This is a genomic window from Actinocrispum wychmicini, from assembly GCF_004345645.1.
In the GTDB taxonomy this organism is placed as follows: Bacteria; Actinomycetota; Actinomycetes; order Mycobacteriales; family Pseudonocardiaceae; genus Kibdelosporangium; species Kibdelosporangium wychmicini.
In genome coordinates this window covers 1-57,671 of the sequence record NZ_SLWS01000014.1, presented here as the reverse complement: position 1 = coordinate 57,671, position 57,671 = coordinate 1, and the positions used below count along the sequence as shown (strand labels likewise).

General features: G+C 66.6%; 54 protein-coding genes, 1 tRNA gene and 2 pseudogenes (1 of these 57 running past the window's edge). 13 read left to right on the top strand and 44 right to left on the bottom strand.

What is annotated here, in order from left to right; genetic code table 11:
• Positions 1-912 carry the 3' end of a tyrosine-type recombinase/integrase gene (locus EV192_RS45220; RefSeq protein WP_207926751.1) on the top strand. Its footprint begins 1,572 nt before the window's first position, so the window shows 912 of its 2,484 coding nt (coding positions 1,573-2,484); its start codon lies beyond the left edge, outside the window; the stop codon is at positions 910-912.
• Between the two features lie 74 nt (positions 913-986).
• On the opposite strand, the gene EV192_RS45215 is transcribed toward EV192_RS45220, so the two are convergent.
• Genes EV192_RS45215 through EV192_RS45205 form a run of 3 tightly spaced genes read right to left on the bottom strand, consistent with a single transcriptional unit; the run spans position 987 to position 3,570 of the window.
• Positions 987-1,637, bottom strand: coding sequence for a recombinase family protein (locus EV192_RS45215; protein WP_132124943.1), 651 nt, complete (start codon positions 1,635-1,637; stop codon positions 987-989).
• Positions 1,634-2,587, bottom strand: a complete 954-nt coding sequence (locus EV192_RS45210; protein WP_132124942.1) for a DNA methyltransferase — start codon at positions 2,585-2,587, stop codon at positions 1,634-1,636. The genes EV192_RS45215 and EV192_RS45210 overlap by 4 nt, the downstream gene beginning before the upstream one ends.
• Positions 2,584-3,570 (bottom strand): hypothetical protein, encoded by a 987-nt coding sequence (locus EV192_RS45205; RefSeq protein ID WP_132124941.1) that lies wholly within the window; start codon positions 3,568-3,570, stop codon positions 2,584-2,586. The genes EV192_RS45210 and EV192_RS45205 overlap by 4 nt, the downstream gene beginning before the upstream one ends.
• 535 nt (positions 3,571-4,105) lie before the next feature.
• On the opposite strand from EV192_RS45205, the gene EV192_RS45200 reads away from it, so the two are divergent.
• The 6 genes and pseudogenes from EV192_RS45200 to EV192_RS57020 all read left to right on the top strand — a co-directional run.
• Positions 4,106-5,083: a hypothetical protein gene (locus EV192_RS45200; protein WP_132124940.1), complete on the top strand. Its 978-nt coding sequence runs from the start codon at positions 4,106-4,108 to the stop codon at positions 5,081-5,083.
• Between the two features lie 116 nt (positions 5,084-5,199).
• Positions 5,200-5,571: a pilin gene (locus tag EV192_RS45195; RefSeq protein WP_243727484.1), complete on the top strand. Its 372-nt coding sequence runs from the start codon at positions 5,200-5,202 to the stop codon at positions 5,569-5,571.
• Between the two features lie 138 nt (positions 5,572-5,709).
• Complete coding sequence (locus EV192_RS45190) at positions 5,710-7,599, top strand: TrbL/VirB6 family protein (protein ID WP_243727483.1); 1,890 nt, start codon at positions 5,710-5,712, stop codon at positions 7,597-7,599.
• Positions 7,596-8,837, top strand: coding sequence for a PrgI family protein (locus EV192_RS45185; RefSeq protein ID WP_132124938.1), 1,242 nt, complete (start codon positions 7,596-7,598; stop codon positions 8,835-8,837). Before EV192_RS45190 ends, EV192_RS45185 begins: the two co-directional genes overlap by 4 nt.
• Positions 8,834-10,717, top strand: a complete 1,884-nt coding sequence (locus EV192_RS45180; protein ID WP_132124937.1) for a VirB4 family type IV secretion system protein — start codon at positions 8,834-8,836, stop codon at positions 10,715-10,717. The genes EV192_RS45185 and EV192_RS45180 overlap by 4 nt, the downstream gene beginning before the upstream one ends.
• A gap of 65 nt (positions 10,718-10,782) precedes the next feature.
• Positions 10,783-11,034: pseudogene (locus EV192_RS57020) on the top strand (GP88 family protein); the annotation flags it as partial.
• A gap of 144 nt (positions 11,035-11,178) precedes the next feature.
• Here the strand turns inward: EV192_RS57020 and EV192_RS45170 are convergent.
• From EV192_RS45170 to EV192_RS45160, 3 genes are all read right to left on the bottom strand, one after another.
• A complete protein-coding gene (locus tag EV192_RS45170; protein ID WP_132124936.1) occupies positions 11,179-11,760 on the bottom strand; it encodes a DUF6262 family protein in 582 nt (193 codons plus the stop codon).
• Positions 11,757-13,730: a tyrosine-type recombinase/integrase gene (locus tag EV192_RS56460; RefSeq protein WP_243727481.1), complete on the bottom strand. Its 1,974-nt coding sequence runs from the start codon at positions 13,728-13,730 to the stop codon at positions 11,757-11,759. The genes EV192_RS45170 and EV192_RS56460 overlap by 4 nt, the downstream gene beginning before the upstream one ends.
• 626 nt (positions 13,731-14,356) lie before the next feature.
• Positions 14,357-15,493 (bottom strand): tyrosine-type recombinase/integrase, encoded by a 1,137-nt coding sequence (locus EV192_RS45160; protein WP_424923439.1) that lies wholly within the window; start codon positions 15,491-15,493, stop codon positions 14,357-14,359.
• Here EV192_RS45160 and EV192_RS45155 point away from each other — a divergent pair.
• Positions 15,434-16,267, top strand: a complete 834-nt coding sequence (locus EV192_RS45155) for a GP88 family protein (protein WP_424923434.1) — start codon at positions 15,434-15,436, stop codon at positions 16,265-16,267. The genes EV192_RS45160 and EV192_RS45155 overlap by 60 nt on opposite strands.
• Before the next feature lie 93 nt (positions 16,268-16,360).
• Entirely contained in the window at positions 16,361-18,829 is a 2,469-nt protein-coding gene (locus EV192_RS45150) for a helicase HerA domain-containing protein (RefSeq protein ID WP_165960941.1), read from the top strand.
• 367 nt (positions 18,830-19,196) lie between these two features.
• On the opposite strand, the gene EV192_RS45145 is transcribed toward EV192_RS45150, so the two are convergent.
• From EV192_RS45145 to EV192_RS45130, 4 genes are all read right to left on the bottom strand, one after another.
• A complete protein-coding gene (locus EV192_RS45145) occupies positions 19,197-19,835 on the bottom strand; it encodes a hypothetical protein (protein WP_132124935.1) in 639 nt (212 codons plus the stop codon).
• Between the two features lie 203 nt (positions 19,836-20,038).
• Positions 20,039-20,512 carry a hypothetical protein gene (locus EV192_RS45140; RefSeq protein WP_132124934.1) on the bottom strand — a complete coding sequence of 158 codons (474 nt, stop codon included), beginning with the start codon at positions 20,510-20,512 and terminating at the stop codon, positions 20,039-20,041.
• A gap of 363 nt (positions 20,513-20,875) precedes the next feature.
• The gene (locus EV192_RS45135) at positions 20,876-21,157 is read right to left on the bottom strand and encodes a hypothetical protein (protein ID WP_132124933.1); all 282 of its coding nucleotides are present in this window, start codon (positions 21,155-21,157) and stop codon (positions 20,876-20,878) included.
• Between the two features lie 189 nt (positions 21,158-21,346).
• Positions 21,347-21,421 (bottom strand) — tRNA-Ile (locus EV192_RS45130).
• Between the two features lie 611 nt (positions 21,422-22,032).
• Here EV192_RS45130 and EV192_RS45125 point away from each other — a divergent pair.
• From EV192_RS45125 to EV192_RS57015, 3 genes are all read left to right on the top strand, one after another.
• Positions 22,033-23,067 carry a replication-relaxation family protein gene (locus EV192_RS45125; RefSeq protein ID WP_132124932.1) on the top strand — a complete coding sequence of 345 codons (1,035 nt, stop codon included), beginning with the start codon at positions 22,033-22,035 and terminating at the stop codon, positions 23,065-23,067.
• Positions 23,068-23,071: 4 nt separating this feature from the next.
• The gene (locus tag EV192_RS45120; protein WP_132124931.1) at positions 23,072-24,031 is read left to right on the top strand and encodes a C40 family peptidase; all 960 of its coding nucleotides are present in this window, start codon (positions 23,072-23,074) and stop codon (positions 24,029-24,031) included.
• 1,054 nt (positions 24,032-25,085) lie between these two features.
• On the top strand, positions 25,086-25,979 hold the full coding sequence (locus EV192_RS57015; RefSeq protein WP_132124930.1) for a hypothetical protein: 894 nt from the start codon (positions 25,086-25,088) through the stop codon (positions 25,977-25,979).
• 804 nt (positions 25,980-26,783) lie between these two features.
• On the opposite strand, the gene EV192_RS45110 is transcribed toward EV192_RS57015, so the two are convergent.
• The 18 genes from EV192_RS45110 to EV192_RS45025 all read right to left on the bottom strand — a co-directional run bounded on the left by EV192_RS45110 (position 26,784) and on the right by EV192_RS45025 (position 41,823).
• On the bottom strand, positions 26,784-27,098 hold the full coding sequence (locus tag EV192_RS45110) for a hypothetical protein (RefSeq protein WP_132124929.1): 315 nt from the start codon (positions 27,096-27,098) through the stop codon (positions 26,784-26,786).
• Between the two features lie 167 nt (positions 27,099-27,265).
• Entirely contained in the window at positions 27,266-28,063 is a 798-nt protein-coding gene (locus tag EV192_RS45105) for a M48 family metallopeptidase (protein ID WP_132124928.1), read from the bottom strand.
• The gene (gene dprA, locus EV192_RS45100) at positions 28,060-28,941 is read right to left on the bottom strand and encodes a DNA-processing protein DprA (protein ID WP_165960940.1); all 882 of its coding nucleotides are present in this window, start codon (positions 28,939-28,941) and stop codon (positions 28,060-28,062) included. The genes EV192_RS45105 and dprA overlap by 4 nt, the downstream gene beginning before the upstream one ends.
• Positions 28,942-29,640: 699 nt before the next feature.
• Positions 29,641-30,909 carry a hypothetical protein gene (locus tag EV192_RS45095; protein WP_207926747.1) on the bottom strand — a complete coding sequence of 423 codons (1,269 nt, stop codon included), beginning with the start codon at positions 30,907-30,909 and terminating at the stop codon, positions 29,641-29,643.
• A gap of 109 nt (positions 30,910-31,018) precedes the next feature.
• The gene (locus tag EV192_RS45090; protein ID WP_132124925.1) at positions 31,019-31,546 is read right to left on the bottom strand and encodes a hypothetical protein; all 528 of its coding nucleotides are present in this window, start codon (positions 31,544-31,546) and stop codon (positions 31,019-31,021) included.
• A 120-nt stretch (positions 31,547-31,666) separates the two neighbouring features.
• On the bottom strand, positions 31,667-32,914 hold the full coding sequence (locus EV192_RS45085; protein ID WP_132124924.1) for a phosphoadenosine phosphosulfate reductase domain-containing protein: 1,248 nt from the start codon (positions 32,912-32,914) through the stop codon (positions 31,667-31,669).
• Positions 32,915-33,219: 305 nt separating this feature from the next.
• Entirely contained in the window at positions 33,220-33,414 is a 195-nt protein-coding gene (locus EV192_RS45080) for a hypothetical protein (protein WP_132124923.1), read from the bottom strand.
• 17 nt (positions 33,415-33,431) lie between these two features.
• Positions 33,432-34,418 (bottom strand): hypothetical protein, encoded by a 987-nt coding sequence (locus tag EV192_RS45075; RefSeq protein WP_132124922.1) that lies wholly within the window; start codon positions 34,416-34,418, stop codon positions 33,432-33,434.
• Between the two features lie 69 nt (positions 34,419-34,487).
• Positions 34,488-34,871 (bottom strand): hypothetical protein, encoded by a 384-nt coding sequence (locus EV192_RS45070; RefSeq protein ID WP_132124921.1) that lies wholly within the window; start codon positions 34,869-34,871, stop codon positions 34,488-34,490.
• Between the two features lie 94 nt (positions 34,872-34,965).
• Entirely contained in the window at positions 34,966-35,772 is an 807-nt protein-coding gene (locus EV192_RS45065) for a hypothetical protein (protein ID WP_132124920.1), read from the bottom strand.
• A 5-nt stretch (positions 35,773-35,777) separates the two neighbouring features.
• Positions 35,778-36,329 (bottom strand): hypothetical protein, encoded by a 552-nt coding sequence (locus EV192_RS45060; protein ID WP_132124919.1) that lies wholly within the window; start codon positions 36,327-36,329, stop codon positions 35,778-35,780.
• Between the two features lie 35 nt (positions 36,330-36,364).
• Positions 36,365-36,952, bottom strand: coding sequence for a hypothetical protein (locus EV192_RS45055; RefSeq protein ID WP_132124918.1), 588 nt, complete (start codon positions 36,950-36,952; stop codon positions 36,365-36,367).
• A 142-nt stretch (positions 36,953-37,094) separates the two neighbouring features.
• A complete protein-coding gene (locus EV192_RS45050; protein WP_132124917.1) occupies positions 37,095-37,523 on the bottom strand; it encodes a hypothetical protein in 429 nt (142 codons plus the stop codon).
• A 118-nt stretch (positions 37,524-37,641) separates the two neighbouring features.
• The gene (locus EV192_RS45045) at positions 37,642-38,511 is read right to left on the bottom strand and encodes a hypothetical protein (RefSeq protein ID WP_132124916.1); all 870 of its coding nucleotides are present in this window, start codon (positions 38,509-38,511) and stop codon (positions 37,642-37,644) included.
• Between the two features lie 58 nt (positions 38,512-38,569).
• Positions 38,570-39,103 (bottom strand): hypothetical protein, encoded by a 534-nt coding sequence (locus EV192_RS45040; RefSeq protein WP_132124915.1) that lies wholly within the window; start codon positions 39,101-39,103, stop codon positions 38,570-38,572.
• Positions 39,104-39,638: 535 nt separating this feature from the next.
• Positions 39,639-39,944 carry a hypothetical protein gene (locus EV192_RS45035; protein ID WP_132124914.1) on the bottom strand — a complete coding sequence of 102 codons (306 nt, stop codon included), beginning with the start codon at positions 39,942-39,944 and terminating at the stop codon, positions 39,639-39,641.
• 347 nt (positions 39,945-40,291) lie between these two features.
• A complete protein-coding gene (locus EV192_RS45030; protein WP_132124913.1) occupies positions 40,292-41,065 on the bottom strand; it encodes a DUF7178 family protein in 774 nt (257 codons plus the stop codon).
• 362 nt (positions 41,066-41,427) lie between these two features.
• Positions 41,428-41,823 (bottom strand): hypothetical protein, encoded by a 396-nt coding sequence (locus EV192_RS45025; RefSeq protein ID WP_132124912.1) that lies wholly within the window; start codon positions 41,821-41,823, stop codon positions 41,428-41,430.
• A gap of 1,684 nt (positions 41,824-43,507) precedes the next feature.
• Between EV192_RS45025 and EV192_RS45020 the strand changes: the two genes are divergently transcribed.
• Positions 43,508-43,948, top strand: a complete 441-nt coding sequence (locus EV192_RS45020) for a winged helix-turn-helix transcriptional regulator (RefSeq protein WP_207926745.1) — start codon at positions 43,508-43,510, stop codon at positions 43,946-43,948.
• Between the two features lie 332 nt (positions 43,949-44,280).
• Here EV192_RS45020 and EV192_RS45015 read toward each other — a convergent pair whose 3' ends face one another.
• The 16 genes and pseudogenes from EV192_RS45015 to EV192_RS57580 form a co-directional block, all read right to left on the bottom strand.
• Entirely contained in the window at positions 44,281-44,715 is a 435-nt protein-coding gene (locus tag EV192_RS45015) for a hypothetical protein (RefSeq protein WP_132124911.1), read from the bottom strand.
• Between the two features lie 2 nt (positions 44,716-44,717).
• Positions 44,718-47,513 carry a LysM peptidoglycan-binding domain-containing protein gene (locus EV192_RS45010; RefSeq protein WP_132124910.1) on the bottom strand — a complete coding sequence of 932 codons (2,796 nt, stop codon included), beginning with the start codon at positions 47,511-47,513 and terminating at the stop codon, positions 44,718-44,720.
• Entirely contained in the window at positions 47,510-47,911 is a 402-nt protein-coding gene (locus EV192_RS45005; protein WP_132124909.1) for a hypothetical protein, read from the bottom strand. The genes EV192_RS45010 and EV192_RS45005 overlap by 4 nt, the downstream gene beginning before the upstream one ends.
• A gap of 12 nt (positions 47,912-47,923) precedes the next feature.
• The gene (locus EV192_RS45000; RefSeq protein WP_132124908.1) at positions 47,924-48,355 is read right to left on the bottom strand and encodes a TadE/TadG family type IV pilus assembly protein; all 432 of its coding nucleotides are present in this window, start codon (positions 48,353-48,355) and stop codon (positions 47,924-47,926) included.
• Entirely contained in the window at positions 48,352-48,768 is a 417-nt protein-coding gene (locus EV192_RS44995; RefSeq protein ID WP_132124907.1) for a TadE family protein, read from the bottom strand. Before EV192_RS44995 ends, EV192_RS45000 begins: the two co-directional genes overlap by 4 nt.
• Positions 48,756-48,995: a hypothetical protein gene (locus EV192_RS44990; RefSeq protein ID WP_132124906.1), complete on the bottom strand. Its 240-nt coding sequence runs from the start codon at positions 48,993-48,995 to the stop codon at positions 48,756-48,758. The genes EV192_RS44995 and EV192_RS44990 overlap by 13 nt, the downstream gene beginning before the upstream one ends.
• A 14-nt stretch (positions 48,996-49,009) precedes the next feature.
• A complete protein-coding gene (locus EV192_RS44985; protein ID WP_132124905.1) occupies positions 49,010-49,867 on the bottom strand; it encodes a type II secretion system F family protein in 858 nt (285 codons plus the stop codon).
• Positions 49,867-50,697 (bottom strand): type II secretion system F family protein, encoded by an 831-nt coding sequence (locus tag EV192_RS44980; protein WP_132124904.1) that lies wholly within the window; start codon positions 50,695-50,697, stop codon positions 49,867-49,869. Before EV192_RS44980 ends, EV192_RS44985 begins: the two co-directional genes overlap by 1 nt.
• The gene (locus tag EV192_RS44975; protein WP_243727477.1) at positions 50,694-52,097 is read right to left on the bottom strand and encodes a TadA family conjugal transfer-associated ATPase; all 1,404 of its coding nucleotides are present in this window, start codon (positions 52,095-52,097) and stop codon (positions 50,694-50,696) included. The genes EV192_RS44980 and EV192_RS44975 overlap by 4 nt, the downstream gene beginning before the upstream one ends.
• 816 nt (positions 52,098-52,913) lie before the next feature.
• Positions 52,914-53,468 carry an SAF domain-containing protein gene (locus tag EV192_RS44970; protein WP_165960939.1) on the bottom strand — a complete coding sequence of 185 codons (555 nt, stop codon included), beginning with the start codon at positions 53,466-53,468 and terminating at the stop codon, positions 52,914-52,916.
• A gap of 123 nt (positions 53,469-53,591) precedes the next feature.
• On the bottom strand, positions 53,592-54,053 hold the full coding sequence (locus EV192_RS44965; protein ID WP_132124902.1) for a hypothetical protein: 462 nt from the start codon (positions 54,051-54,053) through the stop codon (positions 53,592-53,594).
• Between the two features lie 401 nt (positions 54,054-54,454).
• On the bottom strand, positions 54,455-54,790 hold the full coding sequence (locus EV192_RS44960) for a hypothetical protein (protein ID WP_132124901.1): 336 nt from the start codon (positions 54,788-54,790) through the stop codon (positions 54,455-54,457).
• Between the two features lie 218 nt (positions 54,791-55,008).
• Positions 55,009-55,605, bottom strand: a complete 597-nt coding sequence (locus EV192_RS44955) for a prepilin peptidase (RefSeq protein WP_165960938.1) — start codon at positions 55,603-55,605, stop codon at positions 55,009-55,011.
• Positions 55,606-56,120: 515 nt separating this feature from the next.
• Positions 56,121-56,534 (bottom strand): LbetaH domain-containing protein, encoded by a 414-nt coding sequence (locus tag EV192_RS44950; protein WP_132124899.1) that lies wholly within the window; start codon positions 56,532-56,534, stop codon positions 56,121-56,123.
• A gap of 107 nt (positions 56,535-56,641) precedes the next feature.
• Positions 56,642-56,875 (bottom strand): alpha/beta fold hydrolase, encoded by a 234-nt coding sequence (locus tag EV192_RS56455; RefSeq protein WP_243727476.1) that lies wholly within the window; start codon positions 56,873-56,875, stop codon positions 56,642-56,644.
• A 7-nt stretch (positions 56,876-56,882) separates the two neighbouring features.
• A pseudogene (locus tag EV192_RS57580) lies at positions 56,883-57,245 on the bottom strand (alpha/beta fold hydrolase); the annotation flags it as partial.
• Between the last annotated feature and the right edge of the window lie 426 nt (positions 57,246-57,671).

Sequence of the window (57,671 nt, the reverse complement as noted above, 5' to 3'; positions counted from 1 at the left end):
ACCGAGCTGACCCACTTGTCCGTGCGCAACTACCAGCGCCCCAACGGTGAAGTCGTCGCGCTGTTGGTCGTCACACCGTCCAAAAGCGACCGGGAACGTGTGATCCCGATGTCCGCGGAACTGTTCCACGTCCTCGCGCAGATCATCCGCCGACACACCCGCGACCACGGCACCGTCCCAGTCGCGATGCGCTACGACACCCACGAGAAAATCTGGAGCCCGCCGCTGCCCTACTTGTTCCAGAGCCTGCGCAACTCCTGCCGTCGAGCCCTGTCCATGGAAGCGATCGCGGGCTACATCCGGAAAGCCACCAAAGCCTTGGCCCAGACACATCCGGAATTCGCCGGCATCACCTTCGCCCCACACGACTTCCGCCGCCTGTTCGCCACCGAACTGGTCAACAACGGCCTGCCGATCCACATCGGAGCCGCACTGCTCGGTCACCTCAACACGCAAACCACCTGCGGCTACGTCGCCGTCTTCGACGAGAACGTCATCGCTCACTACCAACAATTCCTGGACCGGCGACGGGCACAACGACCCGGCGACGAATACAACGCCCCCACCGCCGAAGAGTGGCGCGATTTCGAGGAACACTTCGACAAACGCCGTGTCGAGCTCGGATCCTGCGGACGGCCCTACGGAACCGGCTGCGCCCACGAACACGCCTGCATCCGTTGCCCCATGCTCTCGATCAACCCCAAGATGCTGCCCCGACTCGACGAACTGGAGCAGGATCTGCTCGCCCGACGCCGCCGAGCCGTCGCCGAAGACTGGCGCGGCGAGATCGAAGGTCTCGACCTGACGCTGACCTTCCTCCGCAGCAAGCGAACCCGCACCCAACGCGACACCCGGCTCGGCACCCCCACCGAAGTCAACCTCGGCATGCCCACACGCCGTCCCAACCAGTGAGCGCAAGCTCACTGACACGTGACCTGAGGAATCCCTGCGGCACCAGCCACGAGCAGGGAACAACACGAGGGCCATCACGCCGTCCCCTGTAGTGCAGAGAAGGTGATCACGCGCCGGACGGCCGTGGCGGTCCACCGCCCAGTCGGGCCTCGGGGTGGGTAGAGGCGCGGGTCGTTGTTGAGCCGGCGGGCGATCGCGGTGAACGTCAGGTGGTCGTCGGCGCGCCAGGTAAAGATGCGGGTGACGACGGCGGCGGTCTGCCAGTGCGGGACGAGAACGGTCCGGAGTGTGCTGTGTCCGGTCGGGTGGGTGACGCGGATGCGCAGGGCGCGGTAGCCGTACGGTGGTGGTCCGATCTGGTAGCCGGCGCGAACGATGTCGATCATGGCGTGGCGCGACCGTCGTGTGGTCTCGGCATGGTGGGCGGCCAGCACCGCCCACCGAATCCGGGTGCCGCGCGCGCCAGCCAATTCGACGCCGCGTGCGGCGCCGAGGTCGGTGTCGCGATGTGCGTTGTCCACCATGGGGTGGCCGCCGGTGGTGGTCGGCGCGGTGTCGCGGGGACGTGTCCACAGGGTTGTCCACAGTCGGGTCCACCAGCGGGGAGTGGTCTCGGCCAGTGGGGTGCCGGTGCAGTGGTGACGGGCGGCGGCACGCAGCGCGGTGCGCTTGCGGCGGAACGTCGGGTGCCAGCCGCAGGCGCGGCAGTGCAGGCGGGTGGTCATGCTGCTCGCCTCGCCCCCGGGTGGCCGCTGCCGTTGAGGCCAGAGCGGAGCGCGCGCTCGGCAGGCCACGGGATGCCGCCCGCTGCGCTGGCGAGTTCGGCGTCGTGGACGAGTTGGAACACAAGCACCTCGTGGTGCGCGGCGAGCGCGATCGGTGTCCCGGCGGCGCGAGCGCGGGCGGCGGCACGGCGTTCGGCGAGCGTCGCGCGAGTGATCAGCCGACGGCCGCGGAGGTGGGCGGTCAGGGCGAGGCCCCGGTCGACCGGGGCCAAGCCGGCGGCGGTCCCGGCGGCGATCAGCGGAGTGGTCAGGTCGACCAGCGACCCGTCTCTGTGGCGGCGCGGGCGGGCGACGACGACCAGGTGCCCGCCGGAGCGCAGCAGCGGCTCGCAATGAGCGAGCGTCGCGGCGAACTGGCTGACCGTCCGGTCAGGATCAGGGTCACGGTCCGGACCCGGTACGCGGTGCCGCGTGGTGGTGTCGGTCGGGGTGCGCAGGGTGGTCAGGACGAGCGCGACCCGCCCGACGAGGCCGGCGGCGCGGATGGTCGCCAAGGTCTTCGGGTGGGCGTCGAGCACGGACCCGTCGGGCCAGGCGCCGTGGGCCTTGGCGGCGGTGATATTGGCGCGGGCGATGGTCCACCACCGGCGGCGCGCGGTCAGTCCGACCGCGCGCCGGCCGGCGCGCAGTGCGGCGGAAAGGACGGTGCCAGTGCCGCAGTCGGGGTCCAGGACGAGGTCGCCGGGGCGGGTGTAGGTAGTGATCGCGTGCGCGGCGACGGCGGGTGGGATGCGGTCGGTGTCGGTGCTGGTCGCGGCGACGCAGCCGCTGTCGCGCAACTGGGCCGCGGGGTCGCGTTGCCCGGTCGGCCACACCGACAACCGGGGATCGGGCGGCTCCTCCCCCACTGGTTGGGGGAGTGGCCAGGACGACACAGGACGGTCAGTCATCGGAGGTCTCCCCTGGTGCCGGCGCTGTGGTGGCGGGCGGGCTGGCGGGAGAACACGAAGAGGTCCTTGTGCACGTAGGTGTGCCGCACCGGCGTGCTCGATGATCTCGGGGGGCTCGGGGAGCGATCACACGTGGCCGGGTCCGTGGGGACGAGCGCACCGTCGCGGACGGGCACGTGCAGCAGGGCGATGCGGTCGTGGTAGCGCAGTCCGGCATCGTGCGCGACGCGCACCAACGCTGCGGCGGGGTCGGTAAGCCGACCACCAGCATGGTGACTGTGCGTGATGACCGTGAGGGTGCCGGTCGGGGTGAGCAGCCCGGCCCAGTCGGTCAGGTGCAGTCGTTCGACGGTGTCGGGTTCGGCCGCGGTGATGATCATCTCGAACTGGTCCGGACGGTGGTGGGTCGCGGCCGGGTCCGGACCGGGCGAGGGTGCCGGCGACGACCCGGTGTGGTGGTCGACGGTCGGACTGACGGTGCGTGATCCGGGTCCGGACTCCGACTCAGCCCACGCGCCGCCGGGGCAGGTGTTGGGTGGGTGCTGGCGGGTGGGGATGGTGTGGGTGTCGATACCGCGGCCGAGTCGGACCACGGTCCAGGCGGCTTCCAACAGTCCGGCGTACGGGCCGTGCCGGGACTGGTTGCCGACTGGGTCGACCGGCCCCGTGGTGGGTCGAGCGAGTAGTGGAGTGGCGTCGAGGAGCAGGACGCGGTGGCCGGGTTGGGTGTAGGTGGTGACGATCTTGATGACGGCGGTGAGCAGCCAGCTGGCGAGCACGCCGGTGCCCTCGCGGGGGTCGTCGTTGGCGCAGGGCCAGACGGTGCTCGGGCGGGCTGGGCGCGGATCACGCTCCGTCCGGCGTGAGGCCCGGCGGCGGGCGGTGCGGGCGATGCGCCGCAGCGGGATCGGGGCCGGGGACGGGGTGGGCTGGCGGCGCTGTGGCGTGTCGTCAGGGACGTCGGTGTCGTGTGCTGGGGTCATCGCGGGTGTCCTCCAACGGAAAAGGATGCTGTGTTCGTTCTGTCACCCTCTAAACACCTGTTTTAGGCCCCGTTTTGGACACACCCAGCGGAACATTTTGTTGCAGGCTTCCGGCGGGTGGCGGCGATACGCAGGTCGATCGATTCCGACTACGGGGTCGTCGACGACAGTTCGGGACACGCGACCAACTGGGCGTTCCCGGTGTGTCCAGGGAGACTGCATCGAGTCTCGCTCAAGATCTTTTCACGAATTCCGAGGTTGATCTTGAGGTTGCCGTCGGGTGACGCCGTGCCAGCGGCTCTGCGGATACCAGAGCGCTACTAGAATCCCAGCTCACCGGCTACTAGACTCGATCACTCCCGGACCCACGAAGTGGATCTTGAACAGAGTGGCTCGCGAGGCGAAATAGTAGAAAAATAGTAGACCTAGAGCCTCGTTCTAGTAGCTCCGTGGTATTTCTCTGGTATTTCTCTGGTATCCACCCGTGTTTCCTGGCGTCGTTGTTGTTCACATCGACACCGTGGGAGACACAACCATGGCAGCGCAGCCCGTTTTCCGTCGCGAGCGCGACACAGTCCCGAACGCGCTGGATATCGCACGGGACACGTTTTCCTTGCTGGTGACCGGGCCCGATCCGGTATCGCTGAACGGCCGCCTGTACCCCGGATTGCCCGACCGGCGCCTCCCGCTGGACGAGGTGCGCGACCGACTGTTGGCGCGGCAGTGTCCGCAGGCCACCCGGGACGCGGTCTGGGCGCATCTGGTGCTGCGCGCCCGCACCGACAGCCCCACCTGGACCCTCGCCGCGGTCGGGGTCGCGCTACCCGCCTTGACCACCGCAGCAGCCCGCTTGTCGAAGCGGTTCGCCGGAGATCCGGGCGACGTGCACGCCGAGGTGCTGCGCGGCTTCCTGACCGCAGTGGCGACCGTCGATCTGCGTCGCCCGCGGATCATGGTGCGGCTGCGGTGGACGGCCTACCGGTCCGGGTACGCCGCGCTCGCCGAGGCACTCGGCGGTCCAATCCCGGTCGCACTGGGCTACCGGTCGGCCCCGCCGCACCCGCCGTGGGGACACCCGGATCTGGTGCTGGCCCGTGCGGTCGCCGACGGAGTCCTGACCCGGACCCAGGCGGATCTGATCGGCATCACGCGGCTGGAGTCGCTGTCCCTGGCGGACTGGGCCGCCGCCCGGAACATGACCGTCTGGGCGGCGTACAAGATGCGGGAACGGGCCGAAGCCAGGCTGCTGCGCTACCTGCGGGACGCCGCTGTCGACCAGGACGACACCGACCCGGTGACCGCCCAGGTCTTCACCTCCCTTGCGCTGACCCACCCCACCGCGCCCACGCACGTCACCCCAGGACTGTCACCCTCTGTAGACGCTCGGCCGGACGCGCACAGCGAAAAAGTTCGAGTCGGCATGTCCAAAACCGGCCCGAAATCCGGAGTTCAGGGCTGCGGGAGCAACCCGCGTTCCGCCCGACTCTCCGACGAGGTGCCCGCATGCGCCTGACCTACCATCCTCGCCCCGCGCTCGACCGGCCGCGCCGCATTCCGAGCGAGCCGTCCCGGCCGGCCACGCCAGGTCGGGCGACGCTCACTGCAGCGCCACACGCGAATAGTGCTCCGATGTCTGCCCACTACTCCCCGATCCGCCGCCGCGCCGCACGACCGCCGCGCCGTCCGCTGTGGATCCTCACCGCCGCCGTCCTCGCGCTCGTCCTGACGGCCGTCCCGGCACATGCGGACACGGTGGTGGTCGCGCTCGCGGCCGGGGTGACCGACGTGCTCAACAACGTCCGCAACTGGATCATGGGCATCCTCGCCGGCCTCGCGACCGTGTTCCTGTCCATCGGTGGCGTGCGGTACGTGATGGGCAGCGGCGACCCGGGCGAGATCGAGAAAGCCAAGACCGCGTTCAAGTCCGCCGGCTGGGGCTACGGCCTGGCCGCGCTCGCCCCACTGATCGTGGAAATCCTCAAAGGCATCGTCGGGGCCTGACCCGTGACGCCCGCCAGCACCCCACCACCCACAATCCGCCCGGCCCACCAGGCGGATGGCCCGAGCACGCCCACATCCGCCGCCACGCGGACCCTCCTGTCCCCGGTCGATGACGCCGTCGTCGCTCACGGCCGGGTGGTGCGTCGGGGCCGACGCGCGGGCCGACTGCTGGCCCTCAGCCTCGTGGTGGCCCTGCTCGGGGTCGTGGCGGTCAGCGCCTTCGCGCAATCCGCTCCGCCGTCGTCCGCGCCGTGTACCGAAATGCCGTGTGTACCCGCGCCGTCGACACCGGTGTTCCCCTCCCGACCCGACCCGTGTGCTGGGCCGGAGCCGCGGCCGGTGTTGTGCACACCGTTGCCGACCCGCCCGACCCCGCCAGTGTCACCCACCTCGACACCCTCGGGGTCGACGGCGCCGAGCACGGCGCCGGCGCCGTGTACCGGCGAGGACTGCATCCCGCAGCCGACTACACCCCCACCCGGAAGCGGCGGCCCACAGCAACCCGGCGCCGGCAACGGCGACAGCTCCGACTGCGGCATCACCGACATCGGCGCCTGCATCGCCGAGGCCATCAACTCGATGTTCCGCAGCCTGGTCGAAGCCGCCCTGTCGCCGATCCTGGACCTGCTCGGCTCCACCGTGCTGTCCACCCCCACGATCAGCGACCTGCCCGGCATCGGCGAGTTGTGGAACAACTCCTGGGGCCTGGTCGTCGCCGGCTACGGACTGTTGATCCTGATCGGCGGGATCCTGCTGATGGGCCACGAAAGCGTGCAAACCCGATACTCGATCAAAGAGATCGGGCCACGCATCCCGATCGCGTTCCTCGCCTCCGCGCTGTCTCTGTTCTTTGTAGACAAGATCATCCGGTTGGCCAACGCGCTGACCATCGGCGTGCTCGGCGACGGCGTCAATGCCCCCTCGCTCGGCCACACCCTGCAGGACGCAGTCGCCGGGATGGCCACCGGCGGGCTGTTCATCATCCTGACCGGACTGATCCTGGTGATCGTCGGCATGGGCCTGTTGATCGTGTACGCGTTCCGGCTCGTGGTCACAGTGATCCTGATCGTCAGCGGCCCACTGTTTCTGATGGGCCACGCCCTGCCACACACCGACCCGCTGGCGCGCTGGTGGTGGAAAGCGACCGGCGCGACCGTGGCCATCCAACTCGCCCAAGCACTCACCCTGATCACCGCCGTGCGCACGTTCCTGTCCGGCGGCGTGCACCTGTTCGGCTCCACCGGGTCCGCGTTCGCCACCATGATCGCCGCCATCGCCCTGTTCTTCATCCTGTTCAAAATCCCGTTCTGGCTACTGCGCGCAGTCAAGGTCAGCTCCGGCCGGTCCCTGCTCGGCGGCCTGCTGCGCGCCTACGTCATCGCCCGCACGTTCGGCATGGTCACCGGCCACACCCGCGCCCGCACCACCGGACGCGGCGCTCAGCACGGCAGCGGTAGCGGGGGCGCTGGGCAAGGCCAGCCCGCCACCGCCGGTGTCCCCACGACGTTGGGCCAGCGGCTGCAGCAGGGCGCCGCCGCGCAACGCCTGCGAGCCGCACGCCGCTCCCGGCTGCCCTCCCAAGCACCCCGGTTCCTGCAACCCCAACCCCAACAACCCATCCACAACCCCGCCATGATGCCCGCCACTCCGTTCCAGCCCGCCGCGCCCGGGTTCAGCTCCGCAAGCTCGACACCACCGCCCACCTCACCGTCGTCTACATCGGCCCCGCCGCCGCGTCCGACTGTGCCGCAGTTTCAGTCGGCCGCACCTGTACCCCCAGTGCCGCCGCCGATCCCGGTCCCGTCCGTGCCCCCGCACTTGCGGTTCCACCCAGCCACCGCGCCTCCCGAGCACCTGTCGCGACCAGTCCGACCGTCGACCACACAGCCACCGTCCGCGCCCGCGTTCCGGCCCGCCGATCCCCCACCCCGCTACGGCGACGCCCGCCCGCGCACCCCGTCCGTCCCGCCGACCGTGTTCCGCGCCCCGACCTTCCGACCACCACCCGCTGGAGGTGAGACTCGATGACCCAGCCCGTGCGAATCCCCGCCGTGGACCGCGAAGACCGCGTGATCGGCCCGCTCACCGCCCGGCAACTGCTCATCCTCGCCGTCACCGGGATCCTGCTCTACAGCGCCTACACCCTCACCCACGCGTTCCTGCCGCTGGCGGTGTTCCTGATCCTCGCCATCCCGATCGGCGCGACCGCCGTGTTTCTCGCCCTGGGCCACCGCGACGGTCTGTCCCTGGATCGGCTGGTACTGGCCGCAGTTCGACAGCGGCTCAGCCCGCAACACCGAGTGGCCGCGCCGGAAGGCGTCCGACCCGCGCCAGAATGGCTGACTTACCAGATCACCCTGGACGACGGCGCGACGAGATCCGCGACGAAGGGGCGTACGGCCTCCCGAACATCCGCCGTGTCGCAGGTGTCGCCGGCGGCGCTGCGGCTGCCCGCCGAGGCCGTCACCGACACCGGGGTGATCGACCTCGGCAAGGACGGCGTGGCCGCGGTCGCGGTGTGCTCGACGATCAACTTCGGGCTGCGCACCCCGGCCGAACAAGAGAGCCTGGTCGCCTCGTTCGGACGCTACCTGCATTCGTTGACCGCACCGGTGCAGGTCCTCATCCGGGCCGAGCGGCTGGACCTGTCCGGGCAGATCGCCGAGTTGCGCGAGCAGGCCGGCGGGCTGCCGCACCCCGCCCTGGAACACGCCGCCCGGGAGCACGCCGACTACCTCGACCAACTCCGCCGCGCCACCGAACTGCTCCGCCGCCAAGTACTGCTGATCCTGCGCGAACCACTGCACGCCACCACACCCACCGACGGGCTCGGCGGCGCATCACCCCTGGCCGCGCTGACCGCCCGACGTAAAGCCGCCAAGCACGCCGGTCTGGTCGACGAGGCCGGCCGCCGAGCTGCCGAGGCCCGGCTGGCGCGGCGACTCGGGGAAGCGATGGAACTGCTGTCGCCGTCCGGGATCACGATCACCCCGCTGGACGCCGGGCAGGCCACCGCGGTGCTGGCCGCCGCCTGCAACCCCGACAGCCTGATCCCACCATCCGCAGGGCTCGCCGCCGCGGACGAGGTCATCACCACCGCACCCGACCAGGAATGGGACACCAGCGCATTCGGCCACTCCATCCTCGCCCCCACCGACCAGGGTCCGGATCAGGCCGAGGACGCCTGGGACGACAGTTTCGACGACGCAGCCGACAACCCCGACGACGACCGCGACCACCACGCCGGGCGGAGGTACCGCCGATGACGAAATCCCCGCGCCGACACCCCACAACGCCAGCCGCGCCACCGCTCGGGCGGGCCGGGGCATTCACCCCGGACGCCATCTCGATTCGCCCGCGAGCGGTGGAAGTCGGCGGCGAATGGGTCGCCTCATTCGCGATCACCGGCTATCCCCGCGAGGTACATCCCGGCTGGCTCCAACCCCTGCTGACCTATCCAGGCCGGGTCGATATGTCCCTGCACATCGAACCCATCGACCCAGTCACCGCAGCCAACCGACTGAAAAAACAGCTGTCCAAACTGGAGTCCGGGCGACGGCAGATCAGCGAGAAAGGCCGGCTGATCGACCCGCACGTCGAAGCCGCCACCGAGGACACCTACGACCTGTCCGCGCGAGTCGCCCGCGGCGAGGGCAAGTTGTACCGCATGGGGCTGTACCTCACCGTGCACGCCCCCACCGAGCACGCCCTGGCCGACGAGGTCGCCGCCATCCGGTCCCTGACAGCCAGTCTGCTGCTCGACGCCAAACCCACCACCTACCGCAGCCTGCAAGGCTGGATCACCAGCCTGCCCATGGGCCTGGACCTGCTCGGCATGCGCCGCACCTTCGACACGTCTGCGTTGTCCGCGGCGTTTCCGTTCACCAGCCCGGACCTACCACCGCCGGACCCAGCATCGGTCTCCGCACCACACGGCGTGCTCTACGGGTTCAACGTCGGCTCCCAAGGGCTCGTCCACCACGACCGGTTCGCCCTGGACAACCACAACTCGGTGATCCTCGGCCGCTCCGGCGCCGGCAAGTCCTACCTGGTCAAACTGGAACTGCTGCGGTCGCTGTACCGCGGGATCGAGATCCACGTCATCGACCCCGAAGACGAATACGCCCGCCTCGCCCACGCCGTCGGCGGCACCTACGTCCACCTCGGCGCCGACCACGTCCGCCTCAACCCCATGGACCTGCCCATCCACACCCGCCCGGACGGGCGCCGCACCGCACCCCGCGACGCCCTGATCCGCCGCTCCCTCTTCCTGCACACCGTCATCGCGGTGCTGCTGGGCAGCGACCTCGCCGCGACCGAACGCGCGGCGCTGGACCGGGCCATCACCGCGACCTACCAACGGGCCGGCATCACGTCCGACCCCCGGACCTGGACCCGCCCCGCGCCCCTGCTAGCCGACCTCGCCGAGGTACTCGCCGACACCGGGGACCCAGCGAGCGTCGATCTGGCCGCCCGGTTGCACCCCTACCTGCACGGTGCGTTCTCCGGGCTGTTCTCCGGCCCCACCACCACCCGCCCCGAAGGCCACCTAGTCGTGTTCTCCCTGCGCGATCTCGCCGACGAACTCAAACCCATCGGCACCCTGCTCACCCTCGACACGGTCTGGCGGCAAGTGTCCAACCCGGCCATCCGCAAACCACGCCTGGTCGTGGTCGACGAAGCCTGGCTCCTGATGAAACAACCCGCGGGCGCCGAGTTCCTGTTCCGCATGGCCAAAGCGTCACGGAAGCAATGGGCCGGCCTCACGGTAGCCACCCAGGACACCGCCGACGTGCTCGGCTCCGACCTCGGCAAAGCCGTGGTCGCCAACGCCGCCACCCAGATTTTGCTGCGGCAAGCCTCGCAAGCGATCGACGACATCACCCGCACCTTCGACCTGTCCATGGGCGAACGACAATTCCTGCTCACCGCCGACCGCGGCCAGGGCCTCTTGTCCACCGGCACGCAGAGAGTGGCCTTCCAGTCCATTGCCTCACCGGTCGAGCATCAGCTCGTCACATCGAATCCAGCGGAACTCGCCGAATATTCAAACGAGCCATCGGGAATTGACACGTCGTTCGTCGAACTCGGAGACGGCGCGCTCGTCGAGGACGATGCGGCACCGATCGAACTCGACACACCCTAACCCATCCACCGCATCACGCGGGCGCGTCCCACCCGGATTCACCGGATAACCTTACGGAGTTACTCATGCCCACACCACAACCCGCAGACGGTGTCCGCCGTCCGACTCGCCTGTTGACCCAGAACAGGGAAATGCGCAAGATAGGCGCATGGAACTGGTCACTTCCCGCGTGGGCAGGGCGACTGGCTGACGGTCGAACATTTGTGACATGCCCCTCGGCCGGTATTTGCGGCAGCCTGTGTTACGCCCGGCACGGCACCTACACCTGGCCCACAGTTCCCGCGAAACACGAAGCGAACCTAATGTTCGTACTCGATTTTTCCGGCCGCGGTGGTCGCGAGGGTGGTTGTGACCTGCTGATCAGCATAGCGGACATGTTCGCGACGCGTTCCGCGTGGGGTTGGCTTGCTTGGCCCGATAGTGGTCAGAACCCCGCCGGAGCGCGGGGTTCTGACCACCAGTCAGGACAGGACGGCCGCCGCGCACTCGACTTCAAGGGCGGCGATGCGCTTGTCGGCGAACCTGACGTTGTCTCGTGCTGCGCCGAGTTTGTTCTGCAGCTCTGTGTTCTCGTTTGTCAGCAAGCGAACCTGCTTCTTCAGACTGCTGTTGTCGTTGACGACGCGGGTGAGGTCCTCTTCGGTCCAGTGTGTTTGCAAGTCACGGATATGGCCGAGGAGTTCACCGATTTGGTTGCGCTGGGCGAGGATCTCGTTGTGGGCAGCCTTGAGTGCGTCCTCCGCGTTGAGCGCCCGTTCCTTCCAAGCCGCGTCCAACGTGTCTCGCTCATCGCGCTGATCGTCGGCTCGGCGACCGGCGGCTCTGCTTATCGCACCGTCGATCAGCGCTCGCGCCCGCGTGTGTTCGTAGAGGAACGTGCGGGAGACGCCTGCTTGCCGAGCTACCGCTGCGAATGTGACGGCCGTCCGGGACCGGAGCATGTGGTCAAGGGTTTCCTCGATTCTCAGCAGTCCTGCTTCGGCGCGTTTGCGGCGGGCGTCCAGGGCCGCCGCGGTCTGTGGGGCCGGAGGTGAGTCCGTCATTGCTCGGTGTCCGTCCCGTCGGTCGGTTCGATGTCGGCGCCGCCGGCGACGGCTGCTGCGAGGTCGGAGGCGCGGAAGGCGGTGTTCCAGATCCGCTGGAAGTAGTCCTGCGGTCGCCGCAGGTCCAGCGCCAGGGCGTCATCGAGGAGGCCAAGGCCTGCCAGCGCGCTTTCCAGGCCGTCGATGGCTCGCGACGTGGGCGCGAAGACCTGATGCAGGTAGTCGGCGGTGGTGTCGTCCGGGGCTCGCTCGGCGATCGAGCGCCATTGTTCGCGCTTGCGGCGCCAGTAGAGCAGGTCTGCGCCGGAGATGACGAACTTGTCGCAGCCCTCGCAGTTGAGGTTCCAGGGGCAGCTTCCGCCGTCCACGACCGGTTGGAACGTGCAGAATCCGCCCTCGGCAGGGGTGCTGCGGCGAGAGAGATCGATCGACAGTGCTTGGGCCTGCGCCTTGCTCAGCCCGTCCTTCGGCGAGGCCACCAGCTTTCCGGGCGTGGATGCGCCTGGGCCGGCCACCCAGACGTGTTGCAGGACGTCCTCGATCTCGGATGTCGCGACCTTGGTGTAGTGCTCTGCCATCCGGGTACTGACCTGGCCCAGGTACTTCTTGATGTGATGCAGCCCGGCGCCGTGTCGCAGCAGGTTTGTCGCCACCGTGTGTCGCGCTTGGTGCGGAACGCACTCTCCGAGGTCGAGTTCGTCGATCCAGTTGCCGAAGCAGGTGTTGAACCAGCCGTAGGAGAACGCGCGAGTGGCGTGCGGATTGCGTATGTGGCTGGGGAACAGCGCCAGCCCTGGTCGTTCTTGTGCCGTCGCTGGCCGTCCGAAGCGATCCTCGAAGAGGACCAGGGTCTTGCGTTGCCGTTCCTGCAGCAGCTCGTAGATGCGCTCCGGAATGCGGATCGCTTCGTCGTAGTTGCCGACCTTGGTTTGGTCGTGCCAGAGCAGCGCCAAGCCGCCGTAGCGCCCGATGCATTCCAGCCGCAGGTCCAGGACCTCGCGGCAGCGTCGTCCGGTGACGATGATCGTTTCCCAGGCGTCGCGGATCCCGCGGTCGTTCTCGTCGTAGTCCTTGGCCAGCCGTTGCAGGTTGTCTTCGTCGGCCAGGGCCCGTGCGACCTCGTCGGTGAACGGGTTACGGGCCTTCTTGGACGAACTCCCGCCGAACGGCATGGCGATGATGAACTCCCGCGGCAGCCCCAAAGTGTCTGCCTCGCCGCTGTCCAGCGCGCCGCGCAGGATTCGCCGGCATGCGTTGAACAGCACCCGCTTGGTGTTTTCCGATACGGTTCCCCGTTCTGTGCCCCGGCCTCGCGTGATCCCAAGCGATGGCAGGTTCCCCCGTGCTCGCTTCGCCTGGTCGGCCACGAAGCGCAGCATGTCGTCCTCGGTCAGCTGTCGAGGATCGTGCCCGCCGCCGGGCGCGGTGATTTCCAAGAAGGCGCTCAGTTCCACGCACGCGCGACGCGCGGCGTCCACCGGGCCGCTGCTGCGAGGTCCTTGCGGGGAACGGAACAGGCGAGCGAGATAGTCCCAGAGCAGGTCACGCAACCAGCGCTGAGAAACCGCCGTCAGGTCGAAGTTGCTAAACCGGTTTTCGAACCGGACGCCGAAATGTTCGGTCTCGATGTAGCCGGCGTCCTTGGTCTCGGCCGGGGTGAAGTAGATCAGCTGCAGCTCGCGCCGCATCTCGCGCAGCACGTTATCGCAGCCAAAGACGCTTGCCGGGATGTCATCGGTCAGCAGCGACGTGGCGCCGCTTTCGCGGGCCGCGTCCACGATGAGCTGGATCCATCGCAGATCCCATATCGTGTGTGTCTCCCGTTGGGTGTGGGCGAACAACCCGTAACGGACTTCCGCTTGAACCAGCGGCGGGAGTCCACGCAGGTTGGTCCGGCCTGGCCGGTTCACCGCGGCGACGGTCGAACACCACCGGCGGAACAGCGATTCGTCGGCGTAGAGAGCCTTCACCGTGCGTCCCGACCGTTCGGTGTACTCCCAGCGCGGCGGGAGAGTCGCGGCTCCCGGACTGCCAGCGCGAGTGTAGGCGTCGCGATGCGGCGGACACAGCCTCAGCGCGCTGGCCGCGAACGCCGAACAGACCTTCACCCGACACTCGCCATAGGACGGCAAGGAGGTCTCCCCTGCCCGCCAGGCTTCGGGGTCTGGCCTGACACCGTCGCGCCGCAGCGCGATCTGCCACCGATTGTTGTGCCGATCGCACAGATCCTTGCTGTGGACGGTGGTCGGCCGGTGCAGGCAGATACGGCAGTGTGTCGGTTCGGCAGCGAGAATCGTGACCGACGGGCCGGCGGTCCGCGAGAACTCGAACCGGCTTCCGCCGCCCACCTTGACTTGCGCCCACTCCTTGATGTGCTGGTGGCACATGTCCTTGCGGCCGGTGCGAGGCGAGTCACAGGACACCACCGAGCATTTCCACGCGAACACCCGGTGCTCGGGCGGATAGCGGACGATGTCGTCGCGGTAGAACGCTTCGACGTTCGGCCCGTTCAACAGCGTGGTCAGCAACTCCAGGCGATCCCGCGACTGCCGGCGATCGGAACCGTCGACCACCGTCAAGGGCAAAGTGGACTCCGTCACGCGTGCTCACCCCATGCCTTACGCAGAGCCAGATCGAAGGCGGGATCGTGAATGTCAACGTGTGCGTAGATCTCGTCGACGACCTCGGTCGACGCCCAGCCTCCCGCGTCCCGGGTGATCACCAGATTCCCGTCGGACGCGTCCAGAACAGCCGTCGCGAACGAATGGCGAAAAGCATGCGGACGAATCACACCCAAACCAGCGCGGACACCAGCCCGCCGAATCATCTTGCGCGCGCCCTCCGGAGCCCACGGCAACCCTCGGTCGGCGCCATGCAACTGGACGAGCAACATCCCATGCGCCGCGTCACGCGGGTATTCCGTCATCATGTAGGCGAAGTACGAATGGATCATCGCGGGGCTGACACGTTTGATCAGCCCGCCCCGGATCACCCCGTCCTGCAACGTCCACTCGTGCTTCGTCTTCGCCCTCGCCTGATTCGCCAGCCCATCCCGGTGACACACATGCAGGTGCGGGGCACGGCACTCCGCGCATCCCGCGTTCTCCCGCAGGTGCAAGTCCGCCAGATGGAGACCACACAGTTCGCCGATGCGCAAACCGCCGTCCGACAACCAGTCCACGACCAAGCGGTCCCGGGCGGAGTTCATTGCTGGCCCCAACGTCGCGCGGGCATTGTCCGGCAGCATCTTCGGGTGACGACGTCGGATCCTTTTCGGCGCCAACGGATTCGCGGGAAGATCGCGAGACAGGTGCCCCAGCAGGGCACGGTCACGGTCGGCTTGGGTGGGCATCCTCCGACGGTTCAACATCTCGGCCAGCCCAGAGTTGGCCCCCGCCGCGGCCTGATGGAGGTAGAACCCCTTCAGACAAGATGCGGCAGAACTCAAAGCACTGTTCCCGTATGGGCGCTGCCCCGTCCGCCACGGGTTTCCCAGGGGCATCGCCACTTTCGCGCCAACCGCGCCCATGTAGCGTTCCAGGTCCGAGAACTCCACGGACTCCGGCGTCAGCTTCTCGCTCTCCAACCACCGCAGGTGATCCACGAGCAGATACGCGTACGGCCGGTCAGAACCGCTCCCCGCGTAGGTGGCGAGGTATCTATCCGCCGCCGCATGCACCGACCCGCACGGTTGCAGGATCGTGTACGAACGACGCCCATCTCGATGCTTCACCGTCTGAACCCTGAGCTGGCCCAGCAACAACCCGCGTGCCACATGTCCTCCGTACCGACCGATCGCAACATGGCGAACACCACGATGCAGGCCGGTAATGATGCACGTGACGCCGCAGGCCACAACCGCAGGCGTACATCCCGAACACGGTCAACCCAGGCCGGAAAATTGGATGATCCGCCCGGGTGGGAAACAGCAATGATTACCGAATTGGGTGCGGCGAAATTCTCCGGCGCGTGGCTCAGAATCCATGACAGCGGAGATTTCTTTTCCGACGCCTATGTCGCCGCGTGGCGTCGTATTTTTCGTGCCCGACCGGACACGAACTACTACGCGTACACCAAGGAGGTCGACCGGTTTCGCCGTCTCCTGGAACCCGACCCGCCCCCGAATTTCCTCTGGGTCTACTCCTACGGCGGCACCCAAGACTCCGCGCTCGACCCCGAGAAGGATCGCGTCGCTGACGTGTTTCCCGACGAGCGCAGTATCGCCTCGGCCGGGTGGGCCTCCCAGGAGGCCAACGACCTGCTCGCGGTGCTCGGCCCGCGCCTGGTCGGCATCCCGGCCAACCGCATCCCCGTGTACCTCAAACGACTGGCTGGCCGACGGTTCTCCGAATGGCAGGCCGAGGTCGACGCCGAACGCGCCGCCCGCCGCAGCCGACGGCACCTGCGCCTGCTGCCCGCCCCGCGTCCGCAGTCTCAGTCACAGCCGGAACAGCCTGGCGCGGTCGCCCCCGCCCCGATGCCGGCCGATCAACCACGCGCCGCCTGACCCAGGCCCGACTGTGTCCCGAGCCCGTTGCCGCCTTGCCGAGGGAGATTCCTCCATGTTCTGGCCAGCACACCAGCCTGCGCCAGCGGTCCGGTGACCGTGCTCGCCTCACCGCTGGGTGAGTACTTGCGCGATCCGCTCGGCGCGGTGCGACACCTGCTCGGCGAGCTGCGGGATCTCGCCCTGGCCTGGGGTCCGATCGCCGGGCCGGTGCTCACGGTCGCCGTGACCGCCGCGGTGATCGCCCGCCGCCGATGGCGCCGCCGCTACCACGCCCGGCTGGTCGCCGACGCCCGGCTGATCACCGTGCTGGCGCCGCCCACGGCGGACCCGACCGGCGGGATCACCGTATGGTCCAACCTGGTCGGCCTGTTGCGGCCCGGCTGGTTGCGTCGCTTCAGCGGACAACCCCATCTTGCCTTCGAGTTCGTCTTCGACCGTGATGCTGTGCAGATCCGGCTGTGGGTGCCCGGCCTGGTGCCGCCGGGCATGGTCGAGCGCGCCATCGAAGCCGCCTGGCCCGGCGCACACACCCGCACCACCCCCGCCCGGCCCCCGATCCCGACCGCCGCGCCCACGGGCCGGCGGATCGAGGCCGTCGGCGGTGAGCTGCGGCTGGCCCGCTCGGAGGCGCTGCCGATCCGCACCGAGCACCCGGCCGACCCGATCCGGGCACTGCTCGGCGCTCCGGTCGGGCTTGGCCCGCACGAGCGGGCCTGCGTGCAGATCCTCGCCCGCCCGGTCGCCGGCCACCGGGTGACCACAGCACGCCGCGCCGCCCGCCGCGTGCACACCGGCGGCTCGGTCCACCTGGCCGGCCGGCTGCTCGACATGATCACGCCCAGCACGACCCCCACGCCGTCCACCCACACACGGACACCCGGGCTGGATCGGCAGACCAGCCTGGAGTTCGCCGCGCAGGACCGCGCCGTGGTGGACAAGCTGCGCGCCAACCAGTTCGAGACCCGGATCCGCTACGCCGTCGCCACCACCGTGCCCCAGCACACCACCTCGGGCGAGGTCCACGCAGTGCGGGAGGTGCTACGGGGCCGCGGGCACGCGATCGCCTCGGCGTTCGCCGCCTACTCCGAACACAACCACTACCGACGCGTCCGGCTCCGCAACCCGGTCACCATGCTGGCCGACCGCCAACTCGGCAAGGGCGATCTGCTCTCCATCCCCGAGTTGGCCGCGATCGCGCACCTGCCGATCGACGAGGCCACGCCCGGCCTGCAACGGGCCGGCGCGAAAGCCGTACCGCCCCCGCCCGGCATCGCCACCACCGGCGAACTGATCAAGCCCCTCGGGCTCTCGGACTCCGGCCATGCCCGCCCGGTCGGCCTCCGGGTCGCCGACGCCCGCCACCACCTCCACGTCCTCGGCGCCACCGGCTCCGGCAAGTCCGAACTCATGGCCCGGATGATCCTCACCGACGCCCAAGCCGGCCGCGGTGTCGTCGTCATCGACCCGAAAGGCGACCTCGTCTCCGACATCCTCATGCGCCTGCCCGAGCACGTCGGGCCCAAAGTCGTGCTGTTCGACGCCGACTCCCGCACACGCCCGCCCGTGCTCAACCCGCTGGACGGCGTCGACAAGGCCCGCGCGGTCGACAACCTCGTATCGATCTTCTCGCGGATCTACGCCTCCTCCTGGGGGCCACGCACCGACGACATCCTGCGCGCCGGCCTGCTCACCCTGACCGCGATGCCCGACACACCGACCCTGATCGATCTGCCCAAACTGTTGACCGTGCCGGCGTTTCGGCAACGGGCCTGCGACCAGATCCACGATGACGTCCTCAAAGGCTTCTGGTCCTGGTACGACGACCTGTCCGACGCCAGCCGCGCTCAGGTCATCGCGCCGCTGATGAACAAGCTCCGCGGCTTCCTGCTACGGCCCTTCGTCCGCGCGGCCATCGCTGGCGGAGAATCCACAGTGGACATCGACGACGTGCTGAACACCGGCGGCATCTGTTTGGTGCGCATCGCCCGGGACGCGCTGGGCATAGAGACCGCGCGGCTGGTCGGCTCGATCGTGGTCGCTCGCACCTGGCAAGCCGCAACCCGCAGAGCCCGCATGCCGCAGCGCCACCGCCGCGACTGCGCCCTGTACGTGGACGAGTGCCACAACTTCCTGAACCTCGCCTACCCCTTGGAAGACATGCTCGCCGAGGCCCGTGGCTATCGGCTCTCGATGGCGTTGGCGCACCAGTACCTCGGGCAGCTGCCGAAAGAATTGGACGAAGGTATCAGCACCAACGCCCGGTCGAAGATCTTCTTCAACGCCTCCCCCGAGGACGCGAAGCGGCTCGCCCGACACACCATGCCGCGGCTGTCCGACCATGACCTGTCCCACCTCGGCGTCTACCACGTCGCCGCCCGACTCGTCGTGGGCGGCGAGGAAGCACCAGCGTTCACCGCGGTGACCGAGAAGCTCCCGCCCGCGATTCCCGGCCGCGCCAAGGCCATCCGCAAAGCAGCCAGAGTCAACACCCGCCCACCCGCGACCACCACCACGAGCCAGCCCGAACAGCCACCCGCGGACCCTCGCCGCTCCGCCTAGTCCATCAAACCCCTTCCTCCGCAACGCATGCGGGACCCGACAGTGCCGCCTGCGCATCCTCACCGACCCCCAGACTGGTGAAGGGACGGTATTCGAACCGTGGACTATTCTCTGGCCCCGCCTGCGCTTGGCCCGATCGCCGCGCCACGCCCGACCATGACAGCTCGGCGGGATCATCGACTCCTTCAACAAGCATGCCGACACCGCGCGGCCATCCCGCCAGTGGTGGCTCGTCCTCGCGACCTTCACCGACGCCCACAACTGGATTGCGGCTGGTGAACCGAGCAACCGGGTCGGTGCTGCGGCCTCGCAGCACCGACCCGCGCCGAACTGGGCGATCGTCTCACTCACGGCCTGTCGATATCCGCTACTCCCACCAGTCAGGACAGCGATCAGCTCGATCGTGGTTAGAACACGACAACCCATGGAGTATCTCAATTGCAAGCACCGTGGATGACTGCTGAAGCGCCAGGTCGTGACTCAACTCCCGCCCGTCACACAATTCGTCGCCCATGGTGGTGATGAACGGAATCCATTCACCGCCATCGCCGGTGGCGTACTCCACCCAGCCGTAGCCAGTGTCCACTCGGTTGTGGACGACATGATTGCGCCTCTTCTGGGCTTTGCGTATCTGGCATACATGTGATTGCCAAGTGATTTTGTTAGGGTCCGAAAGCTTTTCCCAGATCTTCTTCAGCAACACACCGGCCATCATTTTCCCAGGACTTGCCTGTGTATCCAGCTTGCACAGGATACGGCCCAGCACGGCTTCGGTTTCAGCCGCTTGGACCATGATGAGACCGCGGAGCCGTTGCATGTCGGACGTGTCATAGCCACCGGGATCGCCGCGCCCGTCCTCACTAGATCGCCAGTAGACGCCATCGAGGATGTCCGACCACTCACGGACCTGCTCACCGAACTGAGGCACCTGGAGGTTCCAGTCGTCGCGTGGCGTGTCGTCACGCAGGTCATCCCATGCCGGCGGCACCGGCTGCTGTTCTCCCACGCAGAACAGTATGGCCTCAGCTTTATCCCAACGCCACTGAAATTAGTGCAATCTCTTCCCAACAGTAGATCCAATTAGATTCCGCCTATTGACTGGTGAAGCGACAGTATTCGAGACCGGCGGTATTCGACGGCGTCAAGTCTGGTGTACTCGGCCGGTACGTGCGGAGTCCATGATGCCCCGTCCGTACCCCAACTGGTCCGTCAGTCCTGTGGTGGTGGGAACCGCGGCGTGGTCCGCTTCTCGCGGGCGTATCTGCGTAGCACCGGCAGGCCGAACGCCACCTCACCAGGTTCGGCAGCTTGACCGCCCACAGCATGCTCGGAATAGACGGCGCCCTCCCAGAAGATCCTCTCCCTCGTGATCGACTCGACTCCGTCTTGTCTGATCCGCGAAACCTTCGCTTGACTACAGGCCACGAACCCGGAGCCGAACGTGCTACCGGTCAGCGTCAGCAGTAGCAACGGTCTGGCCGCGTTGTCGTCGAGGTCACCGTGACTCGAAACCGACGCAATAGTAAGGCCGCCGGTGAAACGAGAGTCGAGTTCCATCCGCTCCACCGCGGTGAACAGAATCTCCAGCTGGCAGTCGTCACTGCGCAACCAGAGCTGCTTGTGACCGAGGACGTACCGAAAGGGTCGGAAGTTGCTGTCACAGAAGAAGGGGAACCCGCTCATGACGCCATTCTGCCAGGGCGCCAGTGTCACTGACGACTCTGGCAAGCCCAGCCGATACTCGCTCGGCGGTCGTGGACGGGCGATCGGCGCGTCGGGTCTATGGCGATATGGCCGCATTCCACGCATCGGTGACACGGAGTTCACGATGGCCCCACCAGCCGTCGCGTTCGCCCTTTGTCCAGCAACCGTCGGACGGCGATCAGATCAGCGTCCCGCGGAGCATCCACCATTGCGATCCAGAACACGCCGCACAAGTAACCCCAACAGGGCGAACTTGCCCAAGACGACGTAGACACGATTGGCGAGTGGCCCGAGCCAGCCGGCCGACAGGACGCGACCGTCAATGGCGCCCCCTTGTCGAAGCTAACAAGGATCGCGCGGGCTCTGGGATGCCGCCGCTATGAGTGCAAGGCGCGTGGTGCGGCCACCGTGTTCACGAATCAGGCCAGACTCCTCGGTGGCCTGCCGCAACTCGCCTTCCAGCCTCTCAAGTTCCTGTTGCAGAAGCGCACCTTCGGCCAGCGTCTCCTGACTCCAGTCCCGCACCGGGCCGTTCGCCCGAACATGCTCTGCCAATGCCAGGCGGGCCGCAAACACGCGGCGCTGCAGCTCAATGAGGGCTTCGGGAAGGTGAATGTCGGGCACTTACCGATGATACTGATGGAGCAGTCTTGTGGCTCGGCCATTCAGACAGTGCGGGTGCTTTCGGTGGCAGCCTCCGTGCACCAAGATGCACAGACTGGCGAGCAGTCAGCCAACCAACGCACGGCACGATTTCCGGGATCCCAGTGGATTCTGGGAAGTGTGGTCCTGGGCTGGCATACCCAACCCCCAGTACCCCGGCGGGGCTTGAACCCGCGACCTTGACGTTATAGGCGTCCTGCTCTAACCGGCTGAGCTACAGGGGCATGTGCACGGCGAGACCCCGGGGCGGCTCACCGCGGGGGGTGGGTATGCACTGGCCCTGCAGTCTAAGCATGAGAACAGTATGGCATCGGCCAAGGACACCGGACCAGAGGGAGCTGGGTTGCCACCCGGCGCATCACTTCCACAACAACGACACTGCCCGCCACCTCCAGCAGAGATCCACGGACACACCACCCCTTTAGCCACCCTCTGACAGATCGGGCTCAAGTTCTCCGGTTCAGCTCAGGCTGACGGGAGGGCCACCAGTCCGAAGGCCACGGCCGCAGACCGGCTAGCAAACCAGGCGTCAGGATCTCAACACGCTGACTTGACAGGGAACAACTTCGCTTCGAACACAGCCAGCGCGGGATCAAGGTGGACGCCGTTGTCCGCAACACAGGACGCACTGAACCAGGCGCTTCAACCCCACCGCGCGGTTGTATCAGACGCAACATCGATGCGCCCGAGAACGAGGCCGCAGGTCCACTGTGGATTCATCCACCTCAGCTACAACCCGCCCTGCCCGCTTGACCAGCCAAGACAGCAGTCAGAGCGATCTGCCCAATGTTGTATCCAATGCAATTCCACCTATTTGCCCTGGCAGGTGCCTAACCATGATCACGAATCCCACGCCCCAGCGGGCACTTCGCGGACACATGCCCCAACGGCCCACACCACGGGCCGCCACGACCGGCGAACACCACGCCCACCTCGCCAGCCGGCTCACCGCCCGAGACCGGTGGCTGGCGCGGATGCTCTACGAGCACAAGGTGTTCACCACCACCCAGATCGTCGAGCTCTGCTACCCGACTATGCGTGCGGCCAACCACCGGCTGCTTGACCTGTTCAGATGGCGCGTCGTCGACCGCTTCCAACCGTTCATCAGCTCCGGCACCGCGCCCATGCACTACGTGCTGGACATCGCCGGAGCGGTCGCCCTCGCCTACGAGGACGGTGTAGACCCCAAGCAGCTCGGCTACCGCCACGAAGACGCCATCGGCATCGCACACTCGCTGCGCTTGGCCCACACCGTCGGCGTGAACGGCTTCCTCACCAGCCTCGTCGCATCCAGTCGCCGCCCCGGGGCTCGTGGACAGCTGACCACATGGTGGTCTGAACAGCACTGCGGCCGGTTGTTCGGCGACATGGTCCGGCCCGACGCCTACGGCCGCTGGCGCGAAGACGGCCACCAGATCGAGTTCTTCCTCGAATTCGACTTCGGCACCGAGGACTTGGCCACCCTCGCCAGCAAGCTCTACCGCTACCACACACTCGCCACCGCAACAGCAATCACCACGCCCGTCCTGATATGGCTGACCAGCAACCGGCGCGAGACCGCCGCCCGCCGAGCATTGGCCGAGACACTGTCCCAACTGGACCGTCCCACACTGGTACCCGTCGCCACCAGCACCACGGACCCCACCGGCGAGAACAACCCAGCCGACGCCCGGTGGCTGCCCATCGCCGGCACATCAACACCACGGACGGGACGACTGCGACTCGCCGAACTCGCCCACCTGTGGCCCCATCCCACCCCCACGCCAGCCCCCCAGACCCCGGCAACAGGTCCATCACATCAACCACAGACACAACTGGCCGCGCCCGACCCACTACCCCCACCCGCAACCGCTTATCGCTTCCGGAGGTGACCCCGTGAAAATCGGCATCACCATCATCGCAGCCATCATCGCCATCCCCATCCTCATCGGCGGGCTCGCCGAAGCACTCGCCAACGCCCTGTTCGGCAGCAACAGCACCCAACCCAGCCAAGTAGCCCTCGACGACATCCCATCCGACTACCTCGCCCTCTACCAACAAGCCACCGCCGTCTGCCCCGGCCTGGACTGGTCCATCCTCGGCGCCATCGGAAAAATCGAAACCAACCACGGCCGCAGCGCCCTCCCCGGCGTCGCGGACGGAACCTCCAATGCAGCAGGCGCACGCGGACCGATGCAGTTTCTCCAGTCCACATTCGACAGTGTCATCGCGCGGCATCCTCTTACCCCTGGCGGGAAGAATCCGCCCTCCCCGTGGGACAAACACGATGCCATCTACGCGGCGGCCTACTACCTCTGTGACTCCGGTGCTCCCAAGGACCTCCGCAAAGCCATCTTCGCTTACAACCACGCCGACTGGTACGTCAACCAAGTCCTCGCCCAGGCCCAGAAGTACGGCCAAACGATGCCCGGTACCGGCGATTGCACCAAGATCCAAGCACCCACCGCCGCCGTAACCACCGCGATCACGTTCGCGTGCAGCCAACTCGGCCGCCCCTACCAATGGGGAGGCGATGGACCAGCCGCAGGAGACGCCGGATTCGACTGCTCCGGACTCACCATGCAGGCATACCACGCAGCCGGAATCACCCTGCCCCGCACCGCGCAAGCACAGTACAACACCGGACCACTCGTACCCACCGGTCAGCCACTGCTTCCCGGCGACCTCATCTTCTACGGCACCCCCAACCACGTCCACCACGTCGGCTTGTACCTCGGCGCGGGCAAGATCGTGCATGCATCCACCTTTAACGAGCCAGTCAAGATCAGCTCGTACCGCTGGAACGGTGACGACTTCCTCGCGGCGTCTCGGCCAGTTGTCGTCTCACGCGTCTAAAGTGGACGTACTGACGCTGCTTTCGCCCACAGGAAGCTCGTAAGTCCGTTGGACATGCCGGTTCGCCGATTGACGGCCTGGCCGCCTGGGTGAAAAGCTGTCCGACCTGGACGAGTGCGCACCTCCCCCCTCGGCGGGCTCGTTGATCAGCCCGCCAGCCCTCTGAGGAGAGCCGGCGGGCTGACTTGCGTCTGGTTCGTCGTCACCGCCAACCCACGGTGGTGCCGCTCACCCTGTGGCCGTTAGCGGTCCACATCAGTAGTTGCAACAGCGGGGAAACTACAGGTGTGCGTCGGCATCACACCGCTTGCGGCGCTGTGCCTCGAATTCCTCTGGGGTAGGTTCCCGCAAGTAGATGGTGTGCCGCGCGCGTCGTTCGGTCTGGCAGCGATGGCAACTGACGAAGTGGGAGTTGGGCGGCGACCAGCCGATCGTCATTTGTCCAGGTCCGAGCGAATGCCCGTTCGTGCACACGTCGGGAGGCACGACGGTCAGTCGTGGGCCTGGCCCGAACCGGTACTGAGCAACCCCGTCCGACTCACCTTCATAGAAGTCCGAACACACGTTCGACACGTTAGCTCGTGATTGGGCGCCTTGACCATCACCCCGCGTGTGTGGCGGGTCAAGATGTCTGTCTCTTGGTCACGATGACTGTCACTGATCCGGATGCCTCAACTGAACCGACAACGCACGCCCCGCCGCCCGACCCGGGCCCGCTACTCCGATAGCCCCGCGGCGAGCCGCAAGGTGTGCCGAGCGGGAGGACGTGTGACTGCGGACGGCAGAGCATGAACCACACTGTCCGATGTGACGCAGGTCACAAGTGAACCTTGTTTGTGGTCACGATCTGTAATCGACGGGGTTCAGGTGTCCGGTGTGGACGAACAATGCGCGGGGTCACCGCATCGTAGCCGGTCAACGGAGGTGATTGGGCACGCGGCCGTCGGCTGGGTGACGTCGTGACACGCCCGTCGGGCGCGTCAATCAGTGTCCCGTTGGCTACTCACCGTGCGCGTCCGGTGTGCGGTGAGTCCTCAGGTAGTGGGAGGTCATCATGGTTACCCGACATCTCGGTTCTCGGATCGCGGCGGTGACAGTGCTCGTCGGTGGCGTGATGTGCGCCACCGGTGGCGTCGCACAGGCTCAGACGAGCCCGGAGGAGTTCCTCTACCCCGGGCACTACACCTTCACCGTCCCGGCCGGTGTGCACACCCTGCACGTCGAACTGACCGCCGGTGGCGGCGGTGGCGGCGGCGCAGGCAGCGGTGGCGCTATTGGTGGTGGCGCGGGTGCGGGTGCCCACGTCATCTGCCAACTCCCCGTCACCCCGAGCACCACCTACCCCGTCGTGGTGGGCGGCGGCGGTGGCGGCGGCGGGACCCCTTCTGCCGACGGACTGGATGGCAGCGGCCCGGACGGCGGCGCGCACGGTTCCACGTACACCGTCAACCGCGACGCGGGCAATGGTGGGCCGCAGGGCGGCGGTGGCGGCGGCGCCGCCGGAGGCGATGGCGACGCGTTCGCCGGCCTGGGCGGCTTGGGCGGTGGCGGTCTTGGTGGCGGCCTGAGTGGCCTGCCCGGTGAAAGCCTCTCCGGCCTCAGCGGCGGTGGCGGTGGCGGTGGCGGCGCGAGCAGCTTCGGCACCCTCCTGACCGGTGCTCGGGCGGCAGGCGGCCAGGGCGGCCAGGGCGGCGGAACCGGCATCCCCGGCGTCACCAGCGCCGCCCTGCCCGGCCTCGGCGGGGTCATCACCACCTGCATCGGCCTCGGCGGCAGCACCGTGGCCGCCGACCCCGGCGGCGCTGGCTTCCTAGACGGCCAAGGCGGCTTCAACCCCGCCACCGGTGGCGGCGCCGGTGGTGACGGCGGCCTCAGCTATTTCCAACAAGGTATCCCGCCCCAGGATGGCAAGACCGGCGTTGACGGCTTCGCCATCATCAGCTGGTAACAACCCCACAGCGGCCCCGGCACCACCCCGGGGCCGCCCACCCCGACCAGGCCAGACCAAGCACAGGCCCGCCACACCACCGGCCCAGACTCCCACAGGATCAAGCGGGGCACCCACCGCCGAAGCCCACTGTATCGTCCACTTAGGACCAATTCGCTACCACAGAGGGGACATGCCACAGGCCGTTACGGCCAAGACGACGCACCAAACCAGCAACCAGCGCAGTGACAACCACCGTGATCCCTTGATGACAACAACCGTGCACAAACGACACCAGAAGCCCAGGTCGTACAAGCCCTCCAGGGACAACCAGCGCGACCCGCCACAGCGTGAGATGCCTGGACGGGAAGGCGGCGAGCTGGCGTGAGGTGCAACGCTGGCGGACGTCACCCAACGGCAGCACGGCGAATTGGACAAGCTGCGTGCCTCGGCCGAAGTGGGGGCTCTACCTATGCCGGCACCGCTCGGCGCCCGCGTCGCTCACACGTCGGCGGCACCGGTCAGCTTCGTTGTCACAGGACATGCCAGAACGTGGTGCGGGGCACGACGACTCCATGCCACAGATTGATCACGACTCGATGCGCGCCCTAAGACGGTCGGACAGCTCGCACTCAGGCCGATGCCCGTCCTTGACGTGCGAGCGGAACATCTCGGTGATCTTTCCTGCGGCGGGCGAGCTTGGAGCCCCCATCAGCAACGGCTGGCGGGGATGCTGGTGAGACCCGCAGTCGTTGGCGTCGGGCGCCTGCGTTGAGAGTTCCGCACACGTGTCACCTGGTGGCCGCGGGCGGTGCTGCTGATGACTCACTCCTGTGGGTCGCTGTCCTCGACGTCTGGTGGGGTCGAGTCGTCGCTGCCTTCCTCGAAGAGCTTGTACATGTTGCTTCGCCGCATGCCGGATTCCTTGGAGATCCGCAGTCGTGGGATGCCCGCGGCGTCGGCAGCCAGGATGGCGTCGCGTCGCTTCTTCCTGGCCTCACGTTGCTTCGCGAGCAGGTCGGCGATCGTATTTTCCAAGTTAGTCTGCTGTACGCGGGCGTCGTCCAGCTTGTTCTTGATGTCGTCGAACTCGGCTCGGATGGCGCGAAGGTGCAGGACTTCCTTGGGCTCGTCGCTCATCGAGAAGCCTTTCTCGCTGGCGTCGTCGAGGTGCTGTGTGACGACGTGTCGTTATCGCGGCATGTCTATCATGCATGTCTACCTTACTGTCAGTATGACACCTGGTGTGCAGCGGGCGACGTCGGGAGATCCCCACGAGGTCGCCCGCTGGGTAGACCGAGTGATCGCTAGGGCTGACGCGAGACCAATGGTGTGCTCGGCCAGTGGTCCCCGAGCCAGCAGTGGCGACCGACGTCGGCGAGTTCGGTCTGGCGCTGCCGCCAGTCCGGCATCCACAGGTACATCTGCCGCTGCCACGCGCGGCCATGAGGAGACCCGCCGGGCTGGGTGGCGTGGGCCTGTTCGTGCACGAGGACGTACTCGATGAATCGCATCGGCAGACCGAACGCAGCCCAGTGCAGGGTCGTTGTGTGCTTGGGCGGCCCCTCGTAGATGCCCCAGCGGCGCCGGCCGAGGTCACGCACGGCGTAGGTGAGGCCGGCGATCCGGCCCTGCACCTCGTACTGGCGGCCCTCACAGCGCAGCCACTCCAGCCCGACCTCGCGGTACAACCCGATGACCGCCCGACGTACCAGCTCTGGCCTCTGCTTCCGCGCGTACAGAACACCTTTCGAGGTAATCGCAGGAAGCTGCTCGACGCCCACAGGCGTAGCAACGAACTGGAGCCGGTATCGGTGGCCCAGCAGCTCGAACTCCTCGCCGTCGACGAACTCCTTGACCGCGTGCTCAGGGGCCAGACGCGCCGCAATGTCGACCTTCTCGGCAATCCATCGACGGTGGCTGCTCACGAACCTGGCGACCTGCTTCGGGTCGGCCATCGGTGGAATCAGGACGACAACCGCGCCGCCTGGCTTGATCTCGATGGCGGGCCTGCGGCGCCGCGGACGGATGGTCACGTCGACCCGCCAGTCGGCGGGCAGGTCGAGGGCGGCCAGCGCAGTCCGAAAGCGTTCGGGATCAGTCATCGCAGTCGCTCCTCTTGGTAGTTGATGTCCTCGATGGAGCTGGCCACGGTGGCGACGCCGGTGCGCAGCAGCTCGTTGACGCCCTTCGACGTGACGGAGTGGATCGGGCCCGGCACGCCGTAGACCCACCGGCCGAGCTCGTGAGCGGCGCGGGCGACAGCGAGTGCGCCGCTGCGGTGGCCGGCTTCAACGACTACGGTCGCCGCGGCGAGAGCAGCCAACAGCCGGCACCGCGCGTGGAACCGGATGCGGGTCGGTGGTGTGCCGATCGGGTACTCGCTGACCAACAGTCCGCCCTGGTCGATCACGGTCTCGTAGAGCCGAGCGTGCTGGTGTGGATGGGTCTGGTCGACCCCGTTGGCGATTACGGCGATCGTGCGGCCATCGGCGGCTAGCGCTCCGCGGTGAGCCGCCTCGTCCACTCCGAGACCGCCGCCGCTGATGACCGTCACCCCGGCGCGGGCGAGGTCGTCGCTGAGGTCCCTGGCGACCGTGTTTCCGTACTCCGACGACGCTCGGGCGCCGGTGACCGTAACGGCGGGTTCGGCGAGTTCGGTCAGGACGCCGTCACCGCGCACCCACAGGCCGAGCGGAACGCCATGGCCAGCCAGGGCGGTCAGCCGTCCGAGCGGCCAGTCGTCCCCCTCGGGCGTCAGCAGCCGCGCCGTGCCGTGGTCGAGGGCCCGCAGGTCGTCGTCGATCCGGGCGTCCGGCCGGGTGACCTCGTTGAGGACCGCGGCGGGGGCGCTGCGGTGTCGGATGTGCGCGATGGTGTCGACTGGCCCGTGGACGGCGACGTGCTGGTGGATGGCGGGTGCGGGTGGTTCGGCTGCGCGCAGGAGGAACAGGCGGGCGTGCAGCACCTCCAGTGAAGGCATGGTCATCTCCTCGATAAGTTGGGCGTGTTGGGGCTACTGGTCAGGGCGCCGCGGGCGCCTCGTGCGAGGGCTCGGACACCTGCGCGAAGGTGGGGTAGTGTCCGCTCCGCCCGATGCCGAGGAATGTCACGTGGCGGACGCGGGAGGACGGGCCCTTGTTCGGGTGTGGAACGGGCTGGCCAGGATCTGCACGCGCAGTCCTTTTCGGACGCTGGGCAGCTCGACGATGCCGTCCCGAGTTCAGGGACTTGGTCCAGTTCCGTGATGCCCCAGGGTGTCTCGGTGTAGACGGCCAGGAACCGGTAGGCCGGGACGCAGTCGGCTCCATGGCGCACCGCGGCATTGGCTTCGGCGAGCAGCCGGGTCAGCAGGTTCTCGCGTAGGCGCTGTGTCCAGGCGTGCGCCTTCGCTGGCCTGCCAACCGAGCGTGCCGCTGGTCTGGTACTTGTAGCAGTCCAGCGCGGCGATTGGATGCAGCGCGCGGTTCGGTCACCGTCGCGACGTGGGTCCGGTGGTTTACCGTGCTCGTGTCCGACGTCGCGATAGGGCCCGTGCTGCTGACGCACTGAGTGAGATCGTCGAGGACACCGCTCAGGTCGAATTGCAGGCCGGCGTTGACGAGTGCGTCGTGTGCGTAGGGTGCAGGTCGAACCGAGACATGGTGGTATCCCTTCAAGAAGACGAAACTGGCTGGATGGTTCAGGCCGCGCCGCGACCGCCTTGGGTGTCGATGACGGCGTGCTGCACGGCTACGATGGCCATGTCGACGCGGCGTTCCAGCTGAGCCAGCGCCTCGTCGGTGTGCTCTGCCCAGGCGACAGCGAAGCCGTCGAGTTCCTTGTCCCGTGCCTGGGCGGGAGCGACCGTGTAGAACTCCTCCTGGGTCGGATACGTCTCGTCGCAGGGCCTGCGCAGCCACAGCCGGCGGTGGGTATCCCGATCACCATCGCGGACCGGTGCTCCGGCGATCTCCTCGTTCTTCGTCACCGTGATGTCGGCGAGCCGGCTGACTTCGGTGAGCGTGGTGTGGACAGTGCGGTGCCCACCGCGCAGGACGCAGTCCACGGATCGGGCAGCGGTGGCCGGCGCGTAGTAGAGTCGGCGTACGCGATAAATTGCCCACGGCATCGTCTTCATCCGAGCGGCGGCCAGGGTGATGGGCTCGGTCGCCCGGTCACGGTGCAGTCGCGTGATCAGTGACTTGCCGGGCCCGAACAGCCCTGATCGGGGGTTGAGCGCCAGACACACGTACTCGTCGATGATGTGCTGCGCCGCTTCGGTCGGCAGCGCAGCGAACCGTGCGAGTTGCTCGGGCCAGCCGGATCTGTTGCCCGCGTAGGGACAGTGCCGGCAACAACTCTTCGACCACACCGCACCAAGCTTGCGGTACAAGTAGTCGAGGCAGTCCTGTCGGCTCCAGCCCCACTCGTAGATCGGATACGTCGGGATACGTTGCCCGCCCATGGAATACGCGGAGTCACGCATGATCCGGATGTACTCGTTGACGTTGAACCCGATCGCGTGGATGTAGAGCTGGTCGCCGAACTCGGTGGCGCGCCACGCATCCTGCGGCGCGCCCTTGGCTTTCTGGCTGCACTTGCGGACGCCGCCGAGCTGCGGCATGGTGCCGGTGACGCGGTTCTCGCGGGACAGCTTGTACACGCCGTCGAGGTGCAGCTGGTACGGTTGCCGGGTGTCTTGAAGTACGGCGACACCGTCCTTTTTGGCCGGACCTCGGCGGGCGACTTCGACCAGGCGGATGTTATGTCGACGGAGAAGAGGAAGAATGTAGTGCTGGACAAGCTTTCCAGTGGTGCTCCACTCGTCGCCGGTCTGCGCGATGACGACGACCAGGTTAGAGAAGTCCGGTGCGATCGTCTCGGGCCGGGCGGCCGGGTCGGTGATCATGCGGAGAATTCCGGCTGTTGATTCCGCACCCATCCCGTACGACCAGACATAGGGGATCAAGTCGTGAGGTTCAGTGATTGTTCGTGTCCCCCTTTGCATGTCGTCCTCCGTATGGCGATGTTGGTGTGATGCAGCCGATGCGAGGGCTGCACTCCTGGTTGTGTTGCGATTAAAGGATGTTGGGGAGTTGCCAGGTGATCGGCCGGACACGCAATGGCTTTGTGCCGGCGTAGGAGGCGGCGAGGTTGCCGTGGTCGGTGATGATTTGGTAGCCAGCGAGCCACACGGCGAACCATGGTTCGGCAGCAGCGCCTTGGCGGGCCGACGCGTCGGGTGCTGGCAGCATGTTCGTGTCCAGGGGCGGCAGGGACGAGCGGTAGTGATCCAGTCGTCCGCCGATCATCGGACAAGACTTGCTGGTGTACGCGGCGCACCAGGGGTGCAATGCCGGTTCGCTGGTGCACTGGCGTGGCAGGTCCGACAATCGCATCATCAGCACGGCACGGTTCTCCAGCGGCCGGCCGCACACTCCGCACCACCGGTTGAGCAGGGCCCGTCCCATCCGATCGCGATCAACCGAACCGAGCAGGTAGCGACCGTCGGCCGTGCGGGGCGTGATCCAGGGCACAACTAGTCCGCCCACGGTCGGGAGGTGCCATAGCGACAACGGAATCGGAGGCACGATGACGTCGGACATGATCTTTCTCCTGTTCTCCATCGGGTTGTCGCGTCGCGCACGAACGCGAAGGCCCGTGCGGGGCGCTGAATGTGGGGTCGATGGCGGTCACGCGAATGCCGCTTCGGGCCAGCCGAGGGGTCAGGCTGCGTGTGGCCGGGTGCCGGGTACGCGCCTGTTGAAATGGCTGCCGGTGCGGAGTTCGAGCCGCACGATTTGGTTGTGACAGCGATACAAGGCGCGTGGGTCCAGCCAGTCTGTATCCCGGTCGTCATCTGGAGCCAGGCCGACGGCGTTGGTGCGGCCGAGGTCGCGATCCGTTTCGGTGAACAAGGTGCCAGCACCGAGCGTGACCTCCTCACCGACCATCGGTGTGCTGGGTGCCAGGCCCCGCGTGAGGTCACCGCAGTGGTTCGAGCGTCGCGTTTCGACCACGACGGCGACGAGTCGTCCGCGTTGCCCGACCGGTGCGTTCTCGAAGCTGACGCAGTCCACGGCCTCCGGGCCAGTGACCAGGAAAACGGTGCCGTAACGGTCGGTCTGCCGCTCAGACCTCGGCCACCATAGTTCGCCCTGACCGAGCTCGATCGTGGCCATCCCTTTGCTCGACTCGACAATGGCGGCTTGCTCGGCAGCGGTGACGATCTCGGCCATGGACAGATCGTTGCGGAACCGGTGCTGTATCTGGGTTTCCAGTTCGGCGTACTCGGCAGCCAGCTCCGGCCGTAGTTGTGCGGCACGAACCAGATCAGCGCGGCTCGCGAGCACACAGAGGGAGCACGACAGGCGGCTCATGCCCTGATCGTAGGCCGGATGGTAGGGCGCGCCGGAGGCCCGGATGCGTTGCCACACCTGCTCTTCAGTCCAGTCATGAATCGGCAGCCAGGTGTCGACGGTACGCCGGCCACTGCTGGTTGCCTCGTCACGGCTCAGGCGAGCCTTCATCAGCCGGGCGCGGGACTCCTCGGCGCGCAGACCCAGGCAGTTCAGTACACTGGCCGGACGGTGCAGGTCGCCGAGTTCGGCGACGAGTTGCGTGATCAGTTTCCGTGCGGGGCCGCGCTTCTGGTCCGAGGTGCAGTAGCGCGCTGAGGACGATGGCCAGCGCCCGCGGCGGCGAACCTGGTCGAGCAGAAGTCCTTGCTCACGGTGGCGTTCTTCGTAGCGGACGCCGTAGTGCTCGGCCTGGGTGCGGGCGAGTTCGCGGGTGCCCGGCCACTCGACGTGGCCGAGCGCGCAGTGCAAGACGGTGACGCGGTGCAGCACGCCCGTGGTCGAGGCCAGGGTGCATACTTCGTCCAGCATGGCCTGGCTGTCTTTTCCGCCGCTGCTGTTGACGAGGATAACGTCATAGGCGGCGAGATCTGGTGTTGTAGTTGGCGCGAGCATGAGTCACCCCTTCAACAAGCTAAGCGTGCTTGTCCTTAATAGACCTTTAGGTAGGATGAGGCTGTGTGTGACGACACTTTTGCGTCCGGCTCAGATATCCGTCTGCGTTGGTGTCAGCCGTCAACGGTGGCGTCACCTTGGACGCAGGTGCGGAGCATGGCCGGCGGCTCATGTCGTTGCGCACCAGCGATGGCTCCAGTGTCGTCGGGGCCAGGTTGCGATTTCCGGCTCGATCGCAGCCGCAGGGACGGCGGTGCTCGACCCGTGTGGGTCGAGCACCGCCGTGAGGAGATAATCGCGGGTGGTCAGTCGACGTGGCCGCCGGCTGTCCAAGCGCGAGTGTTGTGTCGCTGGCCGGTTGTGCGGCTGTGCAGGCCGGCCTTGACTGTGTCGGCGCGCTTCTTGGCCGATGCGAGCAGCAGCTCGTCGCCGAGCTGGTCACCGAGTTGCGGATCCAGAGTGGGCAGCACGTCACTGGGCGTGAACTCGATCGTGAGCATCGGGCATTCCTCCTTTCTTAGGCACTCAGCGGGACGGTGTTCTTGACGACGGCGTGCCAGCCGTCGGCAAGCCGGACACGCCGGTGGTCGGGCCGGCGGAAGGGCGGACGGTGGGTGAGCGTGCCGCGCACCACCGTGGTGCCGTCGGGCATCCGGGCCACCTCGGTGGCGACGTGATTGGTGTCGAGCAAGGGCCCGCCCTTGTCGAAAGTGGCCCCTTCGTGACGGAGCCACCGTTTGGTCACCTGTGAGGACAAGGCCACGGTGAAGATGTCGCCTTGTCGCGTGACAGTGCGGTTCATCTGCTCGGCGAGCAGTACCGCGTCCGGCTTGAGTGCCTGGTACGCCTGGCTGACTGTCGTCGCGTCGGTACGCGGCAACTCGCAGAAGAAGTACAGTGGCCGTGACTCCTGCACATCGAAGCCTGACAGGAATTTTGTCCAGCGGTAGCGCGGTGTACGGTCCCAGCGGTCCGGCCCGACCGACCGCCACCCGATGTGGATGCGGCCACGGATCACCGATTCGCCGAGGCGGTGCACGTAGTCCGTCCACCGATACCGGGTGCGTCCGTCGGGCAGCACGGCCGTCGTCAGATCGCCGGGTGTGCTCCACGCCCATCGCGTGCGGGGCTGGTAGGCCACCCGCTCGACGGGCACCCAGGCATCGCGTGTGACGTCGAGGATCTCGATCGAGTCGAGATCGAGCCCCGAAGATTGCAGTGCGCTGTACGGGATGATGACTCGTGGGACACCACTGCGGTCGACAGCCGAGCGCAACTCGTTCTGGTGATTGCTCGTCGTGGGCGAGTACGTGTCGCCGTTGAGCAGGAACGCGACGACCTCACCCGCACGACGAATGACCCGGCCCAGTTCGAAATGAGAGCCGTAACTGTAGATGCGGTCCCCGCTCGGGTACATGCGGCTGGTGGACCGCAGGCGCATGTCCGGGTCGTATGTCATCGCGGCGACCCACCGTTCGGCCACGTCTCGCGCGTAGTGCGACATGACCCCCAACCTCCTTTCGTTCTGAATGGCATAGGCCAGAGCTGGATAGCTCTCGCGGAAACGCGGTGGTCAGGTGTGGCCGTGTCGGCAGAGGGCATGGCGGACCGCGCTCATGATCGAGCCGGCGTTGGTGTGTGAGGTGGCGTCCTGGTACAGCGACCAGGACCAGTAGCAGTCGCGGCCATCGCAGTAGATGCGAACGTGGTCATCCTCGTGGTCCTGAAGCACGAGCGGGAGCCGGCGCCGCTCAGGCTCCGACGGCTGGGGTGTGGTGCCTGGCAAGGCAAGGCGGGAGCCATCGGCGTATCCCGTGTCGACGCCACGTTCGGCGAGGTGGGCCGCGATGTGACCGGCCAGGTCGTGCGCGTTGACTGTGCCGACCGCTGATCCAGGCCGGGCTCGGTCGTCGAGGTAGTTGTGCACGAGGTCTTCCAGCGTGTCCACCAGAATCATCGGTCGAGTCCTTTCCAGACGGAGGATTGCGGAACGCCGCGCCGCGGGATGTGGGCAGCCCAACGGGCGGGGTGTTCAGCGGGATGCGTTGTGGTTACTTGTATTCGCGCTGCCATCGGCTTTCGACATTGGGGGCCAGTTCGTCGCGTAGGTCGTCCTGGGTCCGGTCGTGTTTCGCGGCTAGGGCGGCCAGGATGAGTTGCGCGTCGTCGCGGTACGCGGCGATGGTGTCCCGGTGGAGGGTGATGCTTGCCCTGGCCAGCCGCCGGGCGTAGGCCACGGCGTCGGCATAGGAGCGTCGGGCCGTGAACTCGGTGTCGATCTGCCCGTAACCCTTGGTACGCAGGGGTGTTCCGTCCGGTGCTGTGATCGCTTTCGCGGCCTTGGCTTTCGCGCGCTCGGCCTTCTCCAATTCTCGCGCGAGTTGCTCGGGGGTCTTGATCCGGCTGGGCCGGTTGCGGAGTTCGACCGGTGCGCTGGGGTAGCACTCGGTGCACGCGGCCTTGCCGGCCAGGTCGACGATCTTGGTCTCGTCGTGTCCGGAGAGCTGGGTGAGCCAGGCGAACTGGGTGGTAGCGAAGCAGGTGCGGCATGCCGTGGTGCGGTGGACGTGGCCGCCGGTGTTGAGGACCAGCCAGGCGCGGGTCCAGCCGCCCCGGCGTTCGAACTCCGCGTTGAGCGGCTGGGCGGCTGCCTCGCACTCGGCGATGGCCTGACTGGCCTGCTCGATTCGAGGTTCCAACTCGGCAGCGGACGCGGTCTGGCCGTCGTCCAGCCAGGTCCGGCGGCGCTTCCTGAGCCCAAGCAGGGTCTTCTGGGCCTTGGTGTGCTCGATGTCGAGGCGGGCGAGCTCCTCGTCGATCTCGGACGGGGTTGCGGTCGTGGGGTCGTTGATAGGCATGGTGTTCACCTCGGAACGGGTTCGGGCCAGGCCGCATCGGCCAGGCGGGGGCATGGGAAGGCGTCGCCGGTGCGCCAGGCCCGGATGGCAGGCGCGAATTCGCTGGTAACGGTCCGGTCGAGGTCGCGGATGTCGATCGTGGGCCGGCCGTTGCGGCGGGCGTCGGCCCACAGGTCGAGGACCTTGGTGAGGCTGTCGGCCAGCACCGCCGTCAGCGCGGTGGGCGGGTAGTCCTCGGCGACCGAGGCCAGCAGGCCGGTCATCTCGGTCAGTGGCATGCCGGGGGTGATGTAGTGGTCGAGCTGGCGGACCGGCAGCGTGGCCACGTTCTCTGGTCCGGGCCGGGCGCCGGCCAGGGTGACTGTGCCGAGCTCGGTGTCGGCGTCGAGTTGGAAGACGTAGACCCAGAAGCCCATGTGGGTGGTCGCGCGGGTGAGCGCCTGGCGCGGCAGGTGGCGTTCCCGCGCCATGTCGAGCGCCTTGGCTCGGTTCGCGGGCACGACGAGCACGTCGTCCAAATGGGTCCGTGACAGGTCGAGGCGGTCGTAGAACTTCACGAACACGAGACTCCTTTCCTTGCGGTGGGGCGGTGTCACGCGCCGGGCCGGGCGAGCGTGCGGGGTGGCAGGGCGGTGGTGGTCCAGCCGTAGAGGTCGAAGACCTGGCGGGCGTGGGTGCGGCAGTAGAGGTCGACGGCGCCGCCTTGGCCGGCGTGGGTGGCGCGGCGGTGGCAGTAGCGCGGGTCGCGGCCGTTGCCGAACTTGGTTTGCCAGGTGCACGCGCGTAGCCGGTGTACGCGGATGACGAGGCCGGGGCCGCCGTTGACGCCGGTCCAGCGGCCTCCGTCGATGTCGGTGGCGTGCCAGACGTGCCGGGTCCACATCCCGCCGGACGGGGTGTAGGTGCGTCGGCCGGTCTGGTGGGTGTCGGCCGGGTCGATGGTGGCGAGGTGTCCGCCGGGCCAGGTGGTCAGCGTGTCGCCGTGGGTGGACACGTAGGCGACGAATGTGTTCGCGCGGGTCATCGCGTCGCGCGCGCGTTCGTCCGAGCACGGGTAGCAGCTCGTCGCGCCGGTGTGCGGGTCGATCGCACGGCCGGCCCCGACGCCGGTGGGATCCGGGGTGGGCGGGTGGCCGCAGTCGAGGACGTCCGCGATGGCGGCGGTTGAGGAGGTGGTCATGGCGGTGTCGGTCCTTTCCGGCCGGAGGTCAAGCGGCCGAAGCCCGTGAGGTCGCCTTGGCCAGGGGTCGGCGATCACGCGGGACCCGGAGCAAGGCGAGGTGCGACCGTCGCGGTGGTCTCGATGGGACGGGGTGATGTGGTCAGGCCAGCAGCCATCGGCGAGACGCAGGTGATTCCTGGCATGGGTCGAGGTGGCGGGGATCGGCGCCATCTCGGGCACGGCGGGCGACCACGAACCACCAGCGCAGCAGCGCGCGGACCGCGCGAACGCGGCTCGGGGCGTTCGGCAGGAAGTAGACGAGTCCCCCGCCGCCCAGGAGGTGCGCACGATCGCGGTAGGCGGTGGGTGACCATCGGCCGCGCGTTCGGACGAGGCCACCGATGACGCTGACAGGCTGAGGAATGCCGTAACACTCGGCGGCACGCTCGTCGATCGTGACGATGTGGACGGTGTGGCCACCGGTCGCGTCCACGATCTGTGTCAGTGTCGCCATGCCGTCGCGGGAATCTCGTCCGTTGACCCACAGCGTCACGACGGCGGTGGTGTGGGTGTTCGTGGTGTCGGGCATGGCAAGTCGTCTCCTTCGGGACGTGATCAACGCGCCGATCGGTGGGCGGGTGTCGGCTGGCGGGCAGCCGGCACCCGCCGTGGGAACTCGTGCGTGGGGCGGATCCGGTGATTACCTGTCAGCGGTACTGGCCGGTGATCTGGACGAGGTGGGCCATGTCGACGACCGGGCCGGCCCAGTAGCGGACGTGGGCTGGTTCGTTGCCGATTCCCCAGACGTAGAGCCGGAAGTCGGGGTCGCTCGGGCTGACCCACACGGAGGTGTTGCCGGTGCCGTTGGGCGTGCGGACGCCGTACTCGTCGCACCGGTCGATGTCGATCGCGGACCATGGTCCGGCCTGGAGGTGTGCGAACACCCGGACATACGGGGCGTCGAACGGCACGGTGTGCGCTTTCATCCGCTCTGCGACCCAGTCGGGCAGCGCCGAAGTGGACAGCGACCGGGCGGAGGTGATTACGGCGCGCATGGCGTCGACGCTGGTGAGCTGGCCGTGGTCGCTGCTGTCCCCGTAGGCCAGAGCAGTTGGTCCGGTGAACCACAACGTGATCCACTGCGGGCCTCGGTGCCAGCCGCGGGCGTAGCCCCGACGGTCGCCCATCTCGCTGATCGGGATCGGCGGCAAGGTGCCGTCCAGGCCCCGGTCGGGGCGAGGCGTCCAGTTGTGCGCGCGGAGATCGTCGTCCACGGTCGGGTACAGCATGTCGGTGGTGCGTGCGCCCGCGTAGCCGTGTGCCGACCTGCTCAGGCTCTCCGCCAAGCCGCTCGTCCGGCCGGTGACGTTGCGCAAGCCCTGTATCGGCATGGGTTTCGAGCTCAGGGCGTCGTCGGCCAGGTCGGCAACCTGGCACCGGAGGTTCGCCGCGCGTTTGGCCAACTCGGCGAGGCTGGCTGCCTGCACGCGGTTGATCGCTTCGAAGGAATCGGCACGTGCGCGTTCCCGTACAAGCTCAGCGCATAGCATGTCCACGGCGGTCGGGTGGTCGGTCATCGTGGTACTCGCTTTCGTCGGGTGGGTGGTGAAATCCGGAGGTTGTTGACGAGGTCAGTCACTGTTCGGCGAGCACGCGGTCGAGTTCGTGAAGGAAGTAAGCGACGTCGGTGTTCGGGCGCATGGCGTCGCCGGTAGGTGCCGAGTCGAAGTCGTCGACGTAGTCGGCGTGGTCGCATTCGCAGCAGTCCGGTGCGGTGGCCGGGAACAATTCGCTCCCGACATTGAGATAGGAGGTTTCGAGCGCGCGGTCACGGAATGTGGGTGCGGTGTAGGTGGCGATCTTGGTGACGACGCGGGCGGCCGGGAATCGGGCGAATAGCTCGGCCAGTACGTCGTAGTGCGTGTGCCAGCACGCGGAAATGGTGCGGCGCCTGCCTTTCGGGCCGGTGCCCTTGTCGAACGCGGACGAGCTTCCCTTGGCGCCCGGTCCGGTCGTGTCGTGCGCGCGGAGGGTGAACGTCGCGCGGGGGCCGGCGCTGTTGGTGCGGTCCTCCCCCGTGCGTACGGTGATGTTTCCGTCGTACAGAGCGTCGGACACGTCGCGCACGACGCGGTGAACATCGGTGAAAGACACGCCGTACACGAACATGGTGGACTCCTTTGCTGATTCGAGCGGGGTTTTGTGCGTGCGCGCGGATGAGTCGAACAATCCGCAACGGGAGACCGTTGCAACCATTGCGCGCTGTCAGAGCTGCGCGGCGCCCGCTAAAGCGGGCGCCGAAATCGCGGCCGGTCACTAGGAAACCTTCGATTGCGCCGTACTCGCGCTATCAGACCCACGCGTCGACGCGCCGAACGGTGGCCCCGCATTTCGCGGCTACGTAGTCCGCTGCGTCTGCCAATGTCGAAAAGCGGTATTGGTATGCGGATAGTGGCACGGGTGCACATGCCCCGTCGGTCGATTCAATGCGCCACCGTCCGCGCGGTGCGCGTTCACATACGACGAACGCGCACCCGTCACGAGTGAAAGCAGTCGCGCTATCGGCGTCCTGTTCGCCGTGCGTGTCGTCACTCATGATCCAGCCGTCTTGCGCGTACTGAAAATGAAGCTCGATGACGTTGTCGTCCCGTTTCGTGGTTGGCATATTGACTCCCTGCTAGTTGGCCGGAATTGACGTGTCGGGTTAGTCCCACGCCCAGCGGGGCTGAAATTCGTTCGGTAGTCCGTCGAACGTCCACGCACCGAAGATGCGTTGCTGCCCCGAGCGCACGCGGACATGCGCACGTGGGATGCAATGCGATGGGGTGACGGTGGTGTTTTCCCCACGGCGATAGCCGCGACGCTCCGCCGTGATACGCACCTTGATGTGCCCCCACGTTGCGTAGCCGGTCACTTTCGCCGGTATGAGCCCCAAGAAACCGTCGATAAAAACGAGATCACCGGGTCGAATTACAGTCATGCGGGCGTGACTGGTCTGCGTTGCGCTCATTTCCCCTGTCCTCACTTGGTGCATGTGTTGGTTAGTTGGCTGATCTGGTAGCGCCAATCGGCCAGGTGCGGCTGGTCACCAGTCGCCGAAGGTGCAGACGGGCCCGCATTCGCCGGTAGCGTGGGGCCCGTCCGATGCGAAATGCTCGCGGCGTGCGAGCCGGTCTTGCTGCTCGTCTCGCGCGCGGTCTTTCCTACTGCGCATTCCTGCCCATTCGACGGGCGGAGCACCGGCGAGTAGCTGGTCACAGCGGGGGCATCCGGGCGTCTTGCGTCCGAAGACGGGGCCGCCGCACGTGTGTTTCAGAACGGTTTCCATGATTGCGCCTTTCGCTGTGAGGCTAGCCATTAGGCAGCCGTCTGGTAGCCGGTGCCAGGGCACGTCGCCAGTTCGGGAAAGTGGTTGGTTCGGAAGGCTTGCCAGGCTTGTTCCGAATGTGCGCGCGCCCGGTTGCGGCCCTTGTCCAGGCGGTTGGGGCCGCGCTGCTGTTCGGCTTGCTGGTTCAGCCGTTGGCGGACCAGCCACGTCACGGCCTGTACCTGATGTGCCGAAACCCGGTCACCAGAGATGACGGAAATCATTTCCGCGGCACGGTGGTACTGACTCACCACATGGTCGTAGTGCCGGCGGCTGATCGAACCGTCACGGCGCTTGAACCCTTTCAGAGGTGCCGAGTCGTACTCGTCTGAACTGAGTGCGCGACCGTGCGCGACAGACAGCGCGTGCCGATCGATGACGACGCGCGGGTCCTCGGAGTCTTTGTCTCCGCCATGCTCAATCAGGTGCGCGAAATCGCGAATCTTCGGACCGGCGAGAATGTCCCCGTATCGTTCGCCGGACAGCAACCGATCGGCCGCGTGTTTCTGCGAAGTAGACGCGAATATGCCGGATCCAGGTCCGCCGATCCCCTGCCGCTCGCGGAGCACACGAGCGGCATTGAGAATGTTTCCGATCCATCCTTGCTGTGGCGAGTAGATCGCGAGCATTCCAGCGCCGAGATGAGCGTCACCGTCGGCGATGACGGTTGCCACGTGATGCGCGTCGACATACCAGCGCATGCCCTGGGCTATTTCGTCAGTTGTGGCCTGTTCCCAGTGCCACACGATGTTTTCGTGGCTCACGGGGTGAGCCTGGAACCATGGGTGATCACTGGGGGTAACCATTGCTATCAGGTCCTTACGTGTGATTCACGCTCACCGGCGAGTCGTCCCACAAGCGGAACCATTCCGCTACGGCGGTACGTTCGCCGGCCGTTCGTACGTATTTGTCCAGGGCAAGTAGCTCGCGTCGAACTTGTCCGACGTCTAGTCGCCAGAGCTCGCGGGAGATTTCGTCGCGCACACGGTCAAGGTCAATTGCACCCGATGACGCGAGTGAGTAAAGCGCGGACGACATGCCGCCGTGCCAGCCGGACGCGATACGGCGCGCTTGTCCATCGGTGATCATTACAGTGACTGCACTCATGGTTTACGCTTCCTTTGATTCATGCCGCGGACGGGGTCGCGACTGGAACTGATTCCATGGCTGAGAAGTCGAAAATGGCGAGCTGTGCGGTTTCCCGCGCGAGCGTCATTGCTTCGGACAGGTCCGCCGTCACGATTGAGACGTCCAGGTAGACGCGGCCGGTTGCGGGGTCACGCCAGCCGCCGAGAACGCGACCGGGTAGCGAAAGAGCGTCCTTCGCGTGCGCGATGTATTCGTGAAGATCGTTGCGGGTCACGGGGCCGTCGAAAATGCGTTCGTGTTCCGGGTGCACGGCGACTGCGTAGCCGATTCGGACATCTGAACCGTCGCTTGGGTTGACAGAAAAGCCGCCGTCCGGGACGGACAGAGCGTCCGCCCTGGCGCTAATCCGGGCGGACCAATCGATCAGAGTCATAGTCATGGCGGTACTCCGTTCGTTGAACGAAAAGGGGGTTGACTGGGCAGTGATTCAGGCCAGTTGTGAACTGGCACCGGAACGCGCAACTCTCGCGTTGTGAGATCTCCGCAAAGGGGACACATTCTGTATCCGGGCAATACGGCGCTACTCACGGGTGAGAGTTGCGCGTTCCGATGACACACATTCCCTGAATCTCTAAACACTGTTGGGATAAGCCGTTATGTCTAGTGCGCAATGTAAGGAACCATGCCCGTATGGGTTTAGCGTGCTATGGGCAGGCGAGAGCGACGCTCTCAAGCCAAAGAAACCCAATGTCGGCAACCGCTTGAAACAACCCCGAACGCCTACGCATTGCGACGTTTTTCGGTGCTAGACCACCATTGACCTATCTTGGGGGCACACCTGTGGCAGACATGCCATTTATGCGCGCTACTCCGCTCTATAGCAAGAGCTATACAAATGATGCTGCAAGCGCAGTTACTACACATTCCCTTGCGGAAATGAGCGTTTGGCTACGCGTCGTTCACCATTCCGCTCTGCGCGGATTCGCTGCTGACCGCACGGCCCAAGCCGCTGCCCGTGCTATACGGGACTTAAGGTTGTTGCCGACAGGAAAGACGCCGTGATGATCGACTCGCAGGGACGCCGTGCCCTGGTCCTCGTCGCCTCCTCGAAGCTTTCCTGTTGACATGTCTAGTAGACATCTCTAGTGGACACTTCGCAAGTGCCGGACCCCATGTCGTGACCTTGTCGTGACCTGATCTTGTATGCGCGCTGGTCAAGTGCCATGGGGCACCGGAAACGGCATAGGAGCCAGGCGACCGGCACGGCGAGACCCCCAGCGAACGCGACCAGGCGACCGGCACGGCGAGACCCCCAGCGAACGCGACCAGGCGACCGGGCAGCTCGTTTCGATGCAAACGGATTGACAGAATTGCGCAGATCGGGGAATTGCACGGAATTCGATACGTCGAATCTTTTTGCTATCGCAATTCGCCCGAGAAATCATCCCGACAAATGAGAACAGTTGACGGACATCGAATTGCGCTTTGTCAATACGTCGAAGGTAAATGAAATCAGATTGACATGCGCCTGCATGTCGAGAGCAGTTGATCATGGACAGAGCGGCCGGAACGCGAGCGAGGACGAGAGAGACGCGCAAGGGCTCGGCCGGCGGAAAGTGGTGGTACGAGGAGATGGTGACCACCGCAGCGAAGGCGACCACGGAGTCGAAAGGAACGGCAGGCGACCACCCACCCAAGCCGACTGTTCATATGCCTGCCGGCGACCGAGTCGGGCGTCGCATCGGTAGGGGTTGCGGTTGTCCTGGCCTGCCCTTTCGTCGCCTCTGGAGGGCTACCGCTCTAGCAGGTAGTTCAATCGGACCGTCGCCCGGTAGGTAGCGAGGACGTCTCGCTTCGCTCACTGAGAGTGGAGTTGATCTCCGAAGGTGTCGCCCGATGTGGTGACGTTGGTGTCCTAAGTAGAAGTACCGCTGTGCTAACTGACTGGCGCGACGTAGGTTGATGACCTTCAACCGAAGTATCCAACGACGACCGAAATATACGCCCTCTGGTCAGAGGGGGAGGCGATGAGAATCGTTTGAAGTTCATTGGGCCCGCCCAGAAGCTGCGGGGGCGGAGCGTACGCGGGCCTGCACGAGTGAGCGTGGGGTGTACATATGATCACGGGGGCCGCAAGGTACGTTCAGCTGTCGCGAGACCTGAGACACTTGCTGAACGGGGAGTGGGTCACTCATATTCTGGTGGCGTTGAGCCTCGGTTCGCTGTATTACCACGAACTCCATGGGGCCATCCAGGGGATGACCACCTGGGATCCGTGGACGGGCACTGAGCACGAGATCCAGAGCCGTGCGCTGAGCCGGACGCTCGGGCGCATGAGGACGGCCGGTCTGGTGGACCGGACAGTGGTGCGGCCGTTTCCACGAACGGTCGCTTACTCGCTGACGCCAGCAGCCATCGAGTTGCTCGATAGTGGCCGTCCTCTGGTCGAATGGGCCGAGAAGCATCTGGACCTGATCGAGCGCATGCAGAAGGCTCGATTGGAGCAGAAGCGGCGCCTGTCAGGTTGGGACGACAGTGAGCCTCTGGAGGACCACTAAACGTGGTGAGGCGCGGGCTGCGGTGAGCTGCGGCGGCGTTGTCGGACGATGCGGACCGCAAACCGTTGCTCCGTGGTCGCCGGAATGCGCAAGGTCGAGGGTTTCGCCGCTCGGGTGTCGCTCGATGTCCTTCGGCGTTGCCGAACGCATCGAGGTGTCGCGGCGCAGGGATTCACGGATCGCCTGGCTCTACGGCGCGCTCAGGTCATCAGCGAGGTTCCGTCATGGGGCTTGACCGCCACTCGTCGTCGGACTGAGGTATGCGAAGGCGGCCGGCCGGTGGCGGCCCGAACGTTGTGGTGGGCGACCGTCCCGGCTCGGACAGTCGAGCGCTAACGGGTCGCTTCCGTCGGGACACGCGTGGGCACTTCCGCAGGGCGTGGTATGGCGACCTCGGGCAGCGTGGATGCCCGGTCAGCCGTTGCTGTCCTCGGTGCCGCCGATCGGTCGGTCGTGGTGTTCTTCACGTCGGGTTTGCTGTCGGTGGACTGCTTGCGTGTGGTGCGAGTGGGCTTGCGTGCGGCGCGCCACTGGGTGAGATCGGCGGTCCGGATGTCGGTAAACCGTGCGAGTTCGTCAATGTCGATGACATCCGTAGCGGCAGCGAGGACGTCGCCGAGGTGTCGTTCGATGTCGTTGAGTTCGGCTGCGACGGCGGCGCGCCGCTGGGCCAGTTCATGGACCTGCTGTGCCGTGGCGGCCCTTTTCGCGCTGCGGGGAGCGTCGACCTCCTGGATACGGCGTTCGATCTCTTCGTTGGTTGGCATGATTACGGTCTCCTTTCCGTGGACGCACCCGGTGTGGTGTTAGTGGCCGCGTCCGGCCGTGGTGTGCTGCCGCGGTGGGACAGGACGTCGGCGAGGATGCGGGTCTCGGTGCCGGGCTGGTGTCCAATCTCCTCCAGCGTGGTGGCCAGCAGGGCGAGGGTGCGTGGGATGGCGTCGAACTGGCCGAGGCGGGCCTGGGTCCGGATGATGTCGCGGTAGATGCCCTCGTTGTAGCGGTCGAGTTTCCGGGCGCGCTCCAGCAGAACGAGTTCGGTGTCGGGGTTGGTGTCGCGGTGGGAGCGGATCACGGCGCCGAGTGCGTCCAGTACGTCGCGGCGCAGGGACTCTCGGAAGGGTTCGATCCAGCGCGCGGTCAGGTCCTCGGCGAGGTGGGCCTGGTACAGCTCGATCACCTCGTCAAATCGATCCTGGTCGTGCCCACCAGCCCGAGGCTGAGCGTGCAGACTGTGCTGCAGGTGCCAGAGATCTACGGTCACCAGGTCGGCGTTGAGACGGTAACGGCCGTCATGGTTGAGCACGAAGTTGGTGATCGCGCCGCGGGTGGCGTCGCTGACTGCTCGGCGCAGCACCGACAACGTGTTGTGAAAGGAGTTGTAGGCCCGTGGCGGCCTGCTGTCCGGCCAGACGGCGTCGTTGAGGGCTTCGCGGCGAACACCCTGCGGATGCAGCGCGAGACAGAGGATCATTTCGCGGTACTTCGGGGTCAGCACTCCGCTCAGCTCGTACTCGCCGTCCTCCTCCTGACGGATCAGGTGGACGCGGCCCAGCACTCGTATCGCCAACGGCCGCCGCGCCACGACCGTATCGGGTTTCGGTTCGATGGGTTGGTCCACCTGCGACGGTCGCCGATGTGGCCCCACGACGTCGGTGGCCGCTGTGCCGCGGTTGTCGGTGCGGCCTTGGGCGAACCTCGGTGTAGCGGGCTGGAGTTGGGCATCCATAGAGACCGACTGAACATCCCGCCGTGGTGTGCGTGGCGTCGACGCGATGACCGCATGCCCATGTGGTGCGGGGGGCGGAGTTGATGCGGGCTGTGTTCGCTCGACGGTGGGTTGCTCGGGGACAAGCGGTGGCTGGTCGCGGGTCAGGCCATCGGCAGGGCCTTCGGCGTCGCGGAGCACGGCGAGCAACGCACTGACGTCAGGGCCGGGCAGGGTGAACAGGCGTGCGCCGGCCAACGGGTCACCGATGCCGGGACTGGTGTCCGTGACGGTGCCGTCGGCACGGACACAGATGGTCACACCGGGCTGCCACTGGCCGAGCAGGATGCCGGCCATGCCGAGGGTGGTGCCGTTGTCCAGGACGGCCCGGAGGCGACCTTCGGCCTGCGGCAGAGGGCGGGCGATCAGCACAAGCGGGGCCGGGGCACGCAGTGGCGCGGTCTGCTGGAGGGCGTGGCGAGTGCGGGTGCGGGTGAGCAGGGTCGCTTCGGTCTCGGCGAGGGCGGCATCCAGAGAGTCGACCACCAGCACGGTGGAGGGCAGGCGGTCGACACCGGCGCCGCCGATGACGAAGCGCAGGTCGCACGCAGGGATGATCACCCGGATGCCAGTGCTGTGCTGGTGCTCGGCGAGCAGGTGCACCAGCAGCGCGCGGGCGGTGTTAATGGCACCGGGGCCGGTCAGGCCGAGTCCGCGGGTGGCAGCGACGTTCACTGCGAGTACGTGTCCGGCGCGCACACCGACTCGTGCCGAAATTCGTCGGTGTTTGTGGTCCTGCTCGCGCGACGGGACGGCGGTGAGGTGGCGCTGCGGTGGGGGCGGTGTGAGATCGATGTACTCCACGTCGTCGACGGCGGGCTGCCCGTCGTCGTGGGCGACTCGGAGGGCTCGCACGACGGGCGCGAACGGTTGGTGCAGGTCGGCGCGGGTACCGCTGCCGACCCGGTAGTGGCGTCGCCGCCAGACGAGGACCGACGTGACCGCGCTGGTGATCGCGGCGGCGAGGGCGAGGCTGACATAGGCCCCGGTGGACAGCTGGATCCCGTGAGCCTGGCGTGGGTTCGCCGGTTGAGGGGCGGTGTGCTCGTCGAGTAGCGGCGGGTTGGTGGTCGAGGCCGGGTTCGGCGGCACCTGAGGCGGCGGTGCTGCGGTCGTGCTGGGGGGTGCGGGTGGCGGTGGCGGGACGTAGGCGACCAGCGTCCATCCTGGTCGGATCAGATGGGGGCGGGTGAGCGCACGGCCGTCGCGTTGGAGGACACCTCGGTTCCAGTCCCAGAGGTCGTGCCACCGGGTGCCGTCGCCGAGTTCCCGTCGCGCGATGTCCCACAGCGTGTCGTGGGGCTGTACTTGGATCTCAACAGGACGCAGCCCGGGACCCGGCGGGACCGGCTGCGTGATGACCAACGTCGTGGCGGCTGACGGGGCAACGGCGTCGGCTGAAGCGGCGGTGTTGGCAAGCGCGATGATGATCGTGGCTACCAGACCGGACACCCAGGTTCGCGGCGTCCAGGCGGCAACACGACGACCCACCTGGACAGCACCGCGACGAACGACAGCGACGATGTCCGCGACAATCCAGTAGAGGCCGATCAGCCATACGCACCAGAGCGTCACGTGCGCCAACCATGGCCAGGCCGTTCCGTCGACAAAGGACCAGCGCAGGGATGCCCACGTGTGGTCCAGCAGTTGCGGGTCCGACAGGTTCGGCCACGACCGAGGCAGCAGGGCCGCGAGTCGTCCCCCGGTCGACGTGTTGAGCCAGGGAAGCCCGACCGCGAACGTGGCAAGGACCACGATCGCGCCCGCGGCTTTGATGGCGTGCTTGCCGATGGTCATGGCGTGCTGTCTCGGGTGTCGGCTTTCAACTCCGCCGTGGCGTCACCGACAGCGTGGTACCAGGCGCCGAGGAGGCCGATGACGGCTGGTTGATCTACGGTGACCGTGACGTGGATGGTGCGCGGCGCTGTGACGTGCACTGAGCCGGTCGCCCCGGCGTAGGCAAGGTAGGACTGCGCTGCGGCAACCGCCGCACCTGTATCGATGCCGATCACGGAACCTCGGGTATCGACCGCGGTCAGGGCGGCACGGGCGCCTTCGGCGGCGAGGGCGTCCGCTCGGGCGATCGCTTGCGTCTGGCCGTGCAGGTCAATGACAAACGCGAAGACCAGCATCATCACACCGAGCACAGCGGCTACGAAGACGCTCAGCGATCCCCGGTCAGACGGTTCCACCACGAGAGGCCCCCTTTAGGTGCGTCCGCGGAAGGTGTCCAGCGCGCTGCTCCAGGACTGCCGAAGCGCCTTGCTGCCGAGGAGGCCCGGTACGGCGAGGTCGGCCACGTCAACCACGCAGGTGACGTCCACCCGGACCTGCGCAGGTTGTCCGACCGGAACAGTGAACCCGGACGTGTCGACAGTGATCGTGAACGACGTGCACCGAAGTCCTTGTTCGGCAATGGTTTGAGCTGCAGTGCTGGTCGCCTCTCGTTGTGCCTGGCTCGCGGTGCGTGCGTGTGACGCTTCACGGGCGGCGTTGATCGCGACGTAGGTCACCGCGCTGCCGGCCAGTTGCGCGCGACCGAAGGCCCACAGCAGCGAACCCACAATGACGATGATCGTGCTCCAGATCGCGACTTCGACAGTGACCGAACCGCGATCAGGGACGTCGTAGGGTGTCATCGCGTGTTCCCAGGAACGGTGAAACGCTCACGAGCCCCGGCAACGCTTTGATGGACCCTCCAGGTCAGCCAGGGATCCGGGATGATCGTCAGCACCGAAACCGAGACATCGACGTGCAGAACCTGATCTGTGGTGCCAGCAGTACTGACGTCCGGATCGCGCGCGATTGGGTCGGCTCGGGCAATGAACCTGGTGGCCGCGGCGCGAGCGTCCGCCGGTGTCGCACCCAGGCCGCGGCCGGCGAGAAGTCCCTGCTGGGCGGAGGTCATCGCGAGGTCGCGCGCGACCCACCACAGTCCAAACTGGAGCAGGCCGAGCACGACGATCACGACCGGCAGCGCCCACAGCGCCCACTCGACAGTCAGTGAGCCGCGGTCGCCCGGCTGGCGTCGGTTCACGGCTAGGACTGCCATTTCGCCATCAAGCCCTGCAGAAGGTGTTGAATCTGCGGCCAGAGGATGGCAACGGCAGCGATGATCAGGAGTCCTATCCAGACGGCAACGTCAACACTTTGCGCTCCGCGGTCGCTTGCCGCGGCAAGTCGACGCGACGTCCTCTCCAGCAACCGAACCACACATGCGATCACGGTGAGGGCCAAGAGTTCCTTGTTGATCTCTTTGTTGGTGTCCTTGTTGGTCATCACATACTTCCTCTTCATTGCGGAATCTGGCTGAAGATGGGATATAGCAACAACACCAGAAGCCCGATCACAAGCAACGCCACCGGCGCGAACAGCCACTCGGATCGCTTGCTGGCGGTCGTGGACTCCGCCTGCAGCGCCGCCTCGCGCAGCACGGCCGCTTTGTCCCGCAGTGTTCGGCTGACCGCGGCGCCGTCCGCGGCGCTGGCGATGATGTCGCCGAGATCGTGCAATGCCTCCACCTCGATACGCGCACTGAACTGGGTGAGGGCGGCCCACGGCGTGACACCCGTCCGTTGCGCGCTGCGCAGACAGGACCGGACCTCGCTGAAGGCCCACCCGTCGCACACGGCTGCCGCCGCGGTCAGGGCCTGGCCGGGTGCTCGCCCGGCGTCGCGCTCTTGCGCGGTGAGATCAAACAGTGCCGCCAAGGCATGCACGACATCGCGGCGAGCGCGACCGGCCGCATGCCGCACCGAGTACCACGGCACCATCGACAGCGCCACCGCGCCGACCACAGCAGCGGGAGCTGCTAGAGAGACGACGTTCATACGCAGCAGGGCCGCCACCATCACCGCCGCGCCGAGCACGGCATAGATCCCTCGGCGAGCCAGATACCTGGTTGTTGTCTGGCCGACGAGGTGAAGGTCGGCGGTGGGAATGCCCCACCAGCGGCTCGTCGACCGTTCCGATCGGTCGACGACGTACTGCAGGACTCGGTGCCAGCCACGTGGTGTGACGTCCTGGCGCAGGACGTCGTCGATGCGCGAGATCACGGCCGGCAGGTCAACCGGCGCGGGCGGCAACACCGCCAGCAGCACCAGCAGGACACCTACGGCACCCAGGACCGCAGTCAGGACGAGAAGAGTCATCACCGTGTGTCTCCCCGTAGGAATCGGGTGGGCCGCTCGGGCCGGGTCAACCGATCGGCCAGCCAGAACGCCACGCCCCAGATCAGACACACCACACCGAGCCACACCTGACCACGGGGTTGGTCGTAGGCAGCGAGCAACCGCGAGGACATCAACAGGATCGCGGTGACCGTGACCACAATCGCAATGATGATCTTCATCTGGGTTCGAGGCTTGGCCCGCTCCACCTCGACCGTCCGCCGGGCGGCAGTGTCCTGGCGCAGGGACGCCGAGAGGTTGTCCAACACCGCAAGCAGACCTCGGCCGCCATCCGTGGCACGCAGAATCAGCGCCGCGGCCAGCGCATCGCCGGTGACGTCGTTGATGTCGTCGGCGAACGCCTGCAAGGCCGCCACCAAGCCGCGCTGCCGCACCCGGGTGGCCAAATCGGTCACCGGCACGGCCAGCGCTGCGGGCGTGGTCCGGGCGCTACGGACAATGGCTTCCTCGATACCTCCGGTACCGGCGGCGAGGGTTCTCCCGAGTCGTTGCGCCCAGTCGGCCAGCGCTTCGCGCAACGCGATCGTGTGGGCGACCCGGCGTTGCCGTAGCGTTCTGGGCACGATCAACGTGCCCACGCTCGCGGCGACGGCCGCGACCGGCCATCCGGTAAGCCAGCCGACCGCCACGCCCGCCGCCACGGCCACCGGCAGCCAGCGAAGACCTCGCCAGTGCCCAGGGCGGCGCAGCCCAGCCAGCAACGACGCGGGCAGGAGTGACACTCCCGCCCACCCGCACAATGCCAGGGCCACGCCCGCGACCATGAGTACACCAAGCAGCGCGGGGATCACGACCGGGTCCCGTGGGTGTCGACCCAGCCGCCGTCGGGGCGATCGAGCAACTCAGGAGCAAAACCATGGTGGGCAAGAGCGGCAAGAGTTTGTTCGGTGGGTACGTAGGCGGGGACAGCTCGTCCGTCCTGGCCGCGTGGACTGAATACCTCCGTGGTGTCCGGTCGGTCGGTGTCGCCGACGGCGCCGACTTCCAGCACCTGCTCGACGTAGCGCTCGCGGACACGTCGCCCGTCCGGGGTGATGGTGTCTCGTTGCCGGATGTGCACGATCAGGTCGATCGCGGAGGCCGTCCACCGGTACGCGGCATCGACCGGCAAGGGCGGATCGGCCAGTTGAGCCATGTTCGCGATTCGGTCGAACACCGAGGCCGCGGTATCCGCGTGGAAGGAGCACAGACCAGCCGCACCGGTGCTCAACGCCCGCAGCAGCGCAGTCACTTCACCGCCGCGGACCTCACCGACCACAATCCTTTTGGGAGAGTGCCGTAGCGCTTGCTTGAGCAGCGTGTCCAGGGTGATCTCGCCGACACCCTCCGCGTTGGGCAGCCGCGCTTCCATCGCCGTGACCAACGGGTGGCGGTCGGGCCAGGTCTGCAAGCCAAGTTCGTAGTCGTCCTCGATAGTGATGACGTGTTCCCAGGGCGGGATCTCGTGACACAGGCTGCGCAGCAGGGTGGTCTTGCCAGCGCCCCATTCACCCGTCACCGCGATCTTCAGTCGCGCCCGCACCGCCGCGGCCAGGAAGTCGCGGAGAATCAGGTCGATAGTTCCCCGACGAACGAGGTCGTCGAGGGTTGCGCCCATGAGGCGCGGCAGGCGAATGGCCACGGCCGGTCGTTCGGTGATCTCCATGACCGCGGCCAGGCGCGCACCCAGTGGGCCGCCCGCGGGAAGGTGGAGGTTGCCCAGCGGTGTGCTGGCTGAGAACTCGCGGGAGGTACGGCCGAGGCGGGCGAACATCCCGGCCAACAGCTCAACAAGGTGGTTGTCCGAGTCGGCTACCGGGTGCGGCCACTGCTCGACAGACCCGTCCCACAGTTCGAGAAACACGCCGTTGTGTCCGAAGATGAAGATGTTCTCGACATCCGGGCGACGCAGCAGCCGATCGATCTTGCCGATCCCGGCCAGCGCGGCCATCACCGATTCGGCGAGGGCTTGTTCCATGTCCCGGGCCAGCGGCGGGGCTCCCGAGGTCGCACGACGAGCCACCCACGCCTCGACCTCCTCCTCGACGACCATCCTCGTCCGAGCAGCCTCCTCAGGCTTGGACAACACCTGCTCGTTCGCCTTGTCACCGCGCGCCGCATGCTCCAGCCGCAGATCGACCAGGTTCCTGATCTCCTGCACCACCGCGTCATCGGCGGCGACCGGCCGGTGCCCATTGACCGTCGCGGTCATCACGACACTCCGGCCAGTGGGCGGACGCTTGCTGGGTGTGGCATGTTCAGCGCGTCGTGCAGACGTTGCGCTTCTCCCCGCACGACCTGCAGCAGCTTGGACCGACCCGGCGGTGCTACGCCCCCGCTACCGTCCGAGAACCACCGTGCCGAGCGAGGATCGTCAGGTGTCCGCAGCCCGACAGGCAGCCCAAGGACGTTCGCCACCTCGCGGGCGTCCTGCGCGGAGGCCGTCGTGACCGCCAAGCCCAGCCGGCCAGACACCATTCGCGATGCTAGTAGCCGTGCCAGCGGTCGGGCTGCCAGCACGGCCCTGCGTTCCGGTCGAACAGCGACCAAGACTAGATCCGCAGCGTGCAGCAAGGGCCAGGCCGTCGCGGGACCGAATCGGCCACCATCCACCAGAACGTCGACCTGATGTGCTCCTCGTCGAGACAGGTCAACCAGCGCGTGTGCCAGGCGTCCCCATCCGGCCGGCCCCACGGACGATGCTTGGCCTGGTTCCAGCAAACCGGTCACGATCCGGGCGTGGGTCGTGGTCGGGATAGCTTGGATAAACGGCCGTAGGTCGTCTGCTGTGACGTGCTCGGCGTGCCGGGTGGCCGTCGCGAACCCGAGCAGACCGCGTTCCGGTCGAATCCACCCGTTCATCAGCCAGCCGCCCAACCACCCCGTCAGCAGGTCGTCTCCGCTGGGGTCAGCGCCCACGGCGAGGACCGATGCGGGCCAGGTTCTGGTCGCCGCCGCTACCGCAGTGGTCGCGCCGGGGCTCGCCTTCGCCGACAGAATGACGATCATGGCCATGACATAGTCTCCGTTACTTCTGTGGTCCGACGAGCGACACCAACACTGGGCCCGTCGCGGCCATCGAGGTCAGAGCAGCACCCAGTTCGATGTCCACTACGACGTCCACCGTGATCCCGTCGGATGCGTTGGGTGGCCCCACGTCCACGACGGTCGCTTGTACGGCTGGGTGATCGCCGACGGTGGTCGAGCCCACGGTCGGTTGTGCCCCGGATACGATTTGCACGTGGTCTTCCGGACGCAGTCCACGGGCCGGCAGTTGACCGGGTTTCACCAACAGGCCAACAAGAAGCTGACCAGGGCCCGGGATGGCGTGGTCAGTGAGTTGTTCCGCCGTCAGCAGGCTGCCCGCAGTGAGACTGTGCGCGGCGACACGGCCGATCACGTCGTTGCGTTGTGTGGCGGCGATCATGTGCACGTGTGGATCCGGGGTAGCGTTGGCGACCGTCAGGTCCGTGTCGGTAATGCGCTGGTTCCACGGAACATCACGCGCCAACACGAGGACCGACTCTGTCCTGTTATTACTGTCCACATAGGTTTGAACCAGAACGATCGCCGCCGCAGTCATCGCCACACCGATCGCGACCAGCCACCATCGTCGCCGCCGCGGTACCGGCGGTGTCGCCTTCGAATGGTCGGTCGGATCAGACTGGGTCCTTGTGGTCGCAAGAGAAATCGACATGCTAGTTCCTTAGTGGATCAAGGCTTGGGCCTCGGCGACCGCGAGCGTGGTGGTCGCTTGAGAGGTCATGGTCGGCAGGGTCCCGGACGCTGGCGCCGTGCCAGTCGAGCCGACCCAGGTCACTCGCCAGGTGATGCGATAGGTCGCGTTAACCTGGTCGCCCGGTTGACCGTAGGAGGACGTGATGAACACGATGTCGCAGTCCGGAGAGGCCGCATGCAGTCCATACCTGCGGTCATAGGCGGTACCCGGCCCCGGACACGACACAGGAATGGACACAGCGGTGTCGAACGACAGCCGCACCGGAATCGCAGTGACCTCCGCCCACACCGACCCGGCGGCCACCCGCTTGGACTGCTCCGCCCACGCGCTGCGATCGGTCCAAATCCACGTGTGCTCACCGACCACCGTGGCCGACCGCCCATCCGCCAGGCGAAGATCAGGTGAGTGCTCGGGGACAGGCAGCGGCATCCGCATCTCCTGGTACGCCTGCGCTGCCAACTGCGCCGGTGTCGGCCCAACTGCCGGCGCGGCAGGACCACCGATCACACCGGACGCCGAGCCCGTACAAGAGTTCCAGGTAGGAGTGTTCGGATCGCCACCAATACTGGCACCAGGAACGGGGTTCGACGTGCAGGCGGGAACCTGGAGGCCGTCGCCACCTGCAGCCGTTGATCCGGTCGAACTGCCGCCTTGACCAAGATGCCCAGGCTGGCCGGGATGCGACACCCCCATTCCGACACCCGGTGGGCCGTTGATCCCAATCGGGTCGCTAGGCGTCACCACGATGCCGCCCCCCGGCTGGGCAAACGCACCGGCACCAACCAGCCACACGGCGAACGTCACGAGGACGGCCTTAGGAACAAGGTTCATCAGCACGTCCCTTCCGGATAGGACACTCCGGTCACTCGCCACCGACCGTCAGCCCCGCGCATCAACGTCGCCGTGACAGGACTACGCGGCACGCCAACGGTTTTCGGCTTGCCCGTCGCCGCATCAGCCTGTCCACCGTGACTCGAATCCTGGCAGTCCTGAACCGTCGCTTGATCTCCAGAAACGTCCACACGCGAAACGCGCGGCATCATCGATCCGTACACCGTCAACGACTGTTCGCGCAGCGAACGGAGCCCGTCGAGAACACGATCAGCCTGCGCCCCAGCAGCCACCTCGTGGATATGTGCGGACCATTCGGACTCGGGCAACTGCATGACCACCTGCTCAACCCGCCAGTACTCCTTGTAGGCCGCCTCAACGGCCGCCTGTGGCCCGGTCCGGGTGTCCGTCGCGGACGGCGTAGACCGTGGTGGGAGGCCAGGGCTCTCATGTGCCGTGCACGCGCTGGACACCACCAGCAGCATGGCGAACACACCTGTCATACGGGCAGGTCGATGTCGAGTCACCCAATCCACCTCACGATCCACGAACCTCACGGAAAAACAAGAACCAGCAACGTGCTGAAGACCAGCACTGGTCCGTAAGCGAACTGATCTTTCGGTCCGGCACGACGTGTAACGAGCAGGAACCCGGCTAAAGCCCCAGCCAGCAAGGCTGTCACCAGCAGCGCAAGCAGCAGGTACTGCCACCCCAACCAGCCGAGGTACAACGCAACCGCTCCCGACAACGTCACATCGCCGAAGCCAACCCCGTCCAGGAAAACGATCCTTGCCAGCGACCAACAACCAGCAATGCCAAGCGCAGCCACCAAGCCCCTGGAAAGGGCACCAAGGTCCGCTACACCAAGCAGCACGCCACCGCCTATCGCCATAGCGCCCACCAAATGGTGGGGCAAGCGTTGGAATTCTATGTCGACTACAGCAAGGGCGATACCTGTCACGGCGAGCCAGGCGAATGCCGCAGCAGCGGGCGAATCTTTCCACCGAATAGCCACCGCAGTGAGCACCACCGCGACAATGAATGCCATGGTGACATGGCGGCAAAGTGTTGGCACGGCGAAGGACAGGAGTCCGTGTGGGCTTTGCTCTATCAACTGATATGCCCATCCAATGGCGAAGAGGCCGAACACCGCGCCAACGCCTCCGTACACGAATGCTGTCCACACAATTCCCTCCCGCGGACGTCGGACTGGCATCTACGGGCCGACCTAACTGGATCACGTCGCCCATCGGGCATCGAGGCCGAGTTCGAGCTGAAGCCACCAACGACGATCACCAACGCGAACCCAACCATCACGCGCCGATTCACGCCATGACAACCACGTCGTCTGCCCCTGTCCACCGTGACACGCCCCTTACAGTCCTATAGCCGATACCCATCTCCTGTGGTGCACATCACGTCTACATGACACACCCCCAGGGACAGCAAGGTCCCCACGCAGGGACAAAGGTGTCGGAACAGCCAACGGAGCAAATCTTCACCTGTTTGGGGGAACGAAATGAGCGGCAACGTTGCCGTTCTGTAATCCGGATAGCCCGTCAGAACCCCGTGTCGGCTGTCGGCGTGATGCGAGGAGCCAGCTTTGCTTCGCACAAGTGACCTCCGGCCTCGGGACCAAGCAGATCGCGGAACTGCGCGATCTCATCATGCGCCGGACGGGGAACCCGCCGTATTGATCACGCCCGCATGTACGTGATCAATTTGCTGCGGCGACCAGACCGCCGCGCATGGGTGACTCGGACGCTGCCCCGACCTTCCCGTCTCGGTCCCGGACAGTCCCTTCGACCTGCTGATGTCGGGCGGTATCCCTTCAGCCCCGACTCGCTCGGACAGGTAAGCGCCGTACACGATGCGGGTTCGATCACTGATCGTGCTCTCGTTCTCCATGCGCGCGCGGTCCTCGATCACGCAGCCAGCGCCGATCTGCACCCCCTCGTAGACCACGACACGACCGGCCAGCACCTCGGCCCGATCATCATCGGTGTGCCGATCGGCGATGAGCCAGGCTTCTGCTGCTCGGCCGGCAGGCGCGCCTCCTTCGGACAGCCAGGGACGCAATGCTCGCCCACAATGCTGCTGTCCAGTCTCATCGACGCATACAGCGACGAGACATTCACGCTGGTTCCCGATCGTCGATCAGCCACTCCGCCGTGACCGTGATGGCCTCATTCTCCCGTTCCCCACGTATCAAATCCATGATCCGAATCGTGCACGGTGTGGAAGTCGATATTCGGCTTGGTGTCGGCTGCCTGTCGTGCGATCTCGTAGGAGACCGCGGCGTCCTGGTCGCCATGCACGACGAGAGCAGGGACCGTACTGGCTACAAGGTATTTCAGCGGCTCGTAGTGGCGGAACTCCTCGAACAGAACTCTGCCGACTCTGAACTCGCCGTCGAGCATCAAGAAAGCCTTGCGTGGCCAACAGGTCCTGCTGGGCTGAGTTGAAGTTCTCGATCCCCCAGGGTAATTCCGGACTGAGGAAGGTGCGTTGCAGGTCCAGCACGGGCTTCCGCAGCGTGAGGCGATGGAGATGGTTAGCAAGCCACGGAAAGGAGAGCGCGGTGGACACCGCTCCGAAGCTTGACGCGACGATCGCCAACGGGCCTGGGCGACGAGTGATCATGTGTTCCACCGCGGCCTGGAGATCGAGCATCTCGTCAGCGATTGCCATCCCCTGCTGCGTCCCGCCGCTGCCGCCGTGGCCTCGAAATGAGAACCGCAGCAGGTGGAAGTCTGCGTCCGCCAGTCGATCAGCAAGGCGAGCGAACATTCCGCCCTCATCCATGTCGGCGTTGATCCCGTGAGCCTGGATGACCACGCCACGTTTTCCTTGTACTCGGGCGGGGTGCAACATGGCTTCCAGTTGCACAGTGTGCCCTGAGTGTCAGGCTCGTTCGCAATCATGAATCAGGGGTCGACCCTGACCACCGTGCGGTGGTTCGTCCGGTAGTTGACGATCGCCCTCGCCCGGCTCGACCGGGTACCTGCCCGCGCCGGAGCCACCGTGACCGCCAACGACGGCTGTAGTCCGTTGTCGTCCGGTATCCCGCCACAGGAGCTAGAACCGTGCGCTCGTCGAACCGCCTGCCAGGATGATGTTGGTCCCTGGGGCGGTGTTTGTGCCTGGGGGTTGGCTACGTGGTGTTACTGGTTGGGGTGGTTGGTCACTGACTGCAGTGGGCGAAGGTTCAGGTGT

Coding starts and splice junctions, on each gene's coding strand:
- EV192_RS45010 (WP_132124910.1), bottom strand. CDS start 47,513: ATGACCATCGGCAAGCACGCCATCAAAGCCGCGGGCGCGATCGTGGTC.
- EV192_RS45200 (WP_132124940.1), top strand. CDS start 4,106: ATGGCAGCGCAGCCCGTTTTCCGTCGCGAGCGCGACACAGTCCCGAAC.
- EV192_RS45075 (WP_132124922.1), bottom strand. CDS start 34,418: ATGTCGCACTACGCGCGAGACGTGGCCGAACGGTGGGTCGCCGCGATG.
- EV192_RS56455 (WP_243727476.1), bottom strand. CDS start 56,875: ATGCTCGACGGCGAGTTCAGAGTCGGCAGAGTTCTGTTCGAGGAGTTC.
- EV192_RS44990 (WP_132124906.1), bottom strand. CDS start 48,995: ATGACCAACAAGGACACCAACAAAGAGATCAACAAGGAACTCTTGGCC.
- EV192_RS45195 (WP_243727484.1), top strand. CDS start 5,200: ATGTCTGCCCACTACTCCCCGATCCGCCGCCGCGCCGCACGACCGCCG.
- EV192_RS57015 (WP_132124930.1), top strand. CDS start 25,086: ATGGTTACCCGACATCTCGGTTCTCGGATCGCGGCGGTGACAGTGCTC.
- EV192_RS44975 (WP_243727477.1), bottom strand. CDS start 52,097: ATGACCGCGACGGTCAATGGGCACCGGCCGGTCGCCGCCGATGACGCG.
- EV192_RS45105 (WP_132124928.1), bottom strand. CDS start 28,063: ATGACTGATCCCGAACGCTTTCGGACTGCGCTGGCCGCCCTCGACCTG.
- EV192_RS44970 (WP_165960939.1), bottom strand. CDS start 53,468: ATGACTGCGGCGGCGATCGTTCTGGTTCAAACCTATGTGGACAGTAAT.
- EV192_RS45055 (WP_132124918.1), bottom strand. CDS start 36,952: ATGACCACCTCCTCAACCGCCGCCATCGCGGACGTCCTCGACTGCGGC.
- EV192_RS45110 (WP_132124929.1), bottom strand. CDS start 27,098: ATGAGCGACGAGCCCAAGGAAGTCCTGCACCTTCGCGCCATCCGAGCC.
- EV192_RS45040 (WP_132124915.1), bottom strand. CDS start 39,103: ATGTTCGTGTACGGCGTGTCTTTCACCGATGTTCACCGCGTCGTGCGC.
- EV192_RS45185 (WP_132124938.1), top strand. CDS start 7,596: ATGACCCAGCCCGTGCGAATCCCCGCCGTGGACCGCGAAGACCGCGTG.
- EV192_RS45140 (WP_132124934.1), bottom strand. CDS start 20,512: ATGAGCGGGTTCCCCTTCTTCTGTGACAGCAACTTCCGACCCTTTCGG.
- EV192_RS45180 (WP_132124937.1), top strand. CDS start 8,834: ATGACGAAATCCCCGCGCCGACACCCCACAACGCCAGCCGCGCCACCG.
- EV192_RS45045 (WP_132124916.1), bottom strand. CDS start 38,511: ATGACCGACCACCCGACCGCCGTGGACATGCTATGCGCTGAGCTTGTA.
- EV192_RS45035 (WP_132124914.1), bottom strand. CDS start 39,944: ATGAGCGCAACGCAGACCAGTCACGCCCGCATGACTGTAATTCGACCC.
- EV192_RS45170 (WP_132124936.1), bottom strand. CDS start 11,760: ATGACGGACTCACCTCCGGCCCCACAGACCGCGGCGGCCCTGGACGCC.
- EV192_RS44965 (WP_132124902.1), bottom strand. CDS start 54,053: ATGCCGCTGCCTGTCCCCGAGCACTCACCTGATCTTCGCCTGGCGGAT.
- EV192_RS44995 (WP_132124907.1), bottom strand. CDS start 48,768: ATGGCAGTCCTAGCCGTGAACCGACGCCAGCCGGGCGACCGCGGCTCA.
- EV192_RS45085 (WP_132124924.1), bottom strand. CDS start 32,914: ATGCTCGCGCCAACTACAACACCAGATCTCGCCGCCTATGACGTTATC.
- EV192_RS45020 (WP_207926745.1), top strand. CDS start 43,508: ATGATCACGGGGGCCGCAAGGTACGTTCAGCTGTCGCGAGACCTGAGA.
- EV192_RS45090 (WP_132124925.1), bottom strand. CDS start 31,546: ATGTCCGACGTCATCGTGCCTCCGATTCCGTTGTCGCTATGGCACCTC.
- EV192_RS45050 (WP_132124917.1), bottom strand. CDS start 37,523: ATGCCCGACACCACGAACACCCACACCACCGCCGTCGTGACGCTGTGG.
- EV192_RS45000 (WP_132124908.1), bottom strand. CDS start 48,355: ATGACACCCTACGACGTCCCTGATCGCGGTTCGGTCACTGTCGAAGTC.
- EV192_RS45070 (WP_132124921.1), bottom strand. CDS start 34,871: ATGATTCTGGTGGACACGCTGGAAGACCTCGTGCACAACTACCTCGAC.
- EV192_RS45210 (WP_132124942.1), bottom strand. CDS start 2,587: ATGACTGACCGTCCTGTGTCGTCCTGGCCACTCCCCCAACCAGTGGGG.
- EV192_RS45205 (WP_132124941.1), bottom strand. CDS start 3,570: ATGACCCCAGCACACGACACCGACGTCCCTGACGACACGCCACAGCGC.
- EV192_RS45155 (WP_424923434.1), top strand. CDS start 15,434: ATGCACCGACCCGCACGGTTGCAGGATCGTGTACGAACGACGCCCATC.
- dprA (WP_165960940.1), bottom strand. CDS start 28,941: ATGCCTTCACTGGAGGTGCTGCACGCCCGCCTGTTCCTCCTGCGCGCA.
- EV192_RS45125 (WP_132124932.1), top strand. CDS start 22,033: ATGATCACGAATCCCACGCCCCAGCGGGCACTTCGCGGACACATGCCC.
- EV192_RS44960 (WP_132124901.1), bottom strand. CDS start 54,790: ATGCAGTTGCCCGAGTCCGAATGGTCCGCACATATCCACGAGGTGGCT.
- EV192_RS45025 (WP_132124912.1), bottom strand. CDS start 41,823: ATGACTCTGATCGATTGGTCCGCCCGGATTAGCGCCAGGGCGGACGCT.
- EV192_RS45215 (WP_132124943.1), bottom strand. CDS start 1,637: ATGACCACCCGCCTGCACTGCCGCGCCTGCGGCTGGCACCCGACGTTC.
- EV192_RS44985 (WP_132124905.1), bottom strand. CDS start 49,867: ATGACTCTTCTCGTCCTGACTGCGGTCCTGGGTGCCGTAGGTGTCCTG.
- EV192_RS45015 (WP_132124911.1), bottom strand. CDS start 44,715: ATGCCAACCAACGAAGAGATCGAACGCCGTATCCAGGAGGTCGACGCT.
- EV192_RS45065 (WP_132124920.1), bottom strand. CDS start 35,772: ATGCCTATCAACGACCCCACGACCGCAACCCCGTCCGAGATCGACGAG.
- EV192_RS45080 (WP_132124923.1), bottom strand. CDS start 33,414: ATGCTCACGATCGAGTTCACGCCCAGTGACGTGCTGCCCACTCTGGAT.